The sequence below is a fragment of the Megasphaera geminata F0357 genome (assembly GCF_000239275.1).
GTDB classification, from domain to species: domain Bacteria; phylum Bacillota; class Negativicutes; order Veillonellales; family Megasphaeraceae; genus Megasphaera; species Megasphaera geminata.
Map to the genome: position 1 here is coordinate 29489 of NZ_JH417615.1, position 44498 is coordinate 73986.

Consider the following 44498-nt stretch of genomic DNA (forward strand, 5'->3'; position numbering starts at 1 on the left):
CTTTCTGTCTGTTTTTACACGGAAATAATTGTGCTTAATCGCCGTGTTTTTATCATCCGTCGTCGTGTAGACGTCAAAGAGGTCGAGCGATTCGATAAAAGGAACGAATTTCTTATACCCGAAATTACGTACATCAAAGTCGGAAAACTGCTTATTCAGGAGATTGCCGAGAGTGCCGGAGAAAATCCAGCCGTCTTCATCGGAGTTTTCTTCCGTCAGCTTGACAAGAGCCAGCTTAATGGTAGACAAGTCTTTGCCGAGAGTTTTGTCGAGGGCAAGATAATCGTCCGTAAACGGGACATTGATGCGGGAACCTTTGTCTTTTTCAAGCGGTGTGGCCGTATCGTCGGTTATATGATTCGGTTCATTTTCCGCTTCTTCGAAGAGAACATCCAGGTAAAGGAATTTGTTGCATGCGGAAATGAAAGACCGAGGCGTTTTGCTTTCGCCCATACCGAGAACATACTTCTGAGATTCCCGCAGGCGTGACGCAAGACGTGTGAAGTCACTGTCCGACGAAACGATACAGAAAGCGTCCAGGGCGCTTTGGTAGAGGAGATCCATCGTGTCGATGATGAGTGCCGAATCGGATGAATTCTTGCGAATCGTATTGCTGTATTGTTGGATTGGCTGAATGGCGTTATCGAGGATGATGTTTTTCCACGAAGCCATCTGCGGCGTCGTCCAGTTGCCGTAAATCCGCTTATAGACGACATTGCCGAGATTATTGGCTTCCGAGAGGATTACGTCAATGTATTTGTTTGAAATATTTTCGGCGTCAATAAGGACGGCCAGTTTCATTTCCTGATTCATTATCGTTGCAGTCTCCCTTATACGGATTAGATAAGTTTTTTCAGATCGTTTGTAACCGCTGACGGATTTTGTGCCGGAGAAAGATCCATAATCGGCTGCTGCCCTACATAAAGAAGGTTATCATTGCCGATGTAAACGTCGCCCGCTGTCGGCTTTCTGCCGTTGTGATAGACGGCCGAAAGATTGCCTGCAATAAGGTAAGCCCGTTCTTTGCCGCTCATGGAAGACATGTCTTCCGGCTGATACCAGTCTTTGCCGTGCAGAGAGATCATGCCTGTTTGGGCATTGATCTTGACAACATTATTGCTCCATTTGGTAATATCTTCGCTATATTTATCACGGCGGGAAATGTTTGTCGGGTGATCGTTAAAAAGTTCGTTGATACCGCCCGTTGTTTTACCCGGATTTCTGTCAAGAACGCGCTGCCATACGGCTGCACCGGCACCGACATTATAGCCCGCGTTGACGGCATAACCGAAAGCCAGTGCATCGGCTTCCCTCTCCATGGGTTTTGTGATCAGTTTGGCCGTGCCTACTTGAGATAAAATGCCCGTAATAAGCTGTGTTGTCCGGTCGCCGCCAACCGCCGCTCCGGCCAGGATGAGAGGCATTTGTTTGCGGATACCCTGTATGGGGTGGCCTTTTTGGCCGTGCCCCATTTCATGCGCCAGAATGAAGGCTATTTCATTTTCATTGTAATTGAGCGGTTCAAAGGCGCCGATATTGATGCTCAGATTATGGCCGATTGTACAGAATGCATTGAAGCTGGTATCATTATTGACGAAATAGTTGTACGGTTTTTTTACAATAGAAGAATCCGTTTGCGCAATGGAAGCGGATAAGCGTGTCATGATGCGATCCAGCATGGTATTGGCACGAGGATCGTCATTGACGCCGTACTTCTTTTTCATTTGTTCAAAAAATTCATTTCGGCCGTCGTTATCAAGATATTTAATTTCCTTTTCAAGGGCAATATATTGAATACCCGCACCGGCAAAACTTGTCCAGTCAATAGCTTGCGCTGTCCGGATGACAGGTGCGGCAGGACTGAAGGAAAAAGCGAAAATACCGGCAATGATGCCCGCTTTTAAGGATTGTTTCACGGATTTTCTCATATACAGAAATCCTCCCTGTTTGTATAAAGATAAAAAATAACTGATTTGATTCTTATTATACCACAGAAGGCCGGTACCGTAATAAAAGAACGCAGTTGTTCTCAAGCCGGGTTTCATGACGGCAGACGACGGTTGCAGCGAGTTGGCCGTAAACTGCAGAAACGCCGGTATTGGCATGAAACCTTTTGTAATGCAGTATTGACAGATGACTTAAATGCGAGTAATATGAAAAACATCAATTACATATCGTCCATGAAACCGAAGAAGCGGAAGTAACGGCGAATTCGTGCACTTACAGAGAGCCGGGATGGTGGGATCCGGCAGAACGCAGACCGTCAAATGGGCCGCTGAGGGCGCAGGGAAAGGTTTTGACCGAGTATTTTGCGACGTGATGGCATACGTCAGTTGTCGGGAATATGTTAGTATTCCGTCGAGAGTGGGAGTTATTTCCCGAACCAAGGTGGCACCGCGGAACTGAATCCGTCCTTGACATATTTTGTCATGGACGGATTTTTTACGGAAAGGATGACCGATTATGATGACGCTTGAAGAAATGTATCAATATAAAGATACCTATAATGTCGTGCCCGTCTGCCGCCGCATGTATGCCGATATATGCACACCCGTGGAAGCCCTGCGTATCGTGAGAAATATCAGCTCCCGATGCTGCCTTTTAGAAAGCATGGAAGATTCCGAACGGTGGGGGCGTTATACCTTTCTCGGGTATGACCCGCAGATGGAAATTACGTGCAAAGACGGTGTTGTACGTCTGGCAAACGGTATCGGCGTGACGGTGAAAACCGAGAATCCCGACGTATTTATCCGTCAGATTCTTGAAAAAAACAAAGCTCCCCGATTGGCAGGCATGCCGCCTTTCACCGGCGGCTTGGCAGGCTACTTCTCGTATGATTATATTAAATACAGTGAACCGTCGCTGCAGCTTACGGCAGTTGATGATGAAGGATTTTATGATTTCGACCTCATGGTCTTTGACAAGGTGATCGTCTTTGATAATTTGAAACGGGAAATTATCCTTATTGCCAATGTTTATCTTGAGGCACTTGAAGAAAATTACCGTAAAGCACAACTTGAATTGACAAAGATGCACGATCTCCTCCTGGCGGGAAAAAAAGTGAAGGTGGAGCCGCTTGAGCTGGAAAGCGAATTTACGGCTCTCTTCGATGAAGAAGAGTATTGTGCCATGGTGGAAAAAGGCAAGGAGCATATTCGCGAAGGGGACATTTTCCAGGTTGTCCTTTCCAACCGGCTTTGCGCAAAAGCCCGAGGCAGCCTTTTTGATACATACAGAGTCTTGCGTGCCGTGAATCCGTCGCCGTATATGTTTTACCTGGCCGGGGACGATATGGAAATTACCGGTTCGTCGCCGGAAACCTTAGTTCGACTGGAACGGAATAAACTCTTTACGTATCCGTTGGCGGGCACGAGACCGCGCGGTAAGACCGAGGCGGAAGACGAGGCGTTTGAAGAGGACTTGATCAATAATGAAAAAGAATTGGGCGAACACAATATGCTCGTTGATTTAGGGCGTAATGACCTGGGACGCGTCAGTACTTTCGGTTCTGTTCGCGTCGAGACATATTTACGGATTCTGAAGTTTTCTCATGTCATGCATATCGGTTCCACCGTATCGGGGGAAATAAATCCGCATAAGACGGCTATTGATGCCATTGGTTCCGTTTTACCCGCCGGTACCCTTTCAGGCGCCCCGAAAATCAGGGCTTGTGAGATTATTGATGAACTGGAAAGAAATAAACGGGGTATTTACGGCGGCGCCGTAGGGTATATTGATTTTACGGGCAATATGGATACATGCATCGCCATTCGTCTGGCTTATAAGAAAGGCGGGCACGTATATGTCCGCTCCGGGGCAGGTATTGTTGCGGACAGCGTAGCCAAAGCGGAAGATGAGGAATGTAAGAATAAAGCCAAGGCCGTCGTACAGGCATTGGAAAAGGCGAACGGAGGGATTGACTGATGCTTTTGCTCATTGATAATTATGACAGCTTTTCTTATAATCTCTGCCAATTGCTCGGACAGTTCCAACCGGACATAAAAGTGATCCGTAACGATGACCTGTCCGTTGATGAAATTTATCCATATTGCCCGTAAAAGATTATTATTTCACCCGGTCCCGGTAAACCCGGTGATGCCGGCGTTTGTGAAGATCTGATTAAAGCAGTGGCGGGAGAAATCCCCCTTCTCGGCGTTTGTCTCGGACATCAGGCTGTTTGTGAGGTTTACGGCGGGACCGTGACGTATGCGAAAGCGCTGATGCACGGGAAGACGTCTCGCGCTGAAGTCGTTGGCAGGCATCCTCTTTTTACCGGAATGCCCGATTGTTTTGATGTCGGCCGCTATCATTCGTTGGCGGTGGCGCCGGAAACCTTGCCGAATGAACTGGAAGTGCTGGCTGTGGCCGATGATGGCGAAATAATGGCGGTAGGGCATAAAGAAAAGGCCGTTTACGGCCTGCAGTTTCATCCCGAGTCGATATTGACGCCGAACGGTCCCGATATTATACGGAATTTTTTGCGGATGTGAGTAAACAGACAGGGGGATATATAATGATCAAAGAAGGCACTGTAAAATTAGTCGATCGTATCAATTTGACGCTGACCGAAACGGAAGAAATTATGAATGAAATAATGAGCGGTAAGGCCACTTCCGTAGAAACGGCGTCCTTTCTGACCGCGCTCCAGGCGAAAGGAGCCACAGTGGAAGAAATTACGGCCTGTGCCAAAGTGATGCGGTCACACGCGATGCCGTTGGAAGTAAACGGGGATCTGTTAGAAATTGTCGGCACGGGCGGTGATAAATCGTTTACTTTTAATATTTCGACGACCTCCGCCTTTGTAGCGGCAGCCGCCGGCTGCCGTGTGGCAAAACACGGTAACCGTGCGGCTACCTCGAAAAGCGGTGCAGCCGATGTCCTCGAAGAACTGGGTGCCGATATTCGGCTTGATGCACGGCAGAGTGAGGCTGTACTTAAAAAAACGGGATTTTGCTTCCTCTTTGCGCAGCAGTATCATAAAAGCATGAAATATGTCGCCCCTGTCCGCAAAGAGCTGGCGATTCCTACTGTTTTTAATCTTTTGGGGCCACTCACCAATCCGGCTCACGCGAGTATACAAGTCCTCGGCGTATATAAAGAGGAACTGGTTGAACCGCTGGCCCGCGTACTGCAGGGCCTCGGCGTCAAGCACGGTATGGCCGTCTTCGGTACGGATCAAATGGATGAAATTTCAGCCTCGGCGGCGACGAAAGTCTGTGAATTTGAAGAAGGCGGTTTTAAAACCTATACGATCCGTCCGGAAGATTTCGGGTTACAGTCAGGTACAAAGGAAGAACTTACGGGAGGCACACCGGCGGAAAATGCGGCCGTTACGAGGGGAGTCTTAAACGGTGAGATACGAGGAACTAAACGAAATGCCGTCCTTCTGAACGCCGGCGCCGGTCTTTACGTGGCGGGCAGGGCGAAGTCCCTGCAGGCAGGCGTAACTTTGGCAGGCGAACTTATTGACGACGGCAAGGCGGCGGCTGCATTGAATGCGTATATTGCGGCAACACACGCAGTATAGGAGGAGACGAACATGATACTTGAAGATATAACGGCGAAGGTATACATTCGCTTGGCTGAAGATATGGAAAAAGTATCCTACGAAGAAATTAAAAACAGGGCCGTGGCGATGGAAAAACATAACAAACCGTCTTTTAAGAAGGCCATCCGCCAACGGGATATTTCTTTTATTTGCGAAGTTAAAAAAGGCTCTCCTTCCAGGGGCATTATTGCCGAAGCTTTCCCGTATAAACAAATAGCCTGCGACTATGAAGAGGCCGGGGCCGCAGCTGTTTCGGTTCTGACGGAAAGGGATTTTTTCTTCGGTTCTCTGGAATACTTGAGAGAAATCGCTGCAGCCGTGTCCGTCCCGGTCTTGCGCAAAGACTTTATTGTCGAAGCCTATCAAATTTATGAGGCGAAAGTTGCGGGTGCTGCGGCTGTCCTTTTACTGTGCGCGCTCCTGCCGGACGAAGAGTTGAAAGAGTTTATCGATCTCGCCAAGAGCCTCGGCATGGACGCACTCGTTGAAGCGCACAATGCCGAGGAGATCAGGCGGGCATTGGCTGCAGGCGCGGATATTATCGGTGTAAATAACCGTAATTTGAAAGATTTTTCCGTATCCTTTGAAACAAGTCTAAATCTGAGGAAGAGTGTGCCGTTTAATATCGTTTTTGTTGCGGAAAGCGGCATACATACGGCTGAAGAAATAGAGCGGCTGAGAGAAGCCCGTGTCGACGCGGTTCTGATCGGTGAAAAAATGATGACCAGCAGAAATAAGAAAGCGGCCCTGGCAGAACTTCGAGGCACTGATGAAGGTTAAATTCTGCGGTCTCACCGGACCTGAAGACATAAGCGTTGCCAATGAACTGAAGCCTGATTATGTCGGCTTTGTTTTTGCCGGTAAAAAGAGAAGAGTAACGGATGAGCAGGCAGCCGCGTTGCGCAGTCTTTTATGTCATCACATCCCGGCAGTAGGTGTTTTTGCGGCTGAACCTGTAGAACATATCCTTCAGCTTGTAATAAGCGGGACGATACAAGTTGTGCAGCTTCACGGCCGTGAAGATAAGACATATATAAAGAAGTTGCGAACACAATGTGACGTGCCGCTCATAAAAGCGTTTTCCGTGGCCGATGCGGCGGATATCGAAGCGGCCGAACAATCCGATGCCGATCTGATATTGCTCGACAACGGGGCGGGCGGTACGGGCAGAGTATTTCCCTGGCACTTGCTGCGGCTGATAAAACGGCCCTATATTCTGGCGGGCGGCCTGAACCTTTGTAATGTTAAAAAAGCTATGGCTTACGCCCCTTATGCGTTGGATGTAAGCAGCGGCATTGAATCGAACGGCCGTAAAGATGCGGCCAAGATGAGAGCATTTATGCGCCTTGTGCGTTCACAGTAAAGGAGGATATTATGGAGAACGGCAGATTCGGCCAATTCGGCGGACAATATGTACCGGAAACGCTGATGAACGAAATTCACAAATTAACGGAGTTTTATGAGTCTTGTAAGAAAGATCCCGCTTTTCAAGAGGAACTGCAGGATCTGTTAAACAGCTACGCAAACAGGCCGTCCCGTCTGTATTATGCCGGACGCATGACCGAGGATCTGGGCGGGGCAAAGATATATTTAAAACGGGAAGATCTGAATCATACAGGCGCACATAAAATCAATAATGCTCTCGGCCAATGTCTTTTAGCCAAAAAGATGGGAAAGACCCGTGTCATCGCCGAAACGGGAGCCGGGCAGCACGGTGTGGCGACGGCGACGGCAGCGGCATTTATGGGCCTGGAATGCGACGTTTTCATGGGTGAAGAAGATACGGAGCGACAAGCGCTCAATGTTTATCGCATGGAATTGCTCGGAGCTAAAGTGCATCCTGTCACATCGGGGACACGCGTCCTTAAAGATGCCGTTAATGAGGCTATGCGTGAATGGGTCGGTCGTGTAGATGATACACATTATGTCGTTGGTTCGACTATGGGGCCCCATCCTTTCCCCATGATGGTACGTGATTTTCAGGCGGTTATCGGCAAAGAAGCGAGGGCGCAGATTCTTGAGGCGGAAGGAAAGCTGCCGCAAGTCGTCATGGCATGTGTCGGCGGCGGCAGCAATGCTATCGGCATATTTTATCACTTTATTGGTGACAGGGATGTTCGCCTCATCGGCTGTGAAGCTGCCGGCAAGGGTATTGACACTTCTCTTCATGCGGCGACGCTGACTAAGGGAACGGTCGGCATTTTCCACGGCATGAAGTCGCTCTTTTGCCAGAATGAAGACGGTCAGATCGATCAGGTATACTCTATTTCCGCCGGCTTGGACTACCCGGGCATCGGACCTGAACACGCCTACTTGAAGGAGACGGGGCGCGCCGAATATATCCCCGTAACCGATGACCAGGCCGTAGAAGGGTTTGAATACATAGCCCGCACGGAAGGCATTATTTGTGCCATTGAAAGTGCCCATGCCGTATACCGGGCTATGCAGGTCGCACGGACCTTATCGAAAGACGATTGCATTATAGTCTGCCTGTCCGGGCGCGGTGACAAAGACGTAGCGGCCATTGCCCGCTACAGAGGGAGGAATTTGCATGAATAGAATAGCTCAAGCTTTTGCCGGCGGTAAGGCGTTTATCGCTTTTTTGACGGCCGGTGATCCGTCCCTTGAAAAGAGTTGTGAATATATTTTGGAAATGGAGAGGGCCGGCGCGGATCTGGTTGAAATAGGGATTCCCTTTTCCGATCCTATAGCGGAAGGGCCGGTTATTCAAGCCGCCAATATTCGTGCCCTTGCCGCGCATACGGACTTACGGGCCGTGTTTAAACTTGTTGAGATGGTTCGGGAAAAGTCGCGTATTCCTCTCGTATTTATGACGTATATTAATCCTGTCTTTAAATATGGAACTGATGCATTCTTTGCCAAGTGTGCGGAGATCGGCGTCGACGGTGTCATCATACCGGATATGCCTTTTGAAGAACGCCGTGAATGCGCCGCTGCGGCGGTGGAAAACGGGGTATCTCTCATCTCCATGATTGCGCCGACATCAAAGGGACGGATTAAAGCAATTGCCGGGGCCGGTGACGGGTTTATATATATTGTTTCATCTCTCGGCGTCACGGGAACACGCGGTGAAATTAAAACGGACCTGCATGAAATTCTGGAAGAGGTCCGTTCCGTCACAACCGTGCCGGCAGCAGTCGGTTTCGGTATTAATACGCCGGAACAGGCTGTGACAATCGCCGGTATGGCGGACGGCGTTATCGTCGGCAGTGCTGTCGTCAAGATTATTGCCGAGTACGGCAGCGAGGCGGGGTCTCATATTTATGAATACGTAAAAGTTATGAAAGAAGCGATAGCAAAAGCCGATTAACGGTAATCAAAAAGAGACGATTCTTATGAATCGTCTCTTTTTGATTATGCCGCTCGATCACGAGCGGCGATCGGAAGGAGTCATTTCGTGGTAATGATTTTTTCGATGATCGGTTTATAAAGATGATACATGCGTGTTACATCATTGCCTGAACAGGTATGGTAATGATTTGAAGATTTTAAGGATTTAAAAGAGTTTAAGAAAAGTTGTTGCAGGCGCCTGCTTTTAATCATATAAAAGGGTTTTGCATCATTACGGATAAGACGCGGATTTTTCTTGAAAAATGCCGTGTCGTAGTTCGAGTAGAACGACAGATTCGCGTTTTTATAGGCTGTCGTTTCTTCAGATAAGGTAACGATACCGATGGACATAGAGTCGTTTTCCTTTAGATAATGCATAATTGCTTCAATATGTCCGCGGCGTTCATCTTCGGTCATGGTATATTGAACTGTCGTTAAATCGATATGGCCTTCTTCAAGATAGCGTATAAGTGAATTGAACGGAATAACCACATCCAAATCCGCGCGGCACAACAGTTCTTCCCACGTAATTTGGAGCTGGTCGATATAAGTGTTTTCGGGAGCGCCGATTTGAGCGGAAATACGGTGAAATACATCGTGGGGCAGGAGGTATTCGATACCGTTCGTAAGAAAAAAGAAAAACTTTCGCGCTGCGTAAAAGGAGGTCCTGTACCCGATATCGGTAATCCAGGGAGCCGGTGCGCTTGCCATCAACTCTCTGACGCGCGGCATAAAGGCGGATAATTTATCTAATATATCCTGCACGAGAAGCGGATCTTCAACGGAGGTCGCCATAATAAATTCGCCTTTTTTCCCAAAATCGTATTGAACGGCCAGTCGATTCTTCAGAAGAATCAACCTGGTATCCGTACTGTCGGTGACATCGTAAAAATAAAAATCCGCATAAAGGCATCTGTTTAAGATTTCATAGAGCGCCGTTATGTAGGCCGGCGATTTTTCAAGTTTGTCTAAATCCAACCCGATGCGGACGGTCAGTTTTTGTGTATTGGGCAAGCCGCATAAGAGTTCCCAGAAGCCCGCATCGTATAAGGTACAGAATTCGCCGTAGACAATCAATTCCTGCGGCTCCGTAGCTTCTTGCAGACATGCTTGCAGGGCCGTGTTCAGGAACGTCGTTACGTCGCGATGACCGATGGAAATACTTGCCGTTGACGTATTTGTTTTTTTTGTACGCGGCTGCCGCTGTAAGGAATGCCTGTAAGCCCTGTTAAGATATTCCGTAATGGAAAAGGCTGTCGTACCGTCGTTGTCACCTGTGGTGAATGTTTGTCTGTAATCGTCCGCTTTATCTATTTCTTCCAGACGTTTTGCAAAATAAGCGCCTAATGCGCTGTTAATGGTCTGAACTGAACGGGACGAAGGCAATTTACTGCCGCTCTTCCACTTACTGATATACGAAACGTCATACCCGATAGCTTTCGCCAGGTCGACAGATTTTGATTTCGTGAATTTTATGATCTTTTTTAAGGCAAGATTGTAATTTTCTTCGAGCATATATCATAATCACCTCCTGCCCGTGTAGAGTGGGTATATTGATTAAAAAAAACTTCGTGATTTGCGGAACTAGTACATGAGCTTATTTTATCATATTTATGATTTTTAAGTAAGAGCGATTTATTGTATAAATGAGTCTATATATCAATGATTCAAATGGAATTCAATTTTTCCTGTTTTGTTCAAGGGGAGTTATGCGTAAACTGAGAGACAAGAACGAGAGAGTGTGAATTTTGGCACATAAAAAGAACAGCTGAAGGATTAAAGTAAGTATGAATTAAATTTGACATTGGATGGGAGGGTATAATTTGGAAAATTTTGTATTTCCTTTACAACAGCATATCGGTACTCCTGCTGAAGTTGTTGTAAAAGAGGGGGATCTTGTAAAGCGCGGACAGTTGCTTGCAGCGAAGCCTGCAGATAAGATGGGGAGCAATATTTTCACAAGTGTCAGCGGCAAAGTCACGGCCGTCACGGATAAGGCGGTTACCGTCGAGCCCGCTGCGGAACAATCGAAAGAGTACATACGGTTAACGCAGAGTGAGCCGCTCGCTCTTATTGAAGAAGCAGGCCTTGTCGGTCTGGGCGGGGCGGGGTTTCCGACATATGTGAAGCTGGGACAGAAATTACGCCCCGGTGGTGTTGTAATCGCTAACGCATCCGAATGTGAACCTATTTTATCACACAATATCGAGGCTATAGAAAAGAATCCGCAGCAGCTTATTCGGGGGTTGGAAATCGTCATGGAAGTGGTCGGCGCTCCCAAAGGCGTTATCGCTATCAAAGATATTCATGAAGAAGCTGTCAAAGCGCTGGAAGCCAATTTAAAGGATTCCCGGATTACCTTGCATTACTTGCCGAATATCTATCCGGTCGGTGATGAACGGGCTATTGTACGGGAAGTGCTCGATACTCTTCTCGATGTAACGGCATTGCCGTCAGCCGCCAATGCTATTGTTATCAATGCCGAATCGGTCTGTCGCGTACAGGAAGCGGTGGACTTGAAAAAACCTCTTATTGATAAAGACATGACAGTGGCAGGTAAGATAAACGGTGAACTCATTCAAGTATTCCACGATGTTCCTCTGGGAATATCCGTCAGGGCAATGATTGAAAAGGCCGGCGGTATCAATGGTGAATACGGTGAAATCATTATGGGCGGACCTTTTATGGGCAAACGCGTCACTTTGGATGACCCCGTGGTGAAGACAACCGGTGGTATCCTCGTAACGCAGGAGTTTATGCGGGGGCCGAAGAAAATAGGCCTTCTTGTCTGTGCCTGCGGAGCCAATCAGCAACGGCTGGAACAAATAGCCGCGTCAATGGGTGCTGAAGTGACGGATGTGGAGTTCTGCAAACAGGCAAAACTCATGAAAAACGGTACGCGTAAATGTGAGAACCCCGGGCACTGTCCAGGCCAGGTACAGAAGGTCATGGCTATTAAGAAGTCCGGCGCCGATGCCATTCTTATCAGCAACTGTTCGGACTGTTCCAATACGGTTATGTCCTGTGCACCGCAATTGAAACTGCCCGTGTACCATTGTACGGACGGTGCGTTACGGGCTGTTAATCATAAACTTATCAGGAGAATGAAAGGTTAGCTTTTAACAATGTGTATACATTGTATAAAGATAAAATCTTAAAAAGGAGAGTGATAGTAATGTCGATTACAAAGGAAACACTGGAACAGCACTTGAAAGATCCCGCGATTTTTTGCTGCAGACGCGAAAAAGGTACGGTTATCGGTGCTGCCGATTTGGAAGATCCGTCCCTGTTCGATGATATGGTTGAAGCGGGTTTGCTTACGCTCAGCGATGACGGCTTGACCATCGAAGAAGTGTTGGGGAGCACGCTTTTGGAGGATACGGAAGCATTGACGCCGATTACGCGTGATGTACTGGACAAAGTCAATGAAGTCCGGAAAACGGCTCCTTCCGGTTCTGCCCCTGTCCCGAAGCAGGCGGTCACACATGTAACCACAAGTACAGCAGGAGGTAATGGTATGATTCATCTTGATATTGAAAAACTTGAAGGTCTTTCCCTTGATATTCCTGTGGGTGCCGCTCTCGGCGTTCCCGGTGTAACCGCTGCGCCCGCCGCTGCGGAAGCGCCGTCCGGACAGAAGACGGTCATCCGTACGCTGCTTAAACAGCACGTGAAAATCACGGATGCGGAAATCGGGAAAGAAACAAAGATTGAAAACGGTAAAATTACGATTGACGGCAATATCGTAAAAGAAGCCGCCGAACAGGATCCCTTATGCGTCAGCCTCAAATTGGATGTAATCAAACCGAACGAACGCCATATTTATACGGATACGATTATGGACGTGTGCCCTATTGCAACCAAAGTTGAAGGCGAACTCGGCGAAGGTATTACCAAAGTTGCCGACGGCGTTGTATTTATGCTCACGGGTGTTGATGAAGACGGCGTCCAGATTCATGAATTCGGTTCTTCCGAAGGGTTCCTTGATGAAAAAATGTACTTCGGACATCCCGGTTGTGCCGACGAAGATGATATCATTATCCGTTGCCATGCCGTTATTAAACGCCTTACCGGTATGAGCCGCCCCGGTCCGTTTGCGGCACATAAATGTGAAGATTTCATTATTCAGGCGGTTCGCGACCAGTTGAAAAAATACAACGGTGAGGTTGTCCGTGAAGAACATTGTGAAGATCTTCGCCGCAAAGGCAATCCCCGCGTTGTACTCGTAAAAGAAATCATGGGCCAGGGAGCTATGCATGACAATGTTCTTTGCCCGACAGAACCTTGCGGTATCCTCGGTGGACAGAAGAACGTCGATCTCGGTAACGTTCCCGTTGTGTTAACACCGAACCAGGTTCGTGACGGCTCTATCCATGCGCTCACTTGCATTGGGCCTGCAACGAAGGAAATGACCCGCCACTATATCCGGGAACCGTTAGTAGAAGGCTTGGCGGAAGACGATGAACTTGACTTGATCGGTGTTGTATGCATAGGTTCGCCTCAGGTTAATGACGAAAAACTTTGGGTTTCCGAACGGCTCGGCTCTTTGCTTGAAAGCCTGGATATCGACGGTTGCATTATTACAACTGAAGGGTTCGGAAACAATCATATCGACTTTATTCAACATATCGGGCAGGCCGGTAAACGCGGCATCCCCGTAGTCGGCGTATCTTTCTGCGCATACCAGGGCCAGCTTGTTGTCGGCAACGAATATGCCAAAGCTATGGTTGAAGAAAATATGGATAAAGGCGGTTTTGAAAACGATGTTGCCGGTTGCTCCTGCGTAACCGCTTCCGTTGCGGCTCGCGCTATTCAGATGCTCAAGAACGAAATGGCCGGGGTTGAAGTGTTGCCGGCGCCTAAGAAATGGAATAATGAAATCTTCAACGACAACAATAAATTGGTCGGCCAACCGGAAACAGTGCTCTTGGATGTAGGTACATTGCACTAATGGCAGAACTGAGCTATCAGTTAAACCCTGTTCTCATGGGCGGTGTTAACACAAAAACGGCCGGCGACGATGTGAAAATAAACCTGAACGGACGCTTGGGGGTACTGTACGTAAAGAAATCTCTCTTGCTGCACCCCGATGATATTACTGAAAATGACAGAATAGGATTCTATTTCAGCTATCTGCAAGTAACGGAACAGCCGCTGGATTATGATTATACGCCCCTTTCGGCCGACACGGATACGGGACCATGCCTTGTTGGCGGCATATTGGAAGAAGTAAACGATACGGCCGTAAAGGTGCGTATCGGCCGGAATCTGGGTACCGTAGCCGTACCGCGGCGTTGGGTTTTTACCGATAAGGAACCGGCGGAACAAGACCATGTTGAATTTTATTTGAGCCGTATCAAGCGAGTTCAGGACTATTGATACGGGAAACCATATAAGGGAGGTTTGTTTCCATGAAATTAACAACAGTAGAAGGGATGCGCTCTGAAATTTTCGTGCCCCTTACACCGAAACCGATTTTTACAGAATTAAAGAAACCCCTCAATAAATGCAAAGTGGCATTTATTACGGCAGGCGGTATTCATAAAAAAGACCAGAAACCGTTCAACACATCCGGTGATTTCTCGTACAGAACCATTGAATTCGATACACCGTCCGATCAGCTTATGGTTACGCACGGCGGCTTCGATAATTCCGATATCAACAAAGACGTTAATGCTATGTTCCCGATTGATCGTCTTCATGAACTCGTTAAGGAAGGATTCATAGGATCTCTGCCGAAAGAAACGTACACTTTCATGGGCGGCGGCGGCAATGTTGAAAAATTCACTAATGAAACAGGCCCGGAAATTGCCCGGAAATTGAAAGAACAGGGTGTCGACATCGTTCTTTGCACCGGCGGTTGCGGTACATGCCACCGTTCGGCCACGATTGTTACGCGCTGCTGCGAAGCGGAAGGTATGAGTTGCTGCGTTATCGCCGCACTGCCCCCGATTGCTCGTCAACAGGGTGCGCCTCGTATTACGGCTCCTCATGTGCCCATCGGCTCCAATGCAGGTGAACCGAACAACAAAGAAATGCAGACGGCTATTTTGAAAGAATCGTTGGAATGGGTAAGAGATTGCCCGAGCTTCAACGGCTTGAAAGTATTGCCGTACGAATACAGACATAACGTTTAATTCGTATGCATGAAGCGGGAAGAAAGGGTGCGATGTGATTCGTGCCCTTTTTTCCGCATATCGGAAGAAAGGTGGTGTGTATATTGGGATTGGAGCCGAGTACAAAAATGACCACGCTCCATCATTACCGCTGCCCGGTGACGAAGGCGCTTATCCGTGATCGCGACGTATCCGTGCAAAGCCTTATCGTCAATGGCGTATCGGAGAGATATGATGATAAAGTGTTTACTGCCGTACGTACGGGAGAATTGGCGGAAGGCCTGCATGCGGACGGCGCTATCGTCGTAACGGACGGCTGGGGGAATCACCATATCGATTTTGTCACGGTTATAGAAGAGCTCGGCAAGAGAGGAATACCGTCAGTCGGTATGAGCTATATCGGGCAACAGGGGAGGCTTGTATGTACGAACGGGTATACGGATATGCTCGTCGATTTCAATAAGAATACGTCCGGTTATGAGTCTTCTATTGTCGGGGATAATAATTTGGAAGACTATGATGCTTTTAAAGCATTAGGTCTCCTGAAACTGAAACTAAAACGTGAAGGTATAGCGCTCAAAAAATCATGTGAAGAGAGAGAAAAGCGAATATACATACGGCGCTGCTCCTATCCCATAAAAACAGTGGCCTTCGGTGATGTAACGGCAGTGGACGGCGCATTGTTGACCATACGCACCGATATAGGCGAGATTCACGATAAAGAACGGGAATTTATCAGTGAAGCACGGGTACGTATCATCAGACCGGGAGAGCGGCATATACGGGTGCACACTAATCTTGACTTTATGCCTGTTGCATGTAAGACGGAAGGAACAGTAGGAGAAGGACGGACAATCCTGCTTGACGGCGTTACGGCCATGCTCACCGGCGGAGAGGCGGACGGTACTTATGAACCGCATAATATCGGCTCATCGGAAGGATTTTTAGATGAAGCTGTGCGTTTTGATCGAAGCGGTACTCCGGCGGCGACCGATATATTGCTGCATATAGATGTTACTTTTGAACCGGCTATGGGAAGTACGGTTGAAGCGATTCGTTCCGCCCATCGTCTGGCGGACAGGGTGCTTAATGAAGTGCGCGCGGCTATGAAAAATCTTATAATAGAAGACAGGGCGTATCATCTTCTGGAGAACCGGATATCCCCGCAAAAGGCGAATATTATTGTTGTAAAGATCGTATCCGGATTGGGGAACATGTATGAAACAGCTGTATTTCCCTTTGAACCGGCAGGTATAGGGGCGAAGTATCTTATGGATATGAGTAATATACCTGTGCATATAACGCCTTTTCAGTGTTTGGACGGTGCCGTTCATTCATTGTTGTAATAGAAAGCACATAAAAGCCTTCCGGCGAACACGTGACATATGTCCGCCGGAAGGCTTTTGTAACGTATACTCTATTTACTTTTCTTATATATGGCCTTGCCTACAATTTAAAATACATCATATAACACTGAAATAACCGAATACATGCTAATGATACTTCAACACGTTCTTACTTATATACGTAACTTACGGAGTGTCATTTGCCGGATAATAAAACCCCGGCAGTGCAAGAAAACAAACAGTTAAAAGGCTATATGGTCAACTGCAAATCCTCTTTTTGCAGAGTACGAAGTAGGGACGAACGAGCCGCCTCACCTTACGTACACCTCCTGTTTCATTATTTGCGACTGATATATCTTTGCCGCTCCCTTTTCGGGCTGTAAGGATTATTGCGTCGCATTCAGTCCTGTGTAAACGTGATCCCGCGAATCTATAGAGGAATAGTCTGTCGTGCGCGAGAACTCACTAACTGATTCTATTTCCAATGGAATCACCCCATTTCCGTTTATTTGCTTATAGTATAGCATGAGAAACCGCTTCGTCAAGGGGGTAAAAATGCCGTTTGCGCAATCTTAAAAAGGGAGGATGACAAAAGGTTTTTGTTTGTGTGCTCCCGGGTATTTCAGTCGTTAATAATAAGGGCCGTAAAGACAATGTCTTCCGAGCCGTTCGTGTTGTCCAGCCCGTGTTTAAACCCGTTCGGTGTGAAGGTAAGGTCGCCGGGCCCTATTTCACACTCCGTGCCGTTATCGTTATATATACCGTGACCTTTGAGAATGCAGTATGTTTCGCTGTTGCCGGTATGTTCGTGTACGCCTAAGGAACAGCCGACAGGGATGGTGACTTCGGCGAACAGGCCGCATTTACCGTTTAATTCTTCTTTGCCGAGATAATGTTTGACGATAATATGGCCTTTGCCGCCGGCGGCGTGGACTTTCTTTTCTACAGTAAACGTGTCGGTTACGTAATTTTTCATGAAAAACAGCTCCTTTTACTACCAATGCCAACTGATTTGTTAAGCGGCGAACAATTAGAAACAAAACAGCGTCAAACAGTTCCCGAACGGGTTATTCAAGGGGTAACTTTAATATTCCGCGTCTTCCGTAAGGGGAGTTCTGCCGAAGCGGGTGACGAGGTCTTTCTTTTCCCAGTGCCATCTTGGGGAAGCAAAGCTGATGGAATCGTCATAGTTCGGTGATTGTATGTTAAGGATGCCGCAGACCAGTTCATAGATAAGATCGTTTGTGAAATACGATTTTTCATGTGATTTAAGGGCGGCCGTGATTTCCGGATTCCGGGCCGTATAATTGTCCGAGAGATAGGTAAACATAGGGATGCGCAGCACTTTAAAACTGGCGCCGTCAGGTTGGCGGGCAATGTCGGGGTCCGAACCGTGGTCGGAAAAGTAAAGCAGTGCATCAAGGTGGAGGTTGGCTTCGGCATAATCGAATACCTGCGACAGGAACCAGTCAGTATAAAGGATCGTATTGTCATAGTCGGCTTCCTGATTGATTTTGCCGTCATTGAACTTCTGAAAGTCTTCAGGGTAACGATTCCGGTATTCGATATGGCTGCCCATAATATGAAGAACAATGAAATTCTTTTCATTCGGATTGACTTTTTTCAGGAACTGAAGAAGCGCTCCGTCCAAGGTCGATTCTTTTAAATCACGGTCGACCCATTCGGCAACATCCGCCGTATTGGCGACAAGCGAAATCGGTGTGTCCGCTACGCCGACGGAACCCTGATTACTGAACCAGTAGGTTTTATAACCTGCTTTTTTGGCCATGTCGATGATAGAAATGGATTCATTAAACTGTTTGTCATTATAGAAATTTGCTTCCGTTAACGCGTGTTCCAGGACGGGGACGGTGTACCAGACGCAACTGTAAACGTTTGTAAAGAGGGTAAAGCGGGGATCGTACCTGACGGAAGAAAGCCAGGGCGTATTATCCGGTGTTGACGGATTATATGCGTGCATAAGTGTTCGCGTTTCCGATTCGCCGATAATGACGATAACCGTATTCGGTCCCTGGGCAGGATTGAGTTGTACGGCCTGCAGGGCCGCGTATTTAGTATTGTGGTTTTGTGCATAAAGACGGGCTCGTTGCAGATAATCCTGTGTGTCAAGAAAGGTTCGTACGGGAAAAGAATTCGGCAGGAGTTCATCACAGAGCATCCAGATCGAAGGAATGATAATGAGGAGAGACATAAGCGGCAGAATTTTACGATATACCGTAGTTCGCGGTAAGGCCGGCAGCGTATAATGAGTAATAAAGAAGAATGCCAGAATCGCGAAGAGAATAAGCACTGTCATAATGACCGTGCCTGTACCGAGTGAATGCAGGTATTCGAGTGTTTCCGCAGGACCTGTCTGAAAAATGATGAGTGAACCGGAAGTGGTTATGCATGAGTTGTAAAGGTAGTAATACATCCACTGAACGAGATTGATAAATCCCGCGGAAAAGAAGAGTACGGTCATCAGTATTGCCGCGATAATGCGCGGTATATACTGTTTTGCCACCATTGAGATAAGGAAAAGGACAGCAAAAAGAAAAAGGCCGTTATAAATATCATAAATATTGTTTAAATACACCGTATTGCCGTTAATAAGAGTCCGGTAACTCAGCAGGGGGCCCGTTACAATCCATGAAATTCCGATAACGGCGGGAAGTATGATACTGTGTAAAGACAGCGCCCGCACATATAACGCCAGGGCAAGGACGACAGCGCCTACGGCGGGAATGAGGCCGACGAGCATATCATTAATATTATCCTGGCCGAGACCGAGAGAAACGAAAAGCTGCCATTGTATGCAGAGCGCATACAGGATGACAAAAAGCCCCATGAAGGACGATATTGTCTTTTTTGTATATGTCTTCGCCTGATCCTGAGAATCAAACGTATCGGGCTGACCCATGCTGAAAAGCTCCTTTCATCAATAAAACCTTAAATACCGCATTTATTATACAGCAATGACTGTAATTTACATAGCTTTTTCCGTATTAAGGTAACAAATCTGTGAAACTTCGGACCGGTCTGAGCGGATTTGATGAAATTGAGGTGTGTATGATACACTGGATATACAGCAATATGATACTTCCTCCCGTTTCGGCAGGGATGGAGCAAAACAGGTTTATTGATGAAAGGAGCGTCTCTCCCATGAGTGAAAGAGGTAAGAAAATAGCGATCATCGGGGCCGGCCCGGCGGGCTATACGGCGGCACAGGAATTGTCGAAAAACGGGTATACTGTCGATATTTATGACAAAGAAAGCCGTTTAGGCGGGGCTGTTTATACGGGTATTCCCGCATATCGCATGTCCAAAGCTTTTTTGGACAAGGTGTTTGCGGCCATGCAGGAAGATGATAATATTACCTTTCATTTCGATACGAAAATTGATCGTGAAAAGTTTGCGGCACTTCGTAAAGACTATGATAAGATTCTCATCGCTACGGGTGCACAGGTTGAAAATACTTTCGGATTGTAACGGGCAAGGGCCTGTATGCCGGATTGACTTTGTTGTACGATCTGAATATTAACGGCAATCATGAAGCATATAAAAAATACAAAAAAGCCATGGTCTGGGGCGGAGGCAACGTAGCCATGGACTGCGCCCGTTCGCTCGTGCGCATTATTGATGACGTTACGGTCGTGTATAGACGTTCCGAAGAAGAAATCACGGCGAATAAGAGTGAAATCCGTGATGCGCGCGACGAAAATGTTAAATTCGACTTCCTGTGCAATGTGAAGCGCGTGCTTCGTGACGCTGCCGATCATGTCAGCGGGGCGCAGCTCATCAGACAGGAACTGGGCGAACCGGACGAATCGGGAAGGCGCTCTCCCCATTCTATTCCGGGAACGGAATTCGTACTTGATGCGGATCTTATTGTTATGGCGATCGGGCAAAAGGTGGATTTATCCGAATTGGATGAAACATTGGAAATTACGGGGCATAACCGGACGAATATGGAAAATATTTTTATTGCCGGCGACGCCAATTTAGGCCCCGCAACCATCGGGAAAGCACTTATGGAAGGCAGAGCCGCGGCTGCGGAAATGCAGAAAACACGGTAAGCGGGGTATCGTCATACCGCCTGCACAGGCGATAGATAGACCGGCGATATGCACGGCACTTGATGGCAGCATTAGTGACGCCATGTTTTTCCGCAGAGGAAAGAACCGCCAGGTAGCAGGCAATGTTTCGTGATATATTTTTCATGAGAAGGCTCTTCTTTGGGGATTGTTTCGGTAGATACAGCATATCACAAAAAGAGCTTTCTCTTTTACTTTTTATACGCCGGTGTAACACATGTATTGTAATCCTCGCGATTTTTGCCCTGCTATTGCAAAGAGTTGCAGGTGTATGATATAATTTCACTTGTTCGGGGCGATTAAGTCGTCTTGAGTGTATGAAACGGCCTCGTGGTGTAGCGGTTAACATGTCGCCCTGTCACGGCGAAGATCGTCGGTTCAAATCCGATCGAGGTCGCCATAGTTGCTCAGGTAGCTCAGTCGGTAGAGCAGGGGACTGAAAATCCCCGTGTCGGCGGTTCAATTCCGTCCCTGAGCACCATCCACTTTATATGCGGTCGTGGCGGAACGGCAGACGCGCTACTTTGAGGGGGTAGTGAACGTAAGTTCGTATGGGTTCAAGTCCCATCGACCGCACCATCAGTAAATAAGCGCTTCTCGAGAGATTCGGGAAGCGTTCTTTTTGTTTGACCACAATTTATATTGAGGTGGTTGACAACATTTTGACAACACCCAAAGAAAAAGCTTTGACCACACATCTATAGTGCAGTCAAAGCAAAGCTAAAATATATTCTGTATTTTTGTAATAACATCCGTTTCCATAGCAGGTGTGACATGGCTATAGGTATCCATCGTTTCCTTAAATGACGAATGGCCAAGGCGCATTTGAATAACCTTAAAGTTTACGCCGGCTTCAATAAGTAACGTAGCGTGGGTATGCCGAGTCCCGTGCATGGAAAAGCCTTCGACTCCGATTTTACGGGCATAGTCTCGTGACACTTTCGTCAGTTCGTCGGGATTGCGAGGGTTGCCGTTGCGGCCGGGGAAAACAAGATCGTTGTTAATCCATCCGAAGGTTTGAAATCGCCTAACGTCAACAACCTTCTTATGTGCCTTCAAAACGGACAGTGTTTCACCGTCTAATGTAATAGTTCGCCTTGATGATTTGGTTTTGGTCGTCGGAGATATTTCGCTATGGCCGTCGATTTTAATTGCCGTTTGATTGACTGTAAGTGTACCGGCTTTAAAGTTAATATCTTGCCAACGAAGGCCGAGTAATTCGGAGCGTCTTAGGCCGGAAGTAAACGCAAGCTTAAAAATAGCGTGAAGTTCTTTATTGGTAATAACCGATAAATACTCTTTTACCTGCTCTTTAGTGAGTGTTACCATTTCTCGGGTTTTGTGTCGCTTCGGTCTGGTCACCTTATCCATAGGATTGCGATATAAGATTTCGTCAATTACTGCTTGGTGCAAGATTGATTTTAGTAAAGTGTGCGTGTAGGCAACGGTCCGAGGGGACAGCTCCATTCCATCGATTAGATTACGTAGTACGATGTAATTTATATCGACCAGTCGCATAGCGCCGAGAACGGGAAGTATATATCGGTTGATTATGCCCATGTACGATTGCATGGTATTGGCCGTAACCGACTTTTCTTTGAGTGATACCCATATATCTACCCAATCACGGAACAGCAGCGTATCGTCAAAATGAGTGGCTTTTTTGGCTTGGAATAAATACGCATCACATTTATCTTGGGCTTCGACTCTTGTGCGTCCGTAAAAGTACTTACGCTTTCCGTTGACAGTAGTTGTTACGGTGTATCGACCGTCGGATCGCTTTTTGATTTTAGCCATAAAAAATACAGCTCCTTTCTGTTATAAAAAGGGCTGATTATGATATACTTATAGCGTAATCAGCCTTAGTCGGTGGATTATATTGCCGTGGTATTGGCAGTACCCGGCACGCCCGTATTCTGTTGGTAGCAGAATGCGGGCATTTTTTGTTGTTAAACAGCTAATCATCTAGTATTTGTAACAAAAAAGAGCCACCGATTAGGCAACTCCTAGGCATAAAAATAGGAGCGATACCTTTCGATACCGCTCCTGTAAAAAGAGTCGAACTCTTTTTGCTCTGTAGCAGTATCTTAACTTATATTAAACCATTTGTCAAATGTCTTCGATAATAAGTTAAAAGAACTTTTAATAATATCGTTTTTAGAATAATCCCTATCTCGATAAAATCTATCGTTTAAATCGCGGAGTTTTAAAGCAATATTCTTATGCACCCCAGGACTTATGACTATTTCTTTATGAGTGTATAACGTTGTAATTATTTGGTATAGTGCTACTCGCTTTAAGTGTCGTTCACGAACTTCCTTTGAGGCTCCTAGTTTAGCGACTACTTGTTGAATTTCTTGGTTTGGGGACTTATTTAGTGGTGCGCGCAAATCATTTATTATGCAATTGTTATGTGCGCAAGCATTGCGTAAGTCTTTCACTACACGCATTAAATAAAGTCGTCTCAACAACTCTTTTTGGTTTTTACCCTGACTTCGATTAGCACAGAATTCGTAAAAGTGCAAATATTGTCCAAAAGATACCATTTCGACAAACACCCAAACAGGGCAGTACAGTTCACTTTTAATATATTTATTGCAGAGGTTACCACAATATAAACTGTTTTTATTTTTTTCGAGCTCTCCCTTTAATATGTCCTTGGGCGTTGAGTCCAGTTGATCTACGTATTCCATAACAACCTGGATCCCGCTTGTTTCGGTTTCTTGCAAAACTTTCAATAAATGTACTTTTGAGAAGTGTTCAATACTAATAGCCATCTCCAAAAGAATTACACGTAATCGGTTGTCAATAATGGCTAAATCGACTAGATCCGCAAAATCAAGATGCAGATACTTACCGTCCTCACCTTTTGTGTAGTTCTTTCTAAAAGCGCGGAGTTTAAAGTAATTGTTATTATCTTCTAAATATCGCGCTGCTTTTGTTTTACTAAAGTCGTTAAACTGAACACCCTTGCCCTCACTGTGCTTTACTTGTTCTTTAGCTGTTAGGAATTTATCGCTTGACATTTATCCACCATCCTTTTTATATTTTTCCGTCAGCGACAGTTGTTGCATAATTCGCAATAACTGAAGAGGTTTCGGGTTATTGCGCGTTGTAGAAGTGCAGTTCGTCGTCAATCAGGCTATCGACCTTTTCCGCAGTGACTTCCATATCCAGTATATCGCCGTAACCGGTTATGTATCGGATGGTATAAGGGGTATTCAATATTACTTCACGAGGAAACGCATAATACTTCAATCCGAAGCTGTGCGGCATTAATTCATATAATTCTAGGGGCATTTCTGTTGGGCGAATTAATACGCCGTCTTTATCAATCACAAGCCGTTGCGTCTGTATCTGCGGGGCGATTGCTCCGCCGGACCCGAAGAGACCTCCGTCGCGCATGAACGGCGTCCATGTTGTTACATATATTAAATTATTGTATTTTTCAAAAATCTGCTCAAGGTCTGCGGGAAGCTCAAGCAATCGTTTTTGATGGGAAAAGGCTAAATAACTGACCATCATACGAGGCGTAACAATAGAAATGCAATTCGTTGTAGCTTTTCGCCACTGCCGCCCGAACAAATCCGGCTTTTCTTGATTACCGTTTGACTTGAACTGTTCGCCCTGTTGCCAATACACAGGATACGTTTCGGGCGTGATATTTTGGAAATCGGCGGCAGATACGCCGGCAGAAATTCCAAGGAACATAATTGCGGTTAAAAAACTCTGTTTAATCAATTGAATCGCTTCCTTTCTGATTAATTCAGGCCATTCGACAATAAAATTCCATATCTTCGTTTACGATACCGTTCGGCAGGGAATGAACAAGTTTCTCTATGATATCCGCGTGTTCGTCGCGAGTGAAATCGTTCCGAGCTATGTGCGTTAAATCATGTAAAACCGCGTCTTTTTGCTGTTCCCAGTTAAATTGGCTATTAATCAAGATAGTGTAACTGCCGTCTTGATTTTCCGTTACCAACGTTTTTACGTGTAGCGGTAATTTCTGATAAACCAAAGTGATATTCATTTCAAATCCTTATGTGCGCAAAAGAAAGAGGGCTACATATTACTGTAGCCCTCTCGAGGTTTGAGAATTGGCGGGGTGACATTCCCGCATCTCCTATTCAGGTCGATGACCTTCTGGCGACGGCTGCCCGTTCCGTCCTCAGATTCTCAAGTATTTCTTGACTACAGTATAAAATACTTTTACTTATTCGTCAAATTTTTTAAGAGTTCCTTTATTAATAAAATTCGCAACTCGATTAGGGTTCAGCACATATAACGATCGTGCGAAATAATTGTTAGCAGCAATTCTTACTGCTACTTTTACATAGTCATTATTTGCTTTAAATTCGCGGACGTACTCAATAGACGCATCCTTGTGATTAACGCCGACATAGTCCGGCTGAGATAAAATAAGGCCTATATGTGGATAATAATTAGCAAAATCTCTCGGATAGCTTGATTTCATATGAGCTTCATTTGATGGTCCGATGTATATGGGCGTATTAATAGGGCAAGATAGAGAAAGTAGCGTAATGACTTTCTTTGTAATGACCGCAATTTGTCTTGCCATAATTATTTTCCCTCGCGGGCTTTTAGGCCTTCTATAATCTTTAAAACAGTATTCACGTCATCTTTCGTTAAGTTCTTGCTAGCGTCAAAGAGTATACGATATTCAGGGTTCATCCGGAGCTCTTCGGCAAGTTCGGCTACTTCCGGGTCGGCGTAATAACCGTCGGAGGAATCCTTATATTTATCTTCAATTAAATCTGCCTTATTGATACGGAAATAATTAGCAAGTTTCTCTATTTTATCGATTCGGGGATAGTTTGTACCTTTTAACCAGCTTGTAAAAGTAGTGTATGAAATATTCAAATCAGTAGCTACTTCCCGACGCGACTTGTCATATAACTTCATATAGTATTTTAAATTGCGGGAAAACACTTCCCGATTGCCGAGATCGCTCATTGGAATACCTCCTTTCGCCATTATTATACAGTTAAACTATAGAAAACGCAAATTTTTTTTAACATTTCTACAGTTTACATGTTGACATTACAGTTTAAATGTAATATACTAACCTCGAAAGGAGGAAAACCCGATGAGGCAACAAGATTTTATAACTGACGGAATATCATTAAAAGCGGCTCGCATAAATGCCGGATTTACTCAAAAAGAAGCCGCAAAGCGTCTCAAAATATCGGAAACGACATTGCTTAAATATGAGAGAGGGGAGACTTACCCCACTGTACCTGTAATCAAGCGTATTGAAGCGCTGTATGTTATTCCGTACCGTAAGATTATTTTTTCTGATCCTTGATTACAGTTTAACTGTAATATGAAAGAAAAGGAGGCAAACAACACCATGGAGAAAGACGAAAGAGAACAGGTACTGAGCCTGATTGACAGCCACAGAAGCATACTAAAGGAGTTTATTAAAGACTTTAGCGTATTGCAAAACTTTGCCCGCCCTCGAAATTTAGCAAAACAACTTGTATGCATGCTGAAAAAAGAAAAAGGGCTAACATACGCCGAAGCGTACATCGCCCTTGAACTCGCGTATATCCGGTTAAAAAAAGAATCAAACTTTATTCAGCTTCCAGAAGAAGACTGACAAGGGGCAAGGTTTCCTCTGCAGAAAAGCCGTAGAAAGGAAGAGTAACGCCTGATTCTAAAAACTTAGCGCCATACAACAGCGGTGGTAAAACCCCGGGCCTACAATGAATTGATTCGTCCAACTTTTTAACAAATGCATCTGAATTAAGTACAACGAAAATCTCGGGAACGCGATTTGCAACATCTACACCAAAAGGATCATAAGGAGATATTTGTCTGCACACAAACTCCAAAACATCGCTGGCGGAGCCGACAATCGCGCCGCAAGGAGCTATGTTCTTATCGTAAAACGATCCGGTTAAAAGGCGGCCCTCTTGCATTACAACTGGTTGCAGGCGTTTACCCGGCAACTGAAAATACGGCAACACGTAACCTAACTTTTGTAACTGCGTAATCGTTAATTCATTCATAGTTTACCCCTCCTTAAAAATGTTTATTAAAGCATATCACGAGGAGAGGAAAAGAACAATTAAAGAAAGGAGGACTTGCTATGAAGCTATGTATGACAGTAGAAGAAGCCGCTGAGGCTGCCTCCGTATCGTACGAACAGATACAGAAATGGGCGAAGGATATCGACTTCCCTTGCTTTAAAGTTGGGCAGAGAGGCGGGAAGCGGCTGATCCACGTGGAAGCCTTTAATGACTGGTTAAAAAAGAGAGCCGAGTTACGGCTCGGAGAGGAGCATAGATAAATGGAAACAATGACAGTAGTAGTCAGTATTATAGTGTCAGTCATTTTACTGGCATGGATTTGGATTGAAATAAGAGAGGAGCGCTAGACCATGAAACGTAGTGTGATCCACTTACCGGTCCCGCCGCCGTGGGTTAACAGCCGCCACGAAGCAATCCAGCGGGAACGGGAGCTTGACCGCAGAATCGCATATACATATGCGACAGACTACGGCGAGTCGGCCGATATCGACTGGCCTGAGGTGATAGTTGGAGCGATAGCGGCCTACCTCACGCTGGCAGCGATGATTATCGCTTTGACATGAAAAAGAGCGGCTTTCCGTAGGCCCGGAAGTTGCCGCTCTCACAAAATATTCATAGCTACATTGTAGCAGAAACGGAGCAAAAACACAATGAATGCAAAACTGATTATGACGGTTGAGCAGATGCAAGACCGTAAGAAGTGGGAACAACTTCGTAATCTCGGTATAGGCGGCAGTGACGCTGCTGTCATTGCCGGGCTGAACCGCTGGGAAGAGTCCTTTCCAACTTTGGCTTGAAAAGACAGGCCAGGCTGAACCCGAGGATCTCAGTGATAACGAGTATGTCTATTGGGGCACGGTTTTAGAACAAGCGGTAGCCGATCGCTTCTGCGAGCTCACAGGGAAAAAGGTACGACGGCAAGGAATGGTACAGTCAACATCCGATGAATGGCTGTTGGCTAACATCGACAGAATGGTTGTCGGCGAAAATGCAGGACTTGAATGCAAGACGGCAAACGGCTTCTCGGCAAAACAGTGGGACGGTGATGCGGTCCCGGACAGCTACTATCTCCAGTGCCAGCACTATATGATGGTTACCGGTTGCGATATCTGGTACATCGCCGTACTCATCGGCGGGAATCATTTCGTATACAAGGAAATACCTAGAAATGAGGAAGATATAGCGGCCCTGTATGCGACAGAAAAAGCATTTTGGGAAAAGAACGTAAAGGGTGGTGAAATGCCTGATGTTGATGGATCCGACAGCTGCACCGCCGCACTTCGGGAACGATTTCCCGGTGGTGACATGGAAGCGATTGCTTTACCTGAAGCAGCAGCTGGTATCGTAACCCGACTGGATGAATTAAAAGAGACCGAAAAGAATGTCAAAGAAGGTATCAAGAAGGCACAGAACGAGCTTTGTGAAATGCTCGGAAATTGCGAAATAGGCTATATCGGAGAGCGTAAGATTACATGGAAAACGCAAGCCGGCAGAACGACTGTTGACAGTAAGAAGCTTAAAGCCGAATTACCAGACATCTACGAGAAGTACAGCAAGACGGGTAATCCGATAAGAGTCTTCAAAATATAAGGAGGTATCACAATGGCAACAACGAAAGGCGGCCTCATGGCTGCTAAAAGTAACAAGCCCGACGGCGTGAGGAGCATGAAGGATTTAGTCTTCAGCATGGGCGATCAGATTCAAAAAGCACTACCGACGGTCATCACGGGTGAGAGGTTCACCCGTATGGTGCTGACGGCCATGAGCAGCAATCCGCAGCTGCAGCAATGCACACCGAAATCATTCCTGGGGGCGATGATGCAGGCGGCACAACTTGGCGTAGAGCCGAACACGCCGCTCGGTCAGGCATACCTCATCCCGTACAAGAACAAAGGCACGTTGGAGTGCCAATTTCAGCTTGGATATAAGGGTCTCATTGACTTGGCATACCGAAGCGGTGAAGTCCGGGATATTCAAGCCCACGAGGTATACGAGAATGACGAGTTCGAGTATGAGCTTGGCCTTGAGCCGAAGCTCCGGCACGTACCGGCACCGAGCAACAGGGGTAGCGTAATCGCCTACTATGCCGTGTTCCATACCAAAGACGGCGGCTACGGGTTTGAGGTCATGAGTACGGAAGACATTAAGGAGCACGCCAAGAAGTACAGCCAGGCGTATAGCAGTAGCTACAGCCCGTGGTCGAAGAATTTCGACGAGATGGCCAAGAAGACGGTTCTGAAGAGGTGCTTAAAATATGCACCGCTCAAGACAGAATTCGTCCGAGAAATGAATGCCGACGGCACAATCAAGAAAGACATTACGGCCAATATGGCCGATGTTCCCGATGAGACGGACTACATTGATGTAACGTCCGATAGCGTACCTGATAATGTAGATCCGACGACGGGCGAAGTCATGGATACACGCACAGATCAAGAAAAAGAAGACGACGCCATACTGGCAGCGTCAATGTAAACGATAGAGAGCGGCAAGGGGACTGTGAGTACACCGGTCCTCTTGACCTACGGAGGTAACGACATGGCTAGACCATTAAAACAAGGACTTGATTACTTCCCTCTCGACACGGACTTTTTACAGGACATAAAGGTCCGCAGACTTATCCGAGCATGTGGCTCGAGCGCGATTCCTATGCTAATCGGCCTGCTGGTTAATATTTATCGAGGCGATGGGTATTATCTTAGGTGGGATAGCGATATGACTTTTCTGATTTCTGACGAAGTTGGTATCAGTGAGGGCGCAGAGCACAGGAATTCATTAACAAGGCAGTTCAAGTCGGGTTTTTCGACAAGAAACTTTACGAGGAAAAAAGTATCCTCACATCAGCCGGAATTCAAAGACGATTCTTTGAAATTACGGAACGTCGTAAGTCAGTTTTTTACGACGATACTCTTCTTCTAATCGACGTTAATGAGTACACAAACTTAGTTAATGTTAACAATAACTCGATTAATGTAAACAATAACCCCGTAAATGTATACCATAATCAACAAAGTAAAGTAAAGGAAAGTAAAGAAGAAGAAAGAAAAAATAATTCCTTTCCGTCGTCGGCGTCGAAGGTTGTAAAACTCTACGGGGACAATATTCACCCGATAAGCTCTGCAATAGAGCGAGATAAGCTCATTTCCTTGGTTGAAGCACACGGCGAAGCTTTCGTGCAGAAGGCTATAGAGAGAGCCGTCATGCGTAATAAGCGAAGCTTAGCGTATATCACGGGTATCCTTAGTCGGTGGGAATCCAATGGCTACGACGAGGGCAGTAACAGAAACGGTAAGAAGAAGCCGGAAGCGACTGAGAAGTCGGAAGAGTATCTTGCCTTTCTTGAACGGCGAAAGGCGTATAAAGCAAAACAAAAGCAGAAAGGGGCAACTGCACATGTTAACAGACGGGAGCATGAGCTTTCTCAAAGACGTGCTGAAACTGTCATATCCGAACCAGCGGATGGAAGAAAGGAACTTGGACATATTCTGGACGATGTTTGAGAAAACATTTTCCAAGTATGATGAGCAGGATGTGGCCGATGCCGTCGAAAGCGTTATCCAGACCGAGAAATGGTTTCCGTCGATTGCTACGATAAAAGAGTCATTGGATAACCTGCTGAATGCCAAACGCAGAGAAGCGCAGTCTGCGAGTATCATGAAACCCGCCCCGCGGGGGAAGATAGATATGGTACCTATCCGCGAAGCGATGAGAAAAGTCAAAAAAGGGGAATGGGTATGCCCCATATCGGACACGGTGCGTACATTCGCAACACGTCTTTTCCCGGACAATCACGGATGATCTTATCCGTCGTAATTACTGCCTGCTTGCGTATTATAGTGAGTCGGGTATCCGGATTGATGAGGCGGGGTCTTTCGTGAAGCTATATATGACTCGACATGGAGATATCGTCGATCGAGTTGTGTATCAAAAGTGAGGTGTAAAACAATGCCGATAAACTACGTGGAGGAAGAGCATACGAGGTATATCGCACTGACTGTATACGGTAATCCGGTAGCGCAAGGACGGCCGAGGTTCTCACGGCAAGGTGGATTCGTCAAAGCGTATGATCCGATTAAGTCCAAGGCGTACAAGGCACTCATACGACTAGAGTTGCAGCCGTTATTGTCTAGTCCTGACTTCGCCCCGATTGACCGTGACTGCCGATTGCGCCTGAACGTGTACCGAGCCATTCCGAACAGCTTCAGTAAGAAAAAGCGCCAAGAGGCTATAGGACGGTAAGATACGGCCGACAACGAAGCCGGATACAGACAATTACGTGAAGGGCGTGCTGGACGCACTCAACGGTACGGTGCTGAAAGATGATAGCGTTGTATGCGAGATATTCGCACGAAAATTCTATAGCGAACGGCCGAGAATCGAGGTCGTAATCGACGATTTGCGGCCGCTATGGCGTTAACAAATTATTACCAGAAGGGAAGCATGATGTTAAAAGAACAAACCATTTTTGGGCTAGTTAATAAAGTAGATTTAGCCATTCGACGAATCAAACTTCATGAACCACCGGAAGGGTATTATGTAGCGTTTTCAGGCGGTAAAGACAGTTGCGTCATTCTAGACCTTATAAAACGAGCCGGCGTAAAGTTCGATGCACATCTTAACATAACGACAGTCGACCCTCCGGAAGTTATCAGATTCGTCAGACAGCAGTATCCGGAAGTTGCGATGGAGAAGCCCGAAATGAGCATGAAAAAATTGATTGAACAGAAAGGAATTTTGCCTACAAGACTAGCCAGATACTGTTGTGCCGAGTATAAGGAACGGGGCGGCATAGGACGATTTGTTGTAACCGGAATCCGACACGCAGAATCTACACGTAGAAGCAATCGAAAACTGATAGAGCCGTGCCGACAGCCGAACGGTAAGAGATTTATCCATCCGATTATCGAATGGAGCGATGACGAGGTGTGGGAGTATATCAAGACCTACAAGGTTCCGTATTGCAGCTTATACGACGAAGGTTTTCGCCGTATTGGGTGCGTATGTTGCCCGTTTGCCAGTGAACAAAAGAAGCGTCAAGATATTAAGCGATGGCCAAATATCTATAAAAATCAGTGGCGAGCCGGTGCAGAATTGGCGATAAAAAGACGAGAAAAAGAAGGGAAGAAGTTGTTATTCAGCACCGTCAACGAGCAAATGGAATTCTGGTTAAGTGGCAAGGGCATACCGAAAGAAAATCCGGAGCTTATCAACATTTTCGGTGTAATGGGCGATGAAAAAATCACATAATAGAAGAATTTTACGACAAGGTAAAAGAATGATACCCGAACGACGTAAACAGTAAGAAGGAGGACGCACACAGTGTTTCATAACGATTATATAAATGCGGTGCGGGAATACTTGCATCGATACCACGAATTTAATACGTACATAAAGAATATCAAGGCCGACTTGGAAGACTTAAACGCCACGCAAGCACTGTGTGCCGCTCCGAAAGTGCCGACGTTGTCACACACACCTGGCGGTAACGGGATTATGATAAGCCCGGAAGAGCGAGCCGTATATGAGAAGGAAAATCTCGAGAGTCGAAGAAAAAAACTTCAGTCGGATTTGGAGAAAATTGAGCCGTTAATGCGTCGACTAGACAGGTCAATTGAAGCCCTCAGTTATTCGGATCGTATAATAGCTGAGGAACGCTTTATCAACGGAGCGTCGTGGCTGCGCATAGCCGACACGCTGCACATGAGCGAAACAGCCGTGCGTAAGCGTTCTGGAAAGGTACTGGAGCAGATAGCGGCGATGATGTTCGGACCCGCGGCGATACCCGTACAGACGCATTTCGTATTCTTTGATGAGTTGAAAAATTCGTAACAGTCACAAATGGTGCGTTTTTGTGCCGATATGGTGCGGAAAATGCTGGTATAGTAATAGTGTGAACACCTCCTAATAATATATTTCATGACGCAAAACAAGATGCTCAGTTATTGGGCGTCTTGTTTTGTCTTGCACGGGTTACTATATTTTTCTAATGCGAATAGTGTATAATGCATTATATAAGGAGGTGTTTAAGATGGCTAAAGCAATTGATGTTGCGCGTTTTTTTATTAATATCGTAAATGCATTGCCCACAGATGATTTGATGACGAATCTGCGCGTGAATAAACTTCTTTATTTTGCGCAGGGAGAATGTTTGAAGAAATTAGGCCATCCGCTGTTCACTGATGATATTGAGGCTTGGAAATATGGGCCCGTTGTTCCCTCTGTATATGAACAATATAAGTCATTAGAGAAAAACCCTATTCAAGAAAGCATTCCGTATAGCAAAGGTGCATTTAGTGAAGAAGAGAGAGAACTATTGTTTGACGTTGCTAGTTATTACGGGCAAATATCTTCGTCGGCATTAGTTGAAATGTCACATCAGAAGGGGTCGCCGTGGCAACAAGTTTACGACCCCGACCGAAAGCATGTGAAAATAGATATAGACTCTATATATAGTTATTTTTCTCAACAAAATCCGATCCCCACATTCTCAGAAGTAATTAATAAAATCGAAACCGTAGGGCGACGGGACGATGAAGGATATTTAGTACTGCCTGCCGAGTGGAATGACGATGAATAATTGGGAGATTTGGTGGGCAAATGTAAAGTTTGAAGATTGCGAACAAGTTGAATGCAGGCCAGTTCTAGTTGTAGACCAAAGAATTTCTTACATATTATCTTTTAAGATAACGTCACATTCAGCTAGGAAACGCTATTTGGGTGAATACGAAATAGTTCAATGGAAAGCGGCTGGATTAAAAACACCATCTGTTGTTAGATTGTCTAAAAAATTAGAGTTGCGAGAGTCGGATTTTGTTAGCCGGATGGGCTCGCTATCTGATTCTGATATTATGGCAATTCTTCGCTATTGTCTTTTTATAATATAGGGTAGAATGGCTATCACAAACCTTGGTAATGGTGGCTGCCAAGGATAAATATCACAAAAGTGATTTTTTAAGGACGTCCTAATGGGGCGTCCTTTTTACGTGCGCCGTAAGAGGATGACATCATGATGAATTTAACGAAGGTAAAGTGCTACCGGCAGTCCTGCCTCAATAATCACAAAGGTGTATGCTCTGCTAACGGAATTACTATCGGCGGGATCGGTGGCTGTAAGTCCTTCGTTGTAGCCAAAAGCGTCATGAATAAGTCTCGGTACGGCGCACAAAGGAGGTGATACGATGCCCCGTAAGAGTATGCACGTGTGCTTCTATCCCGGTTGTCAGGAGCTTACGAGAGAACGATATTGCGAGAAACACCGTAAGACTTCGTACGATGACCGAAGAGAGAGCGCGGCTAAACGAGGATACGGGTCAAAGTGGGCGAAAGCCCGACTTGCCTTTCTAGCTGAGCACCCAACGTGTGAGTGTGAGCGGTGCAAGGCATCAGGACAGCCGTTACCTGCGGACGTGGTGGACCACATCATTCCGCATAGAGGGAATCAGAAGCTGTTCTGGGATACGAAGAATTGGCAAGCTATGAATCATGTGTGCCACAATCGTAAGACAGCACGAGAGGACGGCGGCTTCGGCAACCGTTCTCGTAATTGAGAAAATATAATTTTAATTGAGAATGAGAAGAGGCCTCCCGGTGAAAAAAGTTCTGAGGCACGAAGCCCAGACCGTGGCGGTCTCTTCTTCGTAAAAAGTTCGTGAAATGAGCCAGTTTTAAAGAAAGGAGGAATACGCTATGGCAGGACGGCCGGCGAAACCGATTGAACTTCATTTGCTCAATGGTAACAAGCGGCACTTGACGAAGGTCGAAATTGAGCAACGGAAAAAGTCCGAAGTACAGCTCGGTGAACATAAGCTTGTATGTCCGCCGTATGTTCGGCACGACAAAAACGCATATAAGAAGTGGAAAGAAATCGCTAAGCTCTATAAGGACATCGACTTCGTAAGCTCCGCAGATGTCGGGCTAATGGCTCGGTACTGCATGGCGTTTTCCGAATATATCAATCTGACGGAGCATCGGAAGGTCTGCGCTACGATTCGAGTTGATACCGAGAACGGCGAAGATACAGACATGTTGGAGGTTCTTGCGGCAAAGTATCCCGTGAAGACAGCCGCCAAAATGTTCGAGAAGATTGAATACGTGTTTTCGCTCTCGGGAGTGCTCGCCGTCGATAAGGCGTTAAACGCCAAGATGACAACACTGGTACAAATGGAGGACAGGTTATTTTTAAATCCGTTGGCGAAGATTCGGAATGTTCCAAAAAAGGAAGTAAAGCAAGACGATCCTCTTAAGGATAAAGGATTTGGCAACATATGACACTACTTGAAGAACTCATTCAGTATAGCAACAAGTGCATAGACGACACGGCGCACGTGTGCCGCAAACACCGATGGGCGTGTATCCGTTTTCTACGTGATGTAAAGCGCGCCGGTACGGAGTCGTTCCCGTACGTATTCGACGAGGAAAAAGCGCAGCGGTTCTTTACGTGGGCACAGCTGCACAAGCACACAAAAGGCGTGCTTGCCGGGGAGCCGATTGAATTTGTTCCGATACAGCGGTTTATCTTCGGCAACGTGTACGGCTGGGTACACAAAGATACAGGGCTGCGGCGCTTCCGCAAAGCCTATTGGCAGGTAGCGCGTAAAAATGCGAAGTCTCAATCGCTGGCTATTGTCGGCGATTACGAAATGATGGCACTCGGCGAACCGATGAGTGAAGTATACATCGGGGCAACGAAGTCGATGCAGGCGAAGATCATATACAACGAGGTCATTGCGATGTTGAAGCGCTGCCCGTTACTCAAAGACAAGTGGCACGAGTCGTACGGAGTCATTCGGCATAAGAAGAGTGATTCCCTGCTTCGGGCCTTATCGAAAGACGACGGCAAGACGGGCGACGGTCTGAACCCGCAATGTGGGCTTATTGATGAGTACCACGCGCACCCGACTGACGAGATTTTGGAAGTCATCAACACGGGTATGGTCGCACGTAAACAGCCGCTATTGTTTATCATTACGACGGCCGGGAATAATTTCGGGGGGCCGTGTTATCGCGTTGAGTATCCGCTCGTTGAAAAGATACTCAACCCGGCTATTGATTTTGACGTTGTCGATTATTTTTGTATGGTCAACGAACTTGACCGTGACGACGAGGGCAACCTTATCGATGATGTCAAAAATGAGGACTGCTGGATAAAAGCAAATCCGATAGCGGCAGCATACCCGGAGGGACTCGCTAACATCCGGAGTAAACTAGACTCAGCGCTTGAGAGCCCTGAAAAAATGGAATCTTTTCTCACGAAAAATATGGATCTTTGGGTAAACCAGTCGGCGATGTCATATATGGACATGGCGAAATGGAAAGAACGAGGCGCTATAACAGAGTTGCCCGTCGATCCATACGGGTACGACGCGTACGTCGGCGTAGACTTGTCGAGACGTATTGACCTTACGGCGGCAGCGCTTGTCATGCCGCTTGATGACGACGGCACGACGAAATACCTCGTACGGGCGCATGGGTTTATCCCCGAAGAAACAGTCGCGGTGCACGAGAAGACCGACAAGATACCGTATCGGGCGTGGGCGCGGGCCGGGTATCTCACAATAACGTCCGGGGATGTTGTCGACTATCGGTTTATCAACACATGGATTCAAGAACAAGTAGACACTCTCGGCGTTGAACCTCCGGGAGGTCTGCTACGATCCGTATAACGCGACGCACTTTGCGCAGGAGCTTGATGCGCAAGGCATTATGACCGTTGAGGTCAGGCAGGGCATGCGGACGTTATCTGAACCGACAAAAGCATTCCGGGAGGAAGCGTACCGGGATAACATTCTGCATGAGGCGAACCCCCTGTTGGATTGGGCTATCAGTAACGCGGTAACGAAGCGTGACCATAACGAGAATATCATGCTGGATAAAGAGAAATCGACGAACCGTATCGACCCGATAGCGGCGGTCATCAACGCGTTCAGCCGGGCACACGTTATGGCCGAAGAAGATTTGAGCGATTACGTGCTGTCTGACGAGTTTAGCCTATAAGGAGGAGTTATGAAAATAATCAAAGGGTATATCGATGACATATTACTGATTGCCGGATTCGTGCTGCTGGTTATTGCGGGCTCGTATGTGAGCCCTGTATGGTCTGCTTTATATACGGCGGCCGTTGAGTGCTTATCAGGGGCGTATCTTATAAGCTACACACTGTCCAACGGCAAGAGTAAAGGAGCAGATGAGTATGTTCGTTCGTAACTGGATCCGCAATTGCGGCGGCGGAGGGCAACTGTTCACGGGCGGCGACAGTGGGACACTGGTTAACCCGGCGCAGTGGTTAATCGACGCGCTGGGCGGCGGTGAAACAATTACCCCGGAGAAGGCGGCGAAAAATTCGAACGTAGCTGCCTGCGTTTCCATACTCGCTGATGATATCGGTACCCAGCCGATACATACGTTTAACAAGCAGAAGAAAAACATCGGCATGCAGCATCCCGTTGCCCGGCTCTTGTATGAGCGGCCGAACCCGTTTATGTCAGCATTTGTGTTCAAGCAGACCATACAGGGCCATATCGGTATATACGGCAACGGGATTGCGTATATTGAATGGGCCGCCGATGGATACCCTGCGGCACTCTGGCCACTCGACCCTGTACGAACGACGGTACAGCTGGACACGTCAACTGGGCAACTGCGGTATAAGACACAGAACGCTCAAGGTAAGATGTACGACCTCGCTCCGGAAGACGTGCTGCATTTCAAAGCGTTCACAAGGGACGGTATTATCGGGGTAGCGCCGTGGAAGACACTCGTTGACGAGCTTGACAGCCAAAACGCAACGAAGGCGTTTATCAGTGACTTTTATCGCAACGGCACACTATCAAGTGGGGTATTGAAAACAGCGACAAAGCTTAACCGCGAGGCAAAGCAGCGTGTCCGGGAAGAGTGGCAGAAGTTGAATAGCGGCAGTGATAATGCGGGAAAAATCGCCGTTCTTGATGTCGGGCTGGACTTTCATCAGCTCGGTATGCAGCTTGATCAGGCGCAATTCCTTGATACACAGAAATTCGGTATAACAGAAGTCGCTAAAGTGTATCGCGTACCGCCGCATAAGCTTGCACAGCTTGACCGAGCGACATACGCGAACGCCGAAGCGATGGGACTTGACTATATCAAGACAACGTTACTGCCGATATTCACGCAATGGGAACAGGAGATTAACCACAAGCTCTTTACCGCAACGGAGAGGGCTTCTTTTTATGTCAAGTTTAACGCGGCTGCCGAGCTGCGCGGGGACAGCGCGGCCCGGGCGCAGTATTACCGGGATATGATTAACAACGGCATTTACACTATCAACGAGATCCGTGAGATGGAAGAAATGGACGGTATCGGCCCCGGTGGTGATAAACACTTCGTGTCGCTCAACTATACGACACTGGATAACATCGGGCAGCAGGAGCCCACGAAAGGAGGTGAGGGGGGAGAATGAAGAAGAAGTTAACGTGTTTTGATGTTCGCAACGAGTCTGCAAAGTCCGCAGATGTGTATATCCACGGTGACGTCCTTGACGACGACTGGAAAGCGTGGATGTCGGATTACGACGGCGAGACTTTCGCCGGGTACGTGCTTCCGGTTGATGTACGGGAGAAGCTTGAAAGCTTGAAGGGTAAAGACCTTACGATTTACATCAACAGCGACGGTGGTAGCGTCCCGGCCGGCATTACCATTGCGAACATGATCAAACGGCACGACGGGCATACCGTTGGCGTCGTGGACGGGTGGGCGGCGTCTATTGCAAGTGTCATCTTCATGGCGTGCGATGAACGACGGATGCCGAGCAACACATTCCTGATGATCCATAAGCCGAGCGCCATGGCACTGGGGGACGCCGACGACATGCTGCGGGTGGCTACAATGCTTGATACGGTACAGGAAGGTATCGAGCAGGCGTACCTGGAACGAGCCCGTGAGGGCGTGACGCCTAAAGCAATCCATGACGCCGTGGAAGCGGAAACGTGGTACACAGCGGCAGAAGCTGCGGAGATGTTCGACATTACCGTTGAAGAGTCAGACGCGCGGCTGGTCGCTTGTAGCAAGAGTATGAATTTCAAGGCCATGCCGGCTGCCGTACGGGCGGCGAAAACCGCAGACGCCGCGACGGAAGGCGCGGAAGAGCTAGAAAACCGCAAGCGTCGGCTTGCCATTGAATTGGAGTTATTGAAATAAGGAGGAATCAATCAATGACAGAAAGAGAAAGAGAATTGCGCCAGAAGATGGCGGAAAAACAAACGCGTATTCAGGATTTACTGAAAGAAAACCGTCTTGATGACGCAGAAGCGGTGACAGACGAACTGCGCGGATTGAAACGGGAGTTCGACCTGTTGCAGGAAGTGCAGGACTTGTCTGTTGCACCGCCCCCGGCAGCACAAGGCACACAAAGCTCTGCACCGGAAGATGTCGATACAACGCACGTACTGGCACAGCTTCTCCGCAACCGCGCCAGCGCCTTGAACGAAGCGGAGCGTAAAGAGGCAAAACGGCTGCTCGTGCGGAACGCCACAGGCGATCTGCGCGAAGGTACGAACGAACAGGGCGGTTTTATTGTCCCCGTTGACGCGCAGACGAAAATCAACGAATTAAAGCGTACGCTCAACCCGTTGTCTGCGCTCGTCAGTGTTGAAAACGTCAATACGATGTCCGGTACCCGCGTTATGGAGAAAGCAGCAGATATCACGGCGTTTGACGCGGTAGCCGAAATGGCGAATATCGCAGAAACCGACGCACCGAAGTTCACGCTGGTTAAATACATCATCAAAAAGTATGCCGGCATCTTGCCGATGTCCGAAGAGCTGCTTGCTGATACGGATCAGGACCTGCTGAATTACGTATATCGCTGGCTTGCGAAGAAGTCCGTCGTGACGGAAAACGCACAGATCTTGACGGTTTTGAAGGCGCTCACAAAAACGCCGCTCGCTGACCTTGATTCCGTGAAAGACGTGCTTAACGTTACTCTTGACCCGGCCATTTCGCTGCTGGCGTCCGTGCTTACCAATCAGGACGGATTTAATTATCTCGACAAGCTCAAAGACAAGGACGGCGATTATCTGTTGCAGCCGAACCCTTTGGACCCGACGCAGAAATTACTGTCCGGTAAGCCCGTAACAGTAGTATCAAACAAAGTACTGCCGACGGCAGTGGCGGCATCAGACAAGAAAGCACCTGTACTTATCGGCAGCTTCAAAGATGCGGTTATCCTCTTTGACCGTCAAGCAACGTCTCTTGTCGGTACCAGCGTTGGCGGCAATGCATGGAAACGTGACAGCTATGACATCAAAGCGGTTACGCGTTTTGACGTGCAGAAGTTTGACGATCAGGCCGTTGTATACGGCGAGTTGAAACTCGCATAAGGAGAGCCCGACATGACACTGAATGACGTAAAACTGTATTTGCGCGTCGACGGCTACGATGAAGATGACGTCATTCAGAGCCTTATTGACGCGGCGAAAGAGTTTATCAAGACAGGTACGGGCGTTACGTTTACGGATACGGACGCCCGCCACGTCTTGACTCTTAAAATGATAGTGGCGCACTGGTACGATAACCGGGGGCTTGTTGGAAGCACAGCAGAGCTGCCATTTACCGTAACCGCACAGTTGTTGCAGATTGAAGCGGAAAGGAGCACGTAATGAGGGCAAAGGTAATTGAGTCTTGCGTATACAACAACGAGTTCCGCGGCATTGATGACGTCGTGGAAGGTACGCAAGAAGATTTGCAGACGCATATCGACTTTGGATATGTGGAAGTAATCGGCAAAGCGGAAAATGTCGAAACAGAAGAACCAGAAGAACCAGAAGATGAAGTAGTCGAACCTGAACCTGTCGAGGCAAAGCCGAAGTCGAGCAAGTCGCATAAAAAGTAGGTGGATAGCATGACTACGGTTTCAGAGTTCCGGTCGCGTGTCGAGTTGTATAGCCCGATTACCGTACCAGATGGGCAGGGCGGATATGATGAACAAATGAAATACGTCGATACTGTCTGGGCGCAAGTCTTGAAACCTCGTTTTTGGGACGGTCAGGCAGGCGGCGGCCCGGTAGCCGGTATCACACAAGGGGTTACGATCCGGTACCGTGATGACGTCGCGCTTGACTGGCGCGTGGAATACAGGCACACGATGTACCGCATCATACACATTGAGTATAGCGAACGCAGGGATGTACTCGTTTTGACGTGTACGGCAGTTGAGCATCACGGATAAGGGGTGGCGCTTATGTACATCAAGGCTAATCTGGATGATGTTACGTTTCGTGCGACAGCAGACTTGACGAAGTTTGACGAGCTTACGCGTAATCGTATCCGCGACGTTGTGCGCGAGAAAGCTGCGGAAGTACAGCAGCGGGCGGTTGAGCTTGTGCCGAAAGATACGGGCAAGCTTGCAAGTCAAATACATCTTGAGTTTTTAAACTCGGATAAGATGACAGCGGCCAAGGTGTACACAAATAACAAAATTGCGCATCTCATAGAGTATGGGGCTGCCGGCGCTGTTGTCTTACCGACACGTAAAAAAGCGTTAGCTCCGGGCGCCGAAGGCTGGTTCATGGCGAAAGCCGTTATCCCACAGCGCGCAGCGCATCCGTTTATGCGGCCGGCCATTGATTACGTTCGGCCTACGATAGAATCTGCAATAAAGGAGGCTATCACGCGTGATAAGTAGGATACCATTTAACGCGGTGCAGCAGAACGTGTACACGCTCTTATCGAACGGACAGACAACACCGGTATATGATACGGTGCCGACAGGTGCGGAACAAATGCCGTATGTCGTTCTCGGAGAGTTCCACGGTTCGCCCGTGAATGAGAACAAAACGACGATATATCACACGGTGATCTTCAGCAAGTACACGTCTGGACGCGCAGCAAAGGTAAGAAAGAAGTAAACGAAATATTGGATGATATAGTACATCTACTCACAAAGTACTCATTGACGCTTGAGGGGTATACGCAAATCGGTACTGCGGCTATTGCGCAGTATCAAGCCTATCAAGAGTTGTATGCAGACAAAACAAGCGCATATCACGGTGTATTGTCTGTAGAGTGGGTACTGCAGCAGGAATTGAGCTAAGGAGGAATAACACACATGGCATTAACTGAAGATAAGATTAAAAATCTTCCTGTAATGGATGAAAATACAACGGCCGTTGCGGGTAAATACACACTGATTTATATCGCTCTCGATAAAGCGCCGACGTGGCTTTTGCTTGGCGGGCAGCGTAACAACCCGCTGTCCCGTAAAGCGGAGTCCATCGACGCGACATCAAAAGACAGCGGCAGCTACGGGGATAAGCTCCCCGGTATGCTCAACTGGACGATGTCATACGAAGGGCTGTACGTAATGAACGACGAAGCGGTTGACATATTGGAAAACCGCTTTAATGAACGTAAACCTGTATTTATCCGGCAGGAATACCCGGACGGCTCTTACCGCACGGGGTGGGCGTCCGTAACGGCACTTGATGAAGATCACAGCTACAGCGGGGTATCAACGTTGAAAGTCACGTTTGAAGGTAAGGGCGCTATTTCTGACATTCAGAAGCTCTCCGCAAAACCGACCCTCGGCACGGCAAGCGGCACGTTCTCCAAAGCGGCGCCGGCGGACGTGGCGGTTACCATTACACCGCCCGAAGCCAATATCAGGACGGTTGTTATGGCCGACGGCACGAAGCTTGCGCAGGAAGTTGACTACACATACAGTCAGGGCGCACTGAAGCTTTTGAAGGCCGGCGCAGTGAAAGATCATCTTATCATGGGCGACAACATGATTACTATTACGATTACGGCAGATATCAGGCTGACATTTAAGTTGAAGTTAACAGCGTAAAGTGAGGAACGAAAGAGCGGTCGCTTGGCCGCTCTTTTTCACTATGAGAGGAGATTTGATTATGAAAACAACGCGGACACTCACAGTCGGCGATAAAGAATATGAGGCATATCTGACAATTAAAGACATGCGCATGATTGAACGGGAAATCGGGCAGTCCTTGCTGTCCATCTTCGATGCGGGGTCTCTTGCGGTTGTCGCTAATATGACAAAGAATATCAGTCTTGATTTAGTGATGGCCACACTCCGGTTTGCCATCCACGACGACAAGTACGGCCATCGTTCCGACGACGAACTGTATGATATGCTGGATGAATATTGTGCCGTAGAGGGCCAAACGATGGATCATATCGGGGGCTTTGTTATTCAGCTTGTGTTTGATACTGGCATTTATAACAAGATAAAATTCCATCAGGCAGGTGCCGAAAAAAACGCAGAACCGACGACGTCGAAAGAGGAACGATAGTCGTCGGATCGATAGAAGAATGGATCGAAAACGCGGAGCCTGTTGCCTATGGCATGTTGACATTAAAGCCTTATGAATTTGAAGATCTGCAAATTCGTGAGTTTAATGCCATGGTGCAAGGGTACCTGCAACGAAAACGCGATAACGATGTCGCGCAGGCGTACTTTACGTATTGGCAGTTACGGCCGCATTTGGGCAAAGATACGACGCTTACGCCGGCGGATATTCTCGCACCGTTATATCCGGACGTAAAACCAGACCCGGAAGAGGACAGGGCAGAATTATTAAAAGCATTTGGGATGTAAGGAGGGCGGCACTTGGCCACAGTAGCAGACTTATTAATCAAGATAGGCGCAGACGGCAGCGGGCTGTCGTCCGAACTGAACAAATCCAAACAGGAAATACAGAAAACATTTTCGACGAACCCGATAAACGAGTTTTCCGGAAGCATTGACACAGCCACGGGTAAAGTAAACGCAATGCTCAGCACGTTTACCAAATTCGCGGGCATAGCGGCCGCGGGTTTTGGGCTAAACGCTATTATCGACAGCGCGGTTAATGCGGGAGAGTCGTTGTATCAAGTGCAGCAGCGATTTAACCTGACCACGGCAGAAGCGGCGAAGTTATCGGCGGTTATGAAGATGACCGGCGGCGATGTCGATACGGCGGCAAAGGCGATCATGCGTCTTGATAAGAACATCGCAAATAATACTGCGGACGGCAGAAAAGCCGCGTCGGTATTATCGCAGATGGGATTATCCTTGACGGACGCGTCGGGGCGGATGAAGCCGATGAATGAGCAGCTGGCAGCTTTGGCCAAAGGGTATAAAGCGGCAAACGAGGCAGGTCAAGGACAAGAATTTTTAATGGCCACACTCGGTACGCGAGGGCTTGCGCTCACGAAGACCTTACTCAATTACGAAGATGCTGCCGGCAGAGCCGCAAAGATAAAAGGCGTCGGGCTTGACCCGAAAGAGATGCACGAAGCGTATATGCAGATGCAGGAAGTTAATCTGCAATTTGGTAAACTCAAGACCGTTGCGGGGGCGTCATTGGCCCCGCTGGTTATGGAGATTCTGCCGCAGGTTATGAGTGGGCTCTCGACAACGGCCACCTTTATCAAAGAGAATAAAGAAGCTATCGGCACGACTATCGTGACTATCACGAAGCTTGTAGCGGCGTACGAAGCACTGAAACTGGCCAAGGCGGCAGCGAATACTGTCGGTCGGGTAATGGACACAGTGCGCACAGCCGGCGCCCCGACGGTTGACGACGCACAGCAGCAGGCGCTGTCGAAAGCGCAGGAGCGGCGTATCAACAAGGCCATTGCCGACAGCGACAGAATGTACGCGCAAATGCGCCGGGAAGCAATAAAGACGGCTAATCAGCAGAACTTATCCGCCGAAGAAGCGCAAGTCTTTATGGCTGAAAAATTTACGCAAATCGGGCTGGAGTCGGCGCAGGCGGCAGAGCGGATTCGCACGGAGATGACGCGGGCGTTTGTGGCCGTCAATCTTGAAGCGGAAAAAAGCGCCGCTGTCGTGTCCGAGTCGGTGAATGCGTCGACGTATGCCGCGGAGACAGCTGCAGCGGCTAAAATCGAATCGAACAACGCCGTTATCGCAAGCAATACCAGAGTCGCCGAATCGGAAGCTATCATCGGCGCGGCAGCCCGTGAAGCGGCAGCCGTAAAAGAGGCGGCCG

58 protein-coding genes, 3 tRNA genes and 2 pseudogenes are annotated in these 44498 nt (G+C 47.4%); 51 read left to right on the forward strand and 12 right to left on the reverse strand.

Features of this window, described 5'->3' with window-relative positions; translation table 11 throughout:
- Positions 1–813: NYN domain-containing protein (locus HMPREF0080_RS08055; RefSeq protein WP_006790956.1), on the reverse strand; the 813-nt coding region annotated here is incomplete at its 3' end.
- 26 nt (positions 814–839) lie between these two features.
- Positions 840–1928 carry a M48 family metallopeptidase gene (locus tag HMPREF0080_RS08060; protein ID WP_040347600.1) on the reverse strand — a complete coding sequence of 363 codons (1089 nt, stop codon included), beginning with the start codon at positions 1926–1928 and terminating at the stop codon, positions 840–842.
- A gap of 535 nt (positions 1929–2463) precedes the next feature.
- Between HMPREF0080_RS08060 and HMPREF0080_RS08065 the strand changes: the two genes are divergently transcribed.
- The 7 genes and pseudogenes from HMPREF0080_RS08065 (at position 2464) to trpA (ending at position 8879) form a co-directional block, all read left to right on the forward strand.
- On the forward strand, positions 2464–3924 hold the full coding sequence (locus HMPREF0080_RS08065; protein ID WP_006790958.1) for an anthranilate synthase component I family protein: 1461 nt from the start codon (positions 2464–2466) through the stop codon (positions 3922–3924).
- Positions 3924–4490 (forward strand): annotated as a pseudogene (locus HMPREF0080_RS08070) (anthranilate synthase component II). Before HMPREF0080_RS08065 ends, HMPREF0080_RS08070 begins: the two are co-directional and overlap by 1 nt.
- A 23-nt stretch (positions 4491–4513) precedes the next feature.
- Positions 4514–5527, forward strand: coding sequence for an anthranilate phosphoribosyltransferase (gene trpD / locus HMPREF0080_RS08075; protein WP_040347576.1), 1014 nt, complete (start codon positions 4514–4516; stop codon positions 5525–5527).
- Between the two features lie 12 nt (positions 5528–5539).
- The gene (gene trpC / locus HMPREF0080_RS08080) at positions 5540–6328 is read left to right on the forward strand and encodes an indole-3-glycerol phosphate synthase TrpC (protein WP_006790962.1); all 789 of its coding nucleotides are present in this window, start codon (positions 5540–5542) and stop codon (positions 6326–6328) included.
- Entirely contained in the window at positions 6318–6911 is a 594-nt protein-coding gene (locus HMPREF0080_RS08085; protein WP_006790963.1) for a phosphoribosylanthranilate isomerase, read from the forward strand. Before trpC ends, HMPREF0080_RS08085 begins: the two co-directional genes overlap by 11 nt.
- A gap of 11 nt (positions 6912–6922) precedes the next feature.
- Positions 6923–8107 carry a tryptophan synthase subunit beta gene (gene trpB / locus HMPREF0080_RS08090; protein ID WP_006790964.1) on the forward strand — a complete coding sequence of 395 codons (1185 nt, stop codon included), beginning with the start codon at positions 6923–6925 and terminating at the stop codon, positions 8105–8107.
- Complete coding sequence (gene trpA, locus HMPREF0080_RS08095; RefSeq protein ID WP_006790965.1) at positions 8100–8879, forward strand: tryptophan synthase subunit alpha; 780 nt, start codon at positions 8100–8102, stop codon at positions 8877–8879. Before trpB ends, trpA begins: the two co-directional genes overlap by 8 nt.
- 80 nt (positions 8880–8959) lie before the next feature.
- Here the strand turns inward: trpA and HMPREF0080_RS08100 are convergent, their stop codons facing one another.
- Positions 8960–10414, reverse strand: a complete 1455-nt coding sequence (locus tag HMPREF0080_RS08100; protein ID WP_006790966.1) for a helix-turn-helix domain-containing protein — start codon at positions 10412–10414, stop codon at positions 8960–8962.
- A 308-nt stretch (positions 10415–10722) separates the two neighbouring features.
- On the opposite strand from HMPREF0080_RS08100, the gene prdC reads away from it, so the two are divergent.
- From prdC to HMPREF0080_RS08125, 5 genes are all read left to right on the forward strand, one after another.
- The gene (gene prdC, locus HMPREF0080_RS08105; protein WP_040347579.1) at positions 10723–12015 is read left to right on the forward strand and encodes a proline reductase-associated electron transfer protein PrdC; all 1293 of its coding nucleotides are present in this window, start codon (positions 10723–10725) and stop codon (positions 12013–12015) included.
- 59 nt (positions 12016–12074) lie between these two features.
- Complete coding sequence (prdA, locus tag HMPREF0080_RS08110; protein ID WP_006790968.1) at positions 12075–13850, forward strand: D-proline reductase (dithiol) proprotein PrdA; 1776 nt, start codon at positions 12075–12077, stop codon at positions 13848–13850.
- Positions 13850–14278: a CBO2463/CBO2479 domain-containing protein gene (locus HMPREF0080_RS08115; protein WP_006790969.1), complete on the forward strand. Its 429-nt coding sequence runs from the start codon at positions 13850–13852 to the stop codon at positions 14276–14278. Before prdA ends, HMPREF0080_RS08115 begins: the two co-directional genes overlap by 1 nt.
- Positions 14279–14310: 32 nt before the next feature.
- On the forward strand, positions 14311–15036 hold the full coding sequence (prdB, locus tag HMPREF0080_RS08120) for a D-proline reductase (dithiol) protein PrdB (protein ID WP_006790970.1): 726 nt from the start codon (positions 14311–14313) through the stop codon (positions 15034–15036).
- An 83-nt stretch (positions 15037–15119) separates the two neighbouring features.
- A complete protein-coding gene (locus HMPREF0080_RS08125; protein WP_040347604.1) occupies positions 15120–16361 on the forward strand; it encodes a glycine/sarcosine/betaine reductase component B subunit in 1242 nt (413 codons plus the stop codon).
- Between the two features lie 622 nt (positions 16362–16983).
- Here HMPREF0080_RS08125 and HMPREF0080_RS08130 read toward each other — a convergent pair.
- Together HMPREF0080_RS08130 and HMPREF0080_RS08135 are read right to left on the reverse strand one after the other, a co-directional pair.
- Positions 16984–17337, reverse strand: coding sequence for a cupin domain-containing protein (locus HMPREF0080_RS08130; protein WP_006790974.1), 354 nt, complete (start codon positions 17335–17337; stop codon positions 16984–16986).
- Positions 17338–17445: 108 nt separating this feature from the next.
- Positions 17446–19281 (reverse strand): phosphoethanolamine transferase, encoded by a 1836-nt coding sequence (locus HMPREF0080_RS08135; RefSeq protein WP_006790975.1) that lies wholly within the window; start codon positions 19279–19281, stop codon positions 17446–17448.
- Positions 19282–19523: 242 nt separating this feature from the next.
- Between HMPREF0080_RS08135 and HMPREF0080_RS11445 the strand changes: the two genes are divergently transcribed.
- From HMPREF0080_RS11445 to HMPREF0080_RS08155, 5 genes are all read left to right on the forward strand, one after another.
- Positions 19524–19850, forward strand: coding sequence for an FAD-dependent oxidoreductase (locus tag HMPREF0080_RS11445; RefSeq protein ID WP_216436716.1), 327 nt, complete (start codon positions 19524–19526; stop codon positions 19848–19850).
- 29 nt (positions 19851–19879) lie between these two features.
- Positions 19880–20437, forward strand: a complete 558-nt coding sequence (locus tag HMPREF0080_RS11450; RefSeq protein WP_006790977.1) for an FAD-dependent oxidoreductase — start codon at positions 19880–19882, stop codon at positions 20435–20437.
- 342 nt (positions 20438–20779) lie between these two features.
- A tRNA-Asp gene (locus HMPREF0080_RS08145) sits at positions 20780–20855 on the forward strand.
- 5 nt (positions 20856–20860) lie between these two features.
- Positions 20861–20936: transfer RNA gene (locus tag HMPREF0080_RS08150), tRNA-Phe, on the forward strand.
- A gap of 12 nt (positions 20937–20948) precedes the next feature.
- A tRNA-Leu gene (locus tag HMPREF0080_RS08155) sits at positions 20949–21034 on the forward strand.
- Between the two features lie 141 nt (positions 21035–21175).
- Here HMPREF0080_RS08155 and HMPREF0080_RS08160 read toward each other — a convergent pair.
- The 6 genes from HMPREF0080_RS08160 to HMPREF0080_RS08185 form a co-directional block, all read right to left on the reverse strand.
- A complete protein-coding gene (locus HMPREF0080_RS08160) occupies positions 21176–22252 on the reverse strand; it encodes a tyrosine-type recombinase/integrase (RefSeq protein ID WP_006790978.1) in 1077 nt (358 codons plus the stop codon).
- 290 nt (positions 22253–22542) lie between these two features.
- Entirely contained in the window at positions 22543–23481 is a 939-nt protein-coding gene (locus tag HMPREF0080_RS08165; RefSeq protein WP_006790979.1) for an Abi family protein, read from the reverse strand.
- A 76-nt stretch (positions 23482–23557) separates the two neighbouring features.
- Positions 23558–24196 carry a hypothetical protein gene (locus HMPREF0080_RS08170; protein WP_156795324.1) on the reverse strand — a complete coding sequence of 213 codons (639 nt, stop codon included), beginning with the start codon at positions 24194–24196 and terminating at the stop codon, positions 23558–23560.
- A 25-nt stretch (positions 24197–24221) separates the two neighbouring features.
- On the reverse strand, positions 24222–24485 hold the full coding sequence (locus tag HMPREF0080_RS08175) for a hypothetical protein (protein WP_006790981.1): 264 nt from the start codon (positions 24483–24485) through the stop codon (positions 24222–24224).
- A 183-nt stretch (positions 24486–24668) separates the two neighbouring features.
- Positions 24669–25034, reverse strand: a complete 366-nt coding sequence (locus tag HMPREF0080_RS08180) for a PBECR3 domain-containing polyvalent protein (RefSeq protein ID WP_006790982.1) — start codon at positions 25032–25034, stop codon at positions 24669–24671.
- Between the two features lie 2 nt (positions 25035–25036).
- Positions 25037–25429, reverse strand: coding sequence for a helix-turn-helix domain-containing protein (locus HMPREF0080_RS08185; protein ID WP_040347580.1), 393 nt, complete (start codon positions 25427–25429; stop codon positions 25037–25039).
- A 133-nt stretch (positions 25430–25562) separates the two neighbouring features.
- Between HMPREF0080_RS08185 and HMPREF0080_RS08190 the strand changes: the two genes are divergently transcribed.
- Together HMPREF0080_RS08190 and HMPREF0080_RS08195 are read left to right on the forward strand one after the other, a co-directional pair.
- Complete coding sequence (locus HMPREF0080_RS08190; protein ID WP_006790984.1) at positions 25563–25781, forward strand: helix-turn-helix domain-containing protein; 219 nt, start codon at positions 25563–25565, stop codon at positions 25779–25781.
- 45 nt (positions 25782–25826) lie between these two features.
- Complete coding sequence (locus tag HMPREF0080_RS08195) at positions 25827–26075, forward strand: hypothetical protein (RefSeq protein WP_040347581.1); 249 nt, start codon at positions 25827–25829, stop codon at positions 26073–26075.
- On the opposite strand, the gene HMPREF0080_RS08200 is transcribed toward HMPREF0080_RS08195, so the two are convergent.
- Positions 26050–26487: a hypothetical protein gene (locus HMPREF0080_RS08200; RefSeq protein ID WP_006790986.1), complete on the reverse strand. Its 438-nt coding sequence runs from the start codon at positions 26485–26487 to the stop codon at positions 26050–26052. The two genes, HMPREF0080_RS08195 and HMPREF0080_RS08200, sit on opposite strands and share 26 nt — an antisense overlap.
- Before the next feature lie 80 nt (positions 26488–26567).
- Here HMPREF0080_RS08200 and HMPREF0080_RS08205 point away from each other — a divergent pair, with 80 nt between their 5' ends.
- The 32 genes and pseudogenes from HMPREF0080_RS08205 to HMPREF0080_RS10090 all read left to right on the forward strand — a co-directional run.
- Positions 26568–26768, forward strand: coding sequence for a helix-turn-helix domain-containing protein (locus tag HMPREF0080_RS08205; protein ID WP_006790987.1), 201 nt, complete (start codon positions 26568–26570; stop codon positions 26766–26768).
- A gap of 90 nt (positions 26769–26858) precedes the next feature.
- Positions 26859–27071 (forward strand): hypothetical protein, encoded by a 213-nt coding sequence (locus HMPREF0080_RS08210; protein ID WP_006790988.1) that lies wholly within the window; start codon positions 26859–26861, stop codon positions 27069–27071.
- 87 nt (positions 27072–27158) lie between these two features.
- A complete protein-coding gene (locus HMPREF0080_RS10295) occupies positions 27159–27305 on the forward strand; it encodes a YqaJ viral recombinase family protein (RefSeq protein ID WP_006790989.1) in 147 nt (48 codons plus the stop codon).
- Between the two features lie 34 nt (positions 27306–27339).
- Positions 27340–28098: pseudogene (locus tag HMPREF0080_RS08215) on the forward strand (YqaJ viral recombinase family nuclease); the annotation flags it as partial.
- Between the two features lie 12 nt (positions 28099–28110).
- Positions 28111–28983, forward strand: a complete 873-nt coding sequence (locus HMPREF0080_RS08220) for a recombinase RecT (protein ID WP_006790991.1) — start codon at positions 28111–28113, stop codon at positions 28981–28983.
- 63 nt (positions 28984–29046) lie between these two features.
- Positions 29047–29427, forward strand: coding sequence for a DUF4373 domain-containing protein (locus HMPREF0080_RS11820; protein ID WP_006790992.1), 381 nt, complete (start codon positions 29047–29049; stop codon positions 29425–29427).
- 47 nt (positions 29428–29474) lie between these two features.
- Complete coding sequence (locus HMPREF0080_RS11780; RefSeq protein ID WP_483466641.1) at positions 29475–30008, forward strand: DnaD domain protein; 534 nt, start codon at positions 29475–29477, stop codon at positions 30006–30008.
- Complete coding sequence (locus HMPREF0080_RS08230) at positions 29902–30306, forward strand: hypothetical protein (protein WP_156795325.1); 405 nt, start codon at positions 29902–29904, stop codon at positions 30304–30306. Before HMPREF0080_RS11780 ends, HMPREF0080_RS08230 begins: the two co-directional genes overlap by 107 nt.
- Before the next feature lie 147 nt (positions 30307–30453).
- Entirely contained in the window at positions 30454–30747 is a 294-nt protein-coding gene (locus tag HMPREF0080_RS11455) for a RusA family crossover junction endodeoxyribonuclease (RefSeq protein ID WP_006790995.1), read from the forward strand.
- 70 nt (positions 30748–30817) lie between these two features.
- Positions 30818–30925 (forward strand): RusA family crossover junction endodeoxyribonuclease, encoded by a 108-nt coding sequence (locus HMPREF0080_RS11460; protein WP_425358121.1) that lies wholly within the window; start codon positions 30818–30820, stop codon positions 30923–30925.
- Positions 30926–30948: 23 nt separating this feature from the next.
- Positions 30949–31755 carry a phosphoadenosine phosphosulfate reductase family protein gene (locus HMPREF0080_RS08240; RefSeq protein ID WP_040347582.1) on the forward strand — a complete coding sequence of 269 codons (807 nt, stop codon included), beginning with the start codon at positions 30949–30951 and terminating at the stop codon, positions 31753–31755.
- Between the two features lie 72 nt (positions 31756–31827).
- Positions 31828–32337 (forward strand): hypothetical protein, encoded by a 510-nt coding sequence (locus tag HMPREF0080_RS08245; protein ID WP_006790997.1) that lies wholly within the window; start codon positions 31828–31830, stop codon positions 32335–32337.
- 199 nt (positions 32338–32536) lie between these two features.
- A complete protein-coding gene (locus tag HMPREF0080_RS08250) occupies positions 32537–33085 on the forward strand; it encodes a Panacea domain-containing protein (protein ID WP_245527268.1) in 549 nt (182 codons plus the stop codon).
- Positions 33078–33392, forward strand: a complete 315-nt coding sequence (locus HMPREF0080_RS11785) for a type II toxin-antitoxin system PemK/MazF family toxin (protein ID WP_006790999.1) — start codon at positions 33078–33080, stop codon at positions 33390–33392. The genes HMPREF0080_RS08250 and HMPREF0080_RS11785 overlap by 8 nt, the downstream gene beginning before the upstream one ends.
- Before the next feature lie 309 nt (positions 33393–33701).
- Entirely contained in the window at positions 33702–34055 is a 354-nt protein-coding gene (locus HMPREF0080_RS08255; protein ID WP_040347608.1) for an HNH endonuclease signature motif containing protein, read from the forward strand.
- Between the two features lie 139 nt (positions 34056–34194).
- Positions 34195–34776: a P27 family phage terminase small subunit gene (locus tag HMPREF0080_RS08260; RefSeq protein ID WP_006791002.1), complete on the forward strand. Its 582-nt coding sequence runs from the start codon at positions 34195–34197 to the stop codon at positions 34774–34776.
- Positions 34773–36170: a terminase large subunit gene (locus HMPREF0080_RS08265; RefSeq protein ID WP_006791003.1), complete on the forward strand. Its 1398-nt coding sequence runs from the start codon at positions 34773–34775 to the stop codon at positions 36168–36170. The genes HMPREF0080_RS08260 and HMPREF0080_RS08265 overlap by 4 nt, the downstream gene beginning before the upstream one ends.
- Positions 36136–36501 carry a terminase TerL endonuclease subunit gene (locus tag HMPREF0080_RS11465; protein WP_216436718.1) on the forward strand — a complete coding sequence of 122 codons (366 nt, stop codon included), beginning with the start codon at positions 36136–36138 and terminating at the stop codon, positions 36499–36501. The genes HMPREF0080_RS08265 and HMPREF0080_RS11465 overlap by 35 nt, the downstream gene beginning before the upstream one ends.
- 9 nt (positions 36502–36510) lie before the next feature.
- Complete coding sequence (locus tag HMPREF0080_RS08275; protein ID WP_006791005.1) at positions 36511–36711, forward strand: hypothetical protein; 201 nt, start codon at positions 36511–36513, stop codon at positions 36709–36711.
- Positions 36698–37942: a phage portal protein gene (locus tag HMPREF0080_RS08280; protein WP_006791006.1), complete on the forward strand. Its 1245-nt coding sequence runs from the start codon at positions 36698–36700 to the stop codon at positions 37940–37942. Before HMPREF0080_RS08275 ends, HMPREF0080_RS08280 begins: the two co-directional genes overlap by 14 nt.
- Positions 37939–38679, forward strand: coding sequence for a head maturation protease, ClpP-related (locus HMPREF0080_RS08285; RefSeq protein WP_006791007.1), 741 nt, complete (start codon positions 37939–37941; stop codon positions 38677–38679). Before HMPREF0080_RS08280 ends, HMPREF0080_RS08285 begins: the two co-directional genes overlap by 4 nt.
- Before the next feature lie 14 nt (positions 38680–38693).
- Positions 38694–39860: a phage major capsid protein gene (locus HMPREF0080_RS08290; RefSeq protein ID WP_006791008.1), complete on the forward strand. Its 1167-nt coding sequence runs from the start codon at positions 38694–38696 to the stop codon at positions 39858–39860.
- 12 nt (positions 39861–39872) lie between these two features.
- Positions 39873–40139, forward strand: coding sequence for a head-tail connector protein (locus HMPREF0080_RS08295; RefSeq protein ID WP_006791009.1), 267 nt, complete (start codon positions 39873–39875; stop codon positions 40137–40139).
- Positions 40139–40372, forward strand: a complete 234-nt coding sequence (locus HMPREF0080_RS08300) for a hypothetical protein (RefSeq protein ID WP_006791010.1) — start codon at positions 40139–40141, stop codon at positions 40370–40372. Before HMPREF0080_RS08295 ends, HMPREF0080_RS08300 begins: the two co-directional genes overlap by 1 nt.
- 9 nt (positions 40373–40381) lie before the next feature.
- The gene (locus tag HMPREF0080_RS08305; protein WP_071777909.1) at positions 40382–40708 is read left to right on the forward strand and encodes a phage head closure protein; all 327 of its coding nucleotides are present in this window, start codon (positions 40382–40384) and stop codon (positions 40706–40708) included.
- A 12-nt stretch (positions 40709–40720) separates the two neighbouring features.
- Positions 40721–41164 (forward strand): HK97 gp10 family phage protein, encoded by a 444-nt coding sequence (locus HMPREF0080_RS08310; RefSeq protein ID WP_006791012.1) that lies wholly within the window; start codon positions 40721–40723, stop codon positions 41162–41164.
- Positions 41154–41387: a hypothetical protein gene (locus HMPREF0080_RS08315; protein ID WP_006791013.1), complete on the forward strand. Its 234-nt coding sequence runs from the start codon at positions 41154–41156 to the stop codon at positions 41385–41387. The genes HMPREF0080_RS08310 and HMPREF0080_RS08315 overlap by 11 nt, the downstream gene beginning before the upstream one ends.
- An 8-nt stretch (positions 41388–41395) precedes the next feature.
- Positions 41396–41572 (forward strand): hypothetical protein, encoded by a 177-nt coding sequence (locus HMPREF0080_RS11790; protein ID WP_006791014.1) that lies wholly within the window; start codon positions 41396–41398, stop codon positions 41570–41572.
- A gap of 15 nt (positions 41573–41587) precedes the next feature.
- Positions 41588–42328 (forward strand): phage tail tube protein, encoded by a 741-nt coding sequence (locus tag HMPREF0080_RS09295; RefSeq protein WP_006791015.1) that lies wholly within the window; start codon positions 41588–41590, stop codon positions 42326–42328.
- Positions 42329–42389: 61 nt separating this feature from the next.
- Positions 42390–42794, forward strand: coding sequence for a hypothetical protein (locus tag HMPREF0080_RS08325; protein WP_040347587.1), 405 nt, complete (start codon positions 42390–42392; stop codon positions 42792–42794).
- A gap of 53 nt (positions 42795–42847) precedes the next feature.
- The gene (locus tag HMPREF0080_RS08330; protein WP_006791017.1) at positions 42848–43099 is read left to right on the forward strand and encodes a hypothetical protein; all 252 of its coding nucleotides are present in this window, start codon (positions 42848–42850) and stop codon (positions 43097–43099) included.
- A 12-nt stretch (positions 43100–43111) separates the two neighbouring features.
- Positions 43112–44498: hypothetical protein (locus tag HMPREF0080_RS10090; protein WP_006791018.1), on the forward strand; the 1387-nt coding region annotated here is incomplete at its 3' end.

What these genes read in the sequence shown, in the direction of transcription:
- HMPREF0080_RS08060 (WP_040347600.1), bottom strand. Translation starts at nt 1,928, where the DNA reads ATGAGAAAATCCGTGAAACAATCCTTAAAAGCGGGCATCATTGCCGGT.
- HMPREF0080_RS08065 (WP_006790958.1), top strand. Translation starts at nt 2,464, where the DNA reads ATGATGACGCTTGAAGAAATGTATCAATATAAAGATACCTATAATGTC.
- trpD (WP_040347576.1), top strand. Translation starts at nt 4,514, where the DNA reads ATGATCAAAGAAGGCACTGTAAAATTAGTCGATCGTATCAATTTGACG.
- trpC (WP_006790962.1), top strand. Translation starts at nt 5,540, where the DNA reads ATGATACTTGAAGATATAACGGCGAAGGTATACATTCGCTTGGCTGAA.
- HMPREF0080_RS08085 (WP_006790963.1), top strand. Translation starts at nt 6,318, where the DNA reads ATGAAGGTTAAATTCTGCGGTCTCACCGGACCTGAAGACATAAGCGTT.
- trpB (WP_006790964.1), top strand. Translation starts at nt 6,923, where the DNA reads ATGGAGAACGGCAGATTCGGCCAATTCGGCGGACAATATGTACCGGAA.
- trpA (WP_006790965.1), top strand. Translation starts at nt 8,100, where the DNA reads ATGAATAGAATAGCTCAAGCTTTTGCCGGCGGTAAGGCGTTTATCGCT.
- HMPREF0080_RS08100 (WP_006790966.1), bottom strand. Translation starts at nt 10,414, where the DNA reads ATGCTCGAAGAAAATTACAATCTTGCCTTAAAAAAGATCATAAAATTC.
- prdA (WP_006790968.1), top strand. Translation starts at nt 12,075, where the DNA reads ATGTCGATTACAAAGGAAACACTGGAACAGCACTTGAAAGATCCCGCG.
- HMPREF0080_RS08115 (WP_006790969.1), top strand. Translation starts at nt 13,850, where the DNA reads ATGGCAGAACTGAGCTATCAGTTAAACCCTGTTCTCATGGGCGGTGTT.
- prdB (WP_006790970.1), top strand. Translation starts at nt 14,311, where the DNA reads ATGAAATTAACAACAGTAGAAGGGATGCGCTCTGAAATTTTCGTGCCC.
- HMPREF0080_RS08130 (WP_006790974.1), bottom strand. Translation starts at nt 17,337, where the DNA reads ATGAAAAATTACGTAACCGACACGTTTACTGTAGAAAAGAAAGTCCAC.
- HMPREF0080_RS08135 (WP_006790975.1), bottom strand. Translation starts at nt 19,281, where the DNA reads ATGGGTCAGCCCGATACGTTTGATTCTCAGGATCAGGCGAAGACATAT.
- HMPREF0080_RS11445 (WP_216436716.1), top strand. Translation starts at nt 19,524, where the DNA reads ATGAGTGAAAGAGGTAAGAAAATAGCGATCATCGGGGCCGGCCCGGCG.
- HMPREF0080_RS08160 (WP_006790978.1), bottom strand. Translation starts at nt 22,252, where the DNA reads ATGGCTAAAATCAAAAAGCGATCCGACGGTCGATACACCGTAACAACT.
- HMPREF0080_RS08165 (WP_006790979.1), bottom strand. Translation starts at nt 23,481, where the DNA reads ATGTCAAGCGATAAATTCCTAACAGCTAAAGAACAAGTAAAGCACAGT.
- HMPREF0080_RS08175 (WP_006790981.1), bottom strand. Translation starts at nt 24,485, where the DNA reads ATGAATATCACTTTGGTTTATCAGAAATTACCGCTACACGTAAAAACG.
- HMPREF0080_RS08180 (WP_006790982.1), bottom strand. Translation starts at nt 25,034, where the DNA reads ATGGCAAGACAAATTGCGGTCATTACAAAGAAAGTCATTACGCTACTT.
- HMPREF0080_RS08185 (WP_040347580.1), bottom strand. Translation starts at nt 25,429, where the DNA reads ATGAGCGATCTCGGCAATCGGGAAGTGTTTTCCCGCAATTTAAAATAC.
- HMPREF0080_RS08190 (WP_006790984.1), top strand. Translation starts at nt 25,563, where the DNA reads ATGAGGCAACAAGATTTTATAACTGACGGAATATCATTAAAAGCGGCT.
- HMPREF0080_RS08195 (WP_040347581.1), top strand. Translation starts at nt 25,827, where the DNA reads ATGGAGAAAGACGAAAGAGAACAGGTACTGAGCCTGATTGACAGCCAC.
- HMPREF0080_RS08200 (WP_006790986.1), bottom strand. Translation starts at nt 26,487, where the DNA reads ATGAATGAATTAACGATTACGCAGTTACAAAAGTTAGGTTACGTGTTG.
- HMPREF0080_RS08205 (WP_006790987.1), top strand. Translation starts at nt 26,568, where the DNA reads ATGAAGCTATGTATGACAGTAGAAGAAGCCGCTGAGGCTGCCTCCGTA.
- HMPREF0080_RS08210 (WP_006790988.1), top strand. Translation starts at nt 26,859, where the DNA reads ATGAAACGTAGTGTGATCCACTTACCGGTCCCGCCGCCGTGGGTTAAC.
- HMPREF0080_RS10295 (WP_006790989.1), top strand. Translation starts at nt 27,159, where the DNA reads ATGAATGCAAAACTGATTATGACGGTTGAGCAGATGCAAGACCGTAAG.
- HMPREF0080_RS08220 (WP_006790991.1), top strand. Translation starts at nt 28,111, where the DNA reads ATGGCAACAACGAAAGGCGGCCTCATGGCTGCTAAAAGTAACAAGCCC.
- HMPREF0080_RS11820 (WP_006790992.1), top strand. Translation starts at nt 29,047, where the DNA reads ATGGCTAGACCATTAAAACAAGGACTTGATTACTTCCCTCTCGACACG.
- HMPREF0080_RS08230 (WP_156795325.1), top strand. Translation starts at nt 29,902, where the DNA reads ATGTTAACAGACGGGAGCATGAGCTTTCTCAAAGACGTGCTGAAACTG.
- HMPREF0080_RS11455 (WP_006790995.1), top strand. Translation starts at nt 30,454, where the DNA reads ATGCCGATAAACTACGTGGAGGAAGAGCATACGAGGTATATCGCACTG.
- HMPREF0080_RS08240 (WP_040347582.1), top strand. Translation starts at nt 30,949, where the DNA reads ATGATGTTAAAAGAACAAACCATTTTTGGGCTAGTTAATAAAGTAGAT.
- HMPREF0080_RS08250 (WP_245527268.1), top strand. Translation starts at nt 32,537, where the DNA reads ATGGCTAAAGCAATTGATGTTGCGCGTTTTTTTATTAATATCGTAAAT.
- HMPREF0080_RS11785 (WP_006790999.1), top strand. Translation starts at nt 33,078, where the DNA reads ATGAATAATTGGGAGATTTGGTGGGCAAATGTAAAGTTTGAAGATTGC.
- HMPREF0080_RS08255 (WP_040347608.1), top strand. Translation starts at nt 33,702, where the DNA reads ATGCACGTGTGCTTCTATCCCGGTTGTCAGGAGCTTACGAGAGAACGA.
- HMPREF0080_RS08260 (WP_006791002.1), top strand. Translation starts at nt 34,195, where the DNA reads ATGGCAGGACGGCCGGCGAAACCGATTGAACTTCATTTGCTCAATGGT.
- HMPREF0080_RS08265 (WP_006791003.1), top strand. Translation starts at nt 34,773, where the DNA reads ATGACACTACTTGAAGAACTCATTCAGTATAGCAACAAGTGCATAGAC.
- HMPREF0080_RS08275 (WP_006791005.1), top strand. Translation starts at nt 36,511, where the DNA reads ATGAAAATAATCAAAGGGTATATCGATGACATATTACTGATTGCCGGA.
- HMPREF0080_RS08280 (WP_006791006.1), top strand. Translation starts at nt 36,698, where the DNA reads ATGTTCGTTCGTAACTGGATCCGCAATTGCGGCGGCGGAGGGCAACTG.
- HMPREF0080_RS08285 (WP_006791007.1), top strand. Translation starts at nt 37,939, where the DNA reads ATGAAGAAGAAGTTAACGTGTTTTGATGTTCGCAACGAGTCTGCAAAG.
- HMPREF0080_RS08290 (WP_006791008.1), top strand. Translation starts at nt 38,694, where the DNA reads ATGACAGAAAGAGAAAGAGAATTGCGCCAGAAGATGGCGGAAAAACAA.
- HMPREF0080_RS08295 (WP_006791009.1), top strand. Translation starts at nt 39,873, where the DNA reads ATGACACTGAATGACGTAAAACTGTATTTGCGCGTCGACGGCTACGAT.
- HMPREF0080_RS08300 (WP_006791010.1), top strand. Translation starts at nt 40,139, where the DNA reads ATGAGGGCAAAGGTAATTGAGTCTTGCGTATACAACAACGAGTTCCGC.
- HMPREF0080_RS08305 (WP_071777909.1), top strand. Translation starts at nt 40,382, where the DNA reads ATGACTACGGTTTCAGAGTTCCGGTCGCGTGTCGAGTTGTATAGCCCG.
- HMPREF0080_RS08310 (WP_006791012.1), top strand. Translation starts at nt 40,721, where the DNA reads ATGTACATCAAGGCTAATCTGGATGATGTTACGTTTCGTGCGACAGCA.
- HMPREF0080_RS09295 (WP_006791015.1), top strand. Translation starts at nt 41,588, where the DNA reads ATGGCATTAACTGAAGATAAGATTAAAAATCTTCCTGTAATGGATGAA.
- HMPREF0080_RS08325 (WP_040347587.1), top strand. Translation starts at nt 42,390, where the DNA reads ATGAAAACAACGCGGACACTCACAGTCGGCGATAAAGAATATGAGGCA.
- HMPREF0080_RS08330 (WP_006791017.1), top strand. Translation starts at nt 42,848, where the DNA reads ATGTTGACATTAAAGCCTTATGAATTTGAAGATCTGCAAATTCGTGAG.